General features: G+C 53.7%; 54 protein-coding genes (2 of these 54 running past the window's edge). 30 read left to right on the top strand and 24 right to left on the bottom strand.

The window, feature by feature from the left end; translation table 11 throughout:
• The 4 genes in view from D6024_RS07055 to D6024_RS26585 are tightly spaced (at most 5 nt apart) and all read right to left on the bottom strand, a layout consistent with a single transcriptional unit that may run on beyond the window.
• Positions 1 to 241, bottom strand: partial view of a sensor histidine kinase gene (locus D6024_RS07055; RefSeq protein ID WP_121353879.1) — the 5' end (the start) only. The gene continues 809 nt to the left of window position 1, outside the view; only the first 241 of its 1,050 coding nucleotides appear in the window; the start codon lies at positions 239 to 241; its stop codon lies beyond the left edge, outside the window.
• Positions 238 to 1,287 carry a sensor histidine kinase gene (locus tag D6024_RS07060; RefSeq protein ID WP_121353880.1) on the bottom strand — a complete coding sequence of 350 codons (1,050 nt, stop codon included), beginning with the start codon at positions 1,285 to 1,287 and terminating at the stop codon, positions 238 to 240. Before D6024_RS07060 ends, D6024_RS07055 begins: the two co-directional genes overlap by 4 nt.
• On the bottom strand, positions 1,284 to 1,718 hold the full coding sequence (locus D6024_RS07065) for a hypothetical protein (protein WP_121353881.1): 435 nt from the start codon (positions 1,716 to 1,718) through the stop codon (positions 1,284 to 1,286). Before D6024_RS07065 ends, D6024_RS07060 begins: the two co-directional genes overlap by 4 nt.
• 5 nt (positions 1,719 to 1,723) lie before the next feature.
• The gene (locus D6024_RS26585; RefSeq protein ID WP_162944602.1) at positions 1,724 to 1,861 is read right to left on the bottom strand and encodes a hypothetical protein; all 138 of its coding nucleotides are present in this window, start codon (positions 1,859 to 1,861) and stop codon (positions 1,724 to 1,726) included.
• Positions 1,862 to 2,035: 174 nt separating this feature from the next.
• Here D6024_RS26585 and D6024_RS07070 point away from each other — a divergent pair, with 174 nt between their 5' ends.
• Both D6024_RS07070 and D6024_RS07075 read left to right on the top strand, forming a co-directional pair.
• Positions 2,036 to 2,869, top strand: coding sequence for a GNAT family N-acetyltransferase (locus D6024_RS07070; RefSeq protein WP_121353882.1), 834 nt, complete (start codon positions 2,036 to 2,038; stop codon positions 2,867 to 2,869).
• A gap of 44 nt (positions 2,870 to 2,913) precedes the next feature.
• The gene (locus tag D6024_RS07075) at positions 2,914 to 3,615 is read left to right on the top strand and encodes a metal-dependent hydrolase (protein WP_121353883.1); all 702 of its coding nucleotides are present in this window, start codon (positions 2,914 to 2,916) and stop codon (positions 3,613 to 3,615) included.
• A gap of 214 nt (positions 3,616 to 3,829) precedes the next feature.
• Here D6024_RS07075 and D6024_RS07080 read toward each other — a convergent pair whose 3' ends face one another.
• Positions 3,830 to 4,969 (bottom strand): cystathionine gamma-synthase, encoded by a 1,140-nt coding sequence (locus D6024_RS07080; protein WP_121353884.1) that lies wholly within the window; start codon positions 4,967 to 4,969, stop codon positions 3,830 to 3,832.
• 12 nt (positions 4,970 to 4,981) lie between these two features.
• Here D6024_RS07080 and D6024_RS26590 point away from each other — a divergent pair, with 12 nt between their 5' ends.
• From D6024_RS26590 to D6024_RS07100, 4 genes are all read left to right on the top strand, one after another.
• The gene (locus D6024_RS26590) at positions 4,982 to 5,131 is read left to right on the top strand and encodes a hypothetical protein (protein ID WP_162944603.1); all 150 of its coding nucleotides are present in this window, start codon (positions 4,982 to 4,984) and stop codon (positions 5,129 to 5,131) included.
• Positions 5,132 to 5,149: 18 nt separating this feature from the next.
• A complete protein-coding gene (locus D6024_RS07085; RefSeq protein ID WP_121353885.1) occupies positions 5,150 to 5,539 on the top strand; it encodes a hypothetical protein in 390 nt (129 codons plus the stop codon).
• 370 nt (positions 5,540 to 5,909) lie between these two features.
• Positions 5,910 to 6,470 (top strand): nuclear transport factor 2 family protein, encoded by a 561-nt coding sequence (locus D6024_RS07095; protein ID WP_121353887.1) that lies wholly within the window; start codon positions 5,910 to 5,912, stop codon positions 6,468 to 6,470.
• A gap of 82 nt (positions 6,471 to 6,552) precedes the next feature.
• Positions 6,553 to 7,197 carry a class I SAM-dependent methyltransferase gene (locus D6024_RS07100; RefSeq protein ID WP_162944604.1) on the top strand — a complete coding sequence of 215 codons (645 nt, stop codon included), beginning with the start codon at positions 6,553 to 6,555 and terminating at the stop codon, positions 7,195 to 7,197.
• A gap of 36 nt (positions 7,198 to 7,233) precedes the next feature.
• Here the strand turns inward: D6024_RS07100 and D6024_RS07105 are convergent, their stop codons facing one another.
• The 3 genes from D6024_RS07105 to D6024_RS07115 form a co-directional block, all read right to left on the bottom strand.
• Positions 7,234 to 10,428, bottom strand: coding sequence for an efflux RND transporter permease subunit (locus D6024_RS07105; protein WP_121353889.1), 3,195 nt, complete (start codon positions 10,426 to 10,428; stop codon positions 7,234 to 7,236).
• A 77-nt stretch (positions 10,429 to 10,505) separates the two neighbouring features.
• Positions 10,506 to 11,645 carry an efflux RND transporter periplasmic adaptor subunit gene (locus D6024_RS07110; RefSeq protein ID WP_121353890.1) on the bottom strand — a complete coding sequence of 380 codons (1,140 nt, stop codon included), beginning with the start codon at positions 11,643 to 11,645 and terminating at the stop codon, positions 10,506 to 10,508.
• A gap of 34 nt (positions 11,646 to 11,679) precedes the next feature.
• A complete protein-coding gene (locus D6024_RS07115; protein ID WP_121353891.1) occupies positions 11,680 to 12,993 on the bottom strand; it encodes a TolC family protein in 1,314 nt (437 codons plus the stop codon).
• Positions 12,994 to 13,119: 126 nt separating this feature from the next.
• Here D6024_RS07115 and D6024_RS07120 point away from each other — a divergent pair, with 126 nt between their 5' ends.
• Positions 13,120 to 13,689 (top strand): TetR/AcrR family transcriptional regulator, encoded by a 570-nt coding sequence (locus D6024_RS07120; RefSeq protein ID WP_162944605.1) that lies wholly within the window; start codon positions 13,120 to 13,122, stop codon positions 13,687 to 13,689.
• 371 nt (positions 13,690 to 14,060) lie between these two features.
• On the opposite strand, the gene D6024_RS07125 is transcribed toward D6024_RS07120, so the two are convergent.
• A complete protein-coding gene (locus D6024_RS07125) occupies positions 14,061 to 14,762 on the bottom strand; it encodes a LytR/AlgR family response regulator transcription factor (RefSeq protein ID WP_121353893.1) in 702 nt (233 codons plus the stop codon).
• Positions 14,759 to 15,865: a sensor histidine kinase gene (locus D6024_RS07130; RefSeq protein ID WP_121353894.1), complete on the bottom strand. Its 1,107-nt coding sequence runs from the start codon at positions 15,863 to 15,865 to the stop codon at positions 14,759 to 14,761. Before D6024_RS07130 ends, D6024_RS07125 begins: the two co-directional genes overlap by 4 nt.
• A 266-nt stretch (positions 15,866 to 16,131) precedes the next feature.
• Between D6024_RS07130 and D6024_RS07140 the strand changes: the two genes are divergently transcribed.
• A complete protein-coding gene (locus tag D6024_RS07140; protein ID WP_162944606.1) occupies positions 16,132 to 17,190 on the top strand; it encodes a sialidase family protein in 1,059 nt (352 codons plus the stop codon).
• A 206-nt stretch (positions 17,191 to 17,396) separates the two neighbouring features.
• Entirely contained in the window at positions 17,397 to 19,061 is a 1,665-nt protein-coding gene (locus D6024_RS07145) for an ATP-binding protein (RefSeq protein ID WP_162944607.1), read from the top strand.
• 83 nt (positions 19,062 to 19,144) lie between these two features.
• On the opposite strand, the gene D6024_RS07150 is transcribed toward D6024_RS07145, so the two are convergent.
• On the bottom strand, positions 19,145 to 21,313 hold the full coding sequence (locus tag D6024_RS07150; RefSeq protein WP_121353898.1) for a catalase: 2,169 nt from the start codon (positions 21,311 to 21,313) through the stop codon (positions 19,145 to 19,147).
• 313 nt (positions 21,314 to 21,626) lie between these two features.
• On the opposite strand from D6024_RS07150, the gene D6024_RS07155 reads away from it, so the two are divergent.
• Positions 21,627 to 22,787, top strand: coding sequence for an exo-beta-N-acetylmuramidase NamZ family protein (locus D6024_RS07155; RefSeq protein WP_121353899.1), 1,161 nt, complete (start codon positions 21,627 to 21,629; stop codon positions 22,785 to 22,787).
• 66 nt (positions 22,788 to 22,853) lie between these two features.
• Here D6024_RS07155 and D6024_RS07160 read toward each other — a convergent pair whose 3' ends face one another.
• Positions 22,854 to 23,873: a PAS domain-containing sensor histidine kinase gene (locus D6024_RS07160; RefSeq protein WP_121353900.1), complete on the bottom strand. Its 1,020-nt coding sequence runs from the start codon at positions 23,871 to 23,873 to the stop codon at positions 22,854 to 22,856.
• Positions 23,874 to 24,137: 264 nt separating this feature from the next.
• On the opposite strand from D6024_RS07160, the gene D6024_RS07165 reads away from it, so the two are divergent.
• The 6 genes from D6024_RS07165 to D6024_RS07195 all read left to right on the top strand — a co-directional run bounded on the left by D6024_RS07165 (position 24,138) and on the right by D6024_RS07195 (position 30,170).
• Positions 24,138 to 24,515 (top strand): YccF domain-containing protein, encoded by a 378-nt coding sequence (locus D6024_RS07165; protein ID WP_121353901.1) that lies wholly within the window; start codon positions 24,138 to 24,140, stop codon positions 24,513 to 24,515.
• Positions 24,516 to 24,919: 404 nt separating this feature from the next.
• Positions 24,920 to 25,966, top strand: coding sequence for a sensor histidine kinase (locus tag D6024_RS07175; RefSeq protein ID WP_121353903.1), 1,047 nt, complete (start codon positions 24,920 to 24,922; stop codon positions 25,964 to 25,966).
• 458 nt (positions 25,967 to 26,424) lie between these two features.
• Positions 26,425 to 27,222: a lytic transglycosylase domain-containing protein gene (locus D6024_RS07180; protein ID WP_162944608.1), complete on the top strand. Its 798-nt coding sequence runs from the start codon at positions 26,425 to 26,427 to the stop codon at positions 27,220 to 27,222.
• Positions 27,223 to 27,548: 326 nt separating this feature from the next.
• On the top strand, positions 27,549 to 28,598 hold the full coding sequence (locus D6024_RS07185) for a sialidase family protein (RefSeq protein WP_121354151.1): 1,050 nt from the start codon (positions 27,549 to 27,551) through the stop codon (positions 28,596 to 28,598).
• A 64-nt stretch (positions 28,599 to 28,662) separates the two neighbouring features.
• The gene (locus tag D6024_RS07190) at positions 28,663 to 29,178 is read left to right on the top strand and encodes a GNAT family N-acetyltransferase (protein ID WP_121353905.1); all 516 of its coding nucleotides are present in this window, start codon (positions 28,663 to 28,665) and stop codon (positions 29,176 to 29,178) included.
• Positions 29,179 to 29,336: 158 nt separating this feature from the next.
• The gene (locus tag D6024_RS07195; RefSeq protein ID WP_121353906.1) at positions 29,337 to 30,170 is read left to right on the top strand and encodes a glycoside hydrolase family 16 protein; all 834 of its coding nucleotides are present in this window, start codon (positions 29,337 to 29,339) and stop codon (positions 30,168 to 30,170) included.
• A gap of 182 nt (positions 30,171 to 30,352) precedes the next feature.
• On the opposite strand, the gene D6024_RS07200 is transcribed toward D6024_RS07195, so the two are convergent.
• Positions 30,353 to 31,042, bottom strand: a complete 690-nt coding sequence (locus D6024_RS07200; protein WP_121353907.1) for an NAD-dependent epimerase/dehydratase family protein — start codon at positions 31,040 to 31,042, stop codon at positions 30,353 to 30,355.
• Between the two features lie 72 nt (positions 31,043 to 31,114).
• Positions 31,115 to 31,651 (bottom strand): pyridoxamine 5'-phosphate oxidase family protein, encoded by a 537-nt coding sequence (locus tag D6024_RS07205; protein WP_121353908.1) that lies wholly within the window; start codon positions 31,649 to 31,651, stop codon positions 31,115 to 31,117.
• 508 nt (positions 31,652 to 32,159) lie between these two features.
• Between D6024_RS07205 and D6024_RS07210 the strand changes: the two genes are divergently transcribed.
• Both D6024_RS07210 and D6024_RS07215 read left to right on the top strand, forming a co-directional pair.
• Positions 32,160 to 32,720, top strand: coding sequence for a nuclear transport factor 2 family protein (locus tag D6024_RS07210; RefSeq protein ID WP_121353909.1), 561 nt, complete (start codon positions 32,160 to 32,162; stop codon positions 32,718 to 32,720).
• 129 nt (positions 32,721 to 32,849) lie between these two features.
• Positions 32,850 to 33,422, top strand: coding sequence for a transposase (locus tag D6024_RS07215; protein ID WP_121353910.1), 573 nt, complete (start codon positions 32,850 to 32,852; stop codon positions 33,420 to 33,422).
• A 165-nt stretch (positions 33,423 to 33,587) separates the two neighbouring features.
• On the opposite strand, the gene D6024_RS07220 is transcribed toward D6024_RS07215, so the two are convergent.
• Together D6024_RS07220 and D6024_RS07225 are read right to left on the bottom strand one after the other, a co-directional pair.
• Positions 33,588 to 33,797: a hypothetical protein gene (locus D6024_RS07220; protein ID WP_121353911.1), complete on the bottom strand. Its 210-nt coding sequence runs from the start codon at positions 33,795 to 33,797 to the stop codon at positions 33,588 to 33,590.
• Between the two features lie 384 nt (positions 33,798 to 34,181).
• The gene (locus D6024_RS07225; RefSeq protein ID WP_205573238.1) at positions 34,182 to 34,703 is read right to left on the bottom strand and encodes a hypothetical protein; all 522 of its coding nucleotides are present in this window, start codon (positions 34,701 to 34,703) and stop codon (positions 34,182 to 34,184) included.
• 359 nt (positions 34,704 to 35,062) lie between these two features.
• Between D6024_RS07225 and D6024_RS07230 the strand changes: the two genes are divergently transcribed.
• The 3 genes from D6024_RS07230 (at position 35,063) to D6024_RS07240 (ending at position 39,822) form a co-directional block, all read left to right on the top strand.
• Positions 35,063 to 36,565 (top strand): ATP-binding cassette domain-containing protein, encoded by a 1,503-nt coding sequence (locus D6024_RS07230; protein ID WP_121354152.1) that lies wholly within the window; start codon positions 35,063 to 35,065, stop codon positions 36,563 to 36,565.
• A 100-nt stretch (positions 36,566 to 36,665) separates the two neighbouring features.
• The gene (locus tag D6024_RS07235; protein ID WP_121353912.1) at positions 36,666 to 38,669 is read left to right on the top strand and encodes an ATP-binding protein; all 2,004 of its coding nucleotides are present in this window, start codon (positions 36,666 to 36,668) and stop codon (positions 38,667 to 38,669) included.
• A gap of 211 nt (positions 38,670 to 38,880) precedes the next feature.
• The gene (locus D6024_RS07240) at positions 38,881 to 39,822 is read left to right on the top strand and encodes a 3-keto-disaccharide hydrolase (protein WP_121353913.1); all 942 of its coding nucleotides are present in this window, start codon (positions 38,881 to 38,883) and stop codon (positions 39,820 to 39,822) included.
• Between the two features lie 193 nt (positions 39,823 to 40,015).
• Here the strand turns inward: D6024_RS07240 and D6024_RS07245 are convergent, their stop codons facing one another.
• Positions 40,016 to 40,222 carry a YwbE family protein gene (locus tag D6024_RS07245; protein ID WP_121353914.1) on the bottom strand — a complete coding sequence of 69 codons (207 nt, stop codon included), beginning with the start codon at positions 40,220 to 40,222 and terminating at the stop codon, positions 40,016 to 40,018.
• Positions 40,223 to 40,375: 153 nt separating this feature from the next.
• Here D6024_RS07245 and D6024_RS07250 point away from each other — a divergent pair, with 153 nt between their 5' ends.
• The 3 genes from D6024_RS07250 to D6024_RS07260 all read left to right on the top strand — a co-directional run bounded on the left by D6024_RS07250 (position 40,376) and on the right by D6024_RS07260 (position 41,889).
• The gene (locus tag D6024_RS07250) at positions 40,376 to 40,930 is read left to right on the top strand and encodes a hypothetical protein (protein WP_162944609.1); all 555 of its coding nucleotides are present in this window, start codon (positions 40,376 to 40,378) and stop codon (positions 40,928 to 40,930) included.
• A gap of 341 nt (positions 40,931 to 41,271) precedes the next feature.
• Complete coding sequence (locus D6024_RS07255; RefSeq protein WP_121353916.1) at positions 41,272 to 41,571, top strand: RNA recognition motif domain-containing protein; 300 nt, start codon at positions 41,272 to 41,274, stop codon at positions 41,569 to 41,571.
• Positions 41,572 to 41,646: 75 nt separating this feature from the next.
• Complete coding sequence (locus D6024_RS07260; RefSeq protein WP_121353917.1) at positions 41,647 to 41,889, top strand: hypothetical protein; 243 nt, start codon at positions 41,647 to 41,649, stop codon at positions 41,887 to 41,889.
• 333 nt (positions 41,890 to 42,222) lie between these two features.
• On the opposite strand, the gene D6024_RS07265 is transcribed toward D6024_RS07260, so the two are convergent.
• The 3 genes from D6024_RS07265 to D6024_RS07275 all read right to left on the bottom strand — a co-directional run bounded on the left by D6024_RS07265 (position 42,223) and on the right by D6024_RS07275 (position 46,180).
• Complete coding sequence (locus D6024_RS07265; protein ID WP_121353918.1) at positions 42,223 to 43,947, bottom strand: DGQHR domain-containing protein; 1,725 nt, start codon at positions 43,945 to 43,947, stop codon at positions 42,223 to 42,225.
• Between the two features lie 15 nt (positions 43,948 to 43,962).
• Positions 43,963 to 44,916, bottom strand: coding sequence for a DNA-methyltransferase (locus D6024_RS07270; RefSeq protein WP_121354153.1), 954 nt, complete (start codon positions 44,914 to 44,916; stop codon positions 43,963 to 43,965).
• A gap of 424 nt (positions 44,917 to 45,340) precedes the next feature.
• Positions 45,341 to 46,180, bottom strand: coding sequence for a ligand-gated ion channel (locus D6024_RS07275; protein ID WP_121353919.1), 840 nt, complete (start codon positions 46,178 to 46,180; stop codon positions 45,341 to 45,343).
• 489 nt (positions 46,181 to 46,669) lie between these two features.
• Between D6024_RS07275 and D6024_RS26595 the strand changes: the two genes are divergently transcribed.
• Entirely contained in the window at positions 46,670 to 47,092 is a 423-nt protein-coding gene (locus tag D6024_RS26595) for a response regulator (protein WP_162944610.1), read from the top strand.
• 16 nt (positions 47,093 to 47,108) lie between these two features.
• On the opposite strand, the gene D6024_RS07285 is transcribed toward D6024_RS26595, so the two are convergent.
• The 3 genes from D6024_RS07285 to D6024_RS07295 form a co-directional block, all read right to left on the bottom strand.
• A complete protein-coding gene (locus D6024_RS07285) occupies positions 47,109 to 47,525 on the bottom strand; it encodes a response regulator (protein ID WP_121353921.1) in 417 nt (138 codons plus the stop codon).
• Positions 47,526 to 48,031: 506 nt separating this feature from the next.
• Positions 48,032 to 49,525 carry an aminotransferase-like domain-containing protein gene (locus D6024_RS07290; protein ID WP_121353922.1) on the bottom strand — a complete coding sequence of 498 codons (1,494 nt, stop codon included), beginning with the start codon at positions 49,523 to 49,525 and terminating at the stop codon, positions 48,032 to 48,034.
• A 433-nt stretch (positions 49,526 to 49,958) separates the two neighbouring features.
• Positions 49,959 to 50,312, bottom strand: a complete 354-nt coding sequence (locus tag D6024_RS07295) for an endonuclease domain-containing protein (RefSeq protein ID WP_121353923.1) — start codon at positions 50,310 to 50,312, stop codon at positions 49,959 to 49,961.
• Between the two features lie 243 nt (positions 50,313 to 50,555).
• Here D6024_RS07295 and D6024_RS07300 point away from each other — a divergent pair, with 243 nt between their 5' ends.
• From D6024_RS07300 to D6024_RS07310, 3 genes are read left to right on the top strand one after another with little or no spacing between them, the layout of a single operon-like run.
• Positions 50,556 to 51,533 (top strand): DMT family transporter, encoded by a 978-nt coding sequence (locus tag D6024_RS07300; RefSeq protein ID WP_121353924.1) that lies wholly within the window; start codon positions 50,556 to 50,558, stop codon positions 51,531 to 51,533.
• Positions 51,530 to 52,051, top strand: a complete 522-nt coding sequence (locus D6024_RS07305) for a GNAT family N-acetyltransferase (protein WP_121353925.1) — start codon at positions 51,530 to 51,532, stop codon at positions 52,049 to 52,051. Before D6024_RS07300 ends, D6024_RS07305 begins: the two co-directional genes overlap by 4 nt.
• 51 nt (positions 52,052 to 52,102) lie before the next feature.
• Positions 52,103 to 53,233, top strand: a complete 1,131-nt coding sequence (locus D6024_RS07310; RefSeq protein WP_121353926.1) for a branched-chain amino acid aminotransferase — start codon at positions 52,103 to 52,105, stop codon at positions 53,231 to 53,233.
• 143 nt (positions 53,234 to 53,376) lie between these two features.
• Here the strand turns inward: D6024_RS07310 and D6024_RS07315 are convergent, their stop codons facing one another.
• Positions 53,377 to 53,715, bottom strand: a complete 339-nt coding sequence (locus tag D6024_RS07315; protein ID WP_121353927.1) for a hypothetical protein — start codon at positions 53,713 to 53,715, stop codon at positions 53,377 to 53,379.
• Between the two features lie 276 nt (positions 53,716 to 53,991).
• Here D6024_RS07315 and D6024_RS07320 point away from each other — a divergent pair, with 276 nt between their 5' ends.
• Both D6024_RS07320 and D6024_RS07325 read left to right on the top strand, forming a co-directional pair.
• Positions 53,992 to 54,936 (top strand): c-type cytochrome, encoded by a 945-nt coding sequence (locus D6024_RS07320; protein ID WP_121353928.1) that lies wholly within the window; start codon positions 53,992 to 53,994, stop codon positions 54,934 to 54,936.
• 164 nt (positions 54,937 to 55,100) lie between these two features.
• Positions 55,101 to 55,519 carry the 5' portion of a (2Fe-2S)-binding protein gene (locus tag D6024_RS07325; protein ID WP_121353929.1) on the top strand. Its footprint extends 211 nt past the window's final position, so the window shows 419 of its 630 coding nt (coding positions 1–419); its start codon is at positions 55,101 to 55,103; the stop codon falls past the right edge of the window.

Raw genomic sequence — 55,519 nt, forward strand, 5'->3', positions numbered from 1 at the left:
GTCCGACGGGTTTGAAGTTTTTAAAAACGTAGTTGTTCAACAGGATGGTGCCGTGGATGAGCAGCGCAATCCCCGTCAGCCGCACGACGGTAAACAACAGCTCCCGCGAGATGATTCGAACCGAAAATGTTTTGTCGATGTAGGCAAAAAACACCGGGTAGAGAAGACTGACCAGCAGGATCACGGTGAGTGTGAGCCGGAAGGGCGAAATGGGTTTTTGTATCGTCAGGTTTTGCTTCACGCGGGTAAAAGAGGGATGGTCATTCGCACCACCTGGCCTTCGGTGGCGACTGAAATTTCTTTATTCAGGAAATGGAACTGCTCCTGCAGGTAACGGAACTGCGGGCTTTGTTCTTCGGTGGCCGCTTTCGGCTGGTTGGAGTAGCGGATCTGCAGTGTGCCCTCTTCCTGCGACAGGGCCATGCGCAAGGGCCTGGCGGCCGACATCGTGTTGTTCTGCAGCACCTGTTCCATCACGATCAGCAAGGTATGCGGCGGTACCGTGTAGCGGTCGGTTTCCATGTTCGCTACCTGCACCTGGAGCTTTTTGCCAAATCGTTGCTCCGTCAAAAAAAGAAACGACTGCAAGAACGCGAGTTCCTGTTCCAGCGGAACGGTTTGCTTGTCGCGTTGCTCCAGCAAATAGCGGTACGACCGCGAAAGCTTTTCGATAAATTGTTCGGCCAGGTCTGCATCGACATAGACAAGAGAACTCAGGGCATTCAGGCTGTTGAAAAGAAAGTGCGGGTTGAGCTGGTTCTTCACCGCTTCAAACTGCGACTGGGTGTATTGCCGCTGCCACCGCGCCACTTCAATGTTTTGGAGCTGCAGGTAGCGAAAGATGCGGAACGACGTCATAAACGCATACACAACGATCAGGAAGGTGATGTCGATCGTCAGGATCATTTTGAGCTTGCGCTGCAGAAAGTTCATGTCGTCTTCGGGATAAACCATGTAGGTAATGAAGATCCAGCGAAAGAATTCCATGATGCAAAAACCGATGAGCAGTACAAAAAGAATTTCCCGCAGGAAGCGTTCGAAGCCGTTAGGGTTATGCTGGTATTTTTTGTTGAAATAGCGGATGGAATAATACAGCAGGTAAAGGACGACAAAGGTCTGCAGCATGATGGGCCAGCCCTGGGAATAAAAATCCCTGAATGCATACAATGGGAAAAAAGCATGGCCATTGTTGATGTAACTGTACATCACCATCAGCAGGAAATTCAGCAACAAGCCTCCGGTAACAAAAAGGAAATGAATGTTGGTATAAAATGCTCTTTTTCTCAAGGGGTCGTAAAATAAGCAATGTAGGTTACAATTGCGGTAAGCAGGGTTAGGCTGTGCAGCAGTGTATGTTCAAGATTCGGAACCGGGTGATCTTTAATTCGTGGCAACACGATAATGGTGTGGCGGAAAAGGCGGTCGTAGGTTTGCTGCCACTCTTCGGTAGGTCCGAAAAAATAGTGCCGCCACCAGTTAAGGTATTCGCCCAAAAGCAACACGGGATAGATAACCAGCGAGGTCACGGTCATCCAGTCGATCTGCAGGCAAAAGCCCGCAAGCGGGAAGGCCATGATGATCCCGTTCACGCAGCACTCGGCCAGCCGCTCTTTGAGCGTGTACTGCCGCACATTGTTGAACGGGTAAAAATCAAACAGGGTAGTCACCTGGTGAAAAAGCAAAAGGACGCCCTGGAAAAGAACGGCAACGGTGAGCATGCGGTTTATTGGTTTAAGACAAGAAACGGGTTCCCGGCAAGTACAGGGCCGCTGGATTGCAGCGCACCTTTTTCTGCCAGGAATGCAAACGAAACCACCGTCAGGGCTATGAGAAAAATGGCCAGGAAAAGAAACTTGTACATTGCTGCAGGTTTAGATCCCAAAGGTCATCTTCCCGGTTGCCCCGGTAAAAAAAGATGTGACGAATGACAAGTTTCTCGTGACGAAACCCGCTTCGGGGCGACCGGCTGCCGCTCATCATTCTTTGGCTCACCGGCTCCACTGGCAATTTTATCTTTACGGCCTTTCTTCCTGTTATGGAACTACGAACCCTGGAGCACACACCGCTGGCAGAGATCACGGCGGCATTTAACGAAGCGTTCAGCGATTATTTCATTCCCCTGCGGTTTACCGAAGAAGGGATGGCGGCCAAAATCAAAGGCGAGGGCATTGTGCCGGCCTTCTCCGTTGGCGCTTTCGACGACGGTCAGTTGGTTGGCTTTATTCTCCACGGCTATGACGTGGTCGATGGCGTGAAAACCATCTACAACGCCGGCACCGGTGTCGTACCTTCCGGTCGCGGCGCAGGCCTGACATCCGCATTGTACCGGTACAGCATCCCGCTTCTGAAAGAAAAAGGCATTTACACGCACCTGCTGGAAGTCATCGACAACAATTTCACGGCAAAGAAAATCTACGATTCCATCGGGTTTAAAACGGTACGCAAACTCAGCGCCTTCCGGAGCGCAGCGCCGATTGAAGCGGCGTCTTTTTTTGCAATCCGGCCGGTGGATGCATTACCCGATACCAGCGCTTTTACCGCCATGCAGCCGGCCTGGCAAAATGCAACGACAGCCATCAACCGCGACAGGGAAGGCCATTGCCTGCTCGGTGCGTTTGACGGCGAAACGATGGTTGGTTATGCCGCCTGTGTGCTGGCTTCGGGCAGGGTAAAACAGGCCGGCGTTCTTCCGGCCTTTCGCAGGAAAGGTATGGGCACGGCCCTGTTCCGCCACATGCAGCAACTCTGCAGCGCCCAACTGGTAGTAACCAACGTGGACGACCACTACGAACCTGCAATCCATTTCCTGGAATCCCTGGGCTTTCAAAAGCTGCTTGGGCTTTATGAAATGCAGATGAAGTTGTCCTGAGATTTTCCGTATCCGTTTAATTTTGAAGCACCAAATCAAGCCACATGTTTATCGGACATTATGCCGTGGGCTTTGCCGCCAAAAAGCTCCAGGCAAAACCTTCGCTTGGCACCTATTTCCTGGCCGCGCAGTTCCTTGATCTTCTCTGGCCAACGCTTCTGATGCTAAAAGTGGAGAAAGCGGCGATCAGCCCGGGAGGACCCGTGCCGCTTTCCTTTACGCACTATCCTGTTTCGCACAGCTTACTGGCTGTGTTGGGATGGGCCGTTCTTTTCGGACTGCTGTATTTCCTGGTGAAGAAAAACAGAGGTGCCGCTATAATGGTGGGCTGTTGCGTGGTCAGTCACTGGCTGCTCGACCTGGTGGTGCACCTTCCCGACTTGCCGCTTTACCCGGGAGGCAACGATTTTTATGGGTTGGGATTGTGGAAGGTAAAAACGATAGAGTTGCTGGTTGAACTCCTGCTGTTTGCCGCCGGTGTGCTTTTCTATTACAGGGCCACAAAAGCAAAGAACAAAACCGGGGTCTATGCACTGGGAGCATTGGTCATCTTTCTGCTGGTCGTTCATCTGGTGAATGCATTTGGCCCGCCGCCTACTGACATCACTGCTGTTGCCTGGGCCGGGCAGTTGCAATGGCTGATCGTATTGTGGGGCTATTGGGTGGATCGAAACCGGGTGGCGAAAGCCGGCAATGCACCAATAGAAACGGCGCAGTTCACATCCGGGCAGGTTGTTGCTTCCTGAACGGGCAGCCCGGGCTCACCGCTCGCCGGTATAATGTGAGCCGGGCAGTGGATGGTGAACAGTGCGGGGGGCTTTATTCATCATTGATGCCTTACTGCTCATAAGCTAAAATGTATTTGTGCGACAACAGGAAAAAGAAAAGCAGGCGCCAGGCCTGCTTTTTAGATAAACAATGATCTCTCTTCTATTCACTGGTGATGACTCGCCACGCACTTTATCCAATCGCCTTGGCTAAATCATCAATCAAATCTTCCGCATCCTCAACACCCACGCTCAGGCGAATCAGCGAGTCGCTCAGGCCATTCCTGATCCGTTCTTCCCTCGGTATGGATGCATGCGTCATGCTGGCCGGGTGGTTGATGAGCGACTCGACGCCACCCAGGCTTTCGGCCAGCGAAAAAAGTTTGGTGCTACTTAAAACCCTTTTTGCTTCTTCCACTTTTTCATCTTTTAGTTCGAAGCTGATCATGCCGCCAAAATCACGCATTTGTTTTTTGGCGATCGCATGGTTGGGATGATCTTCAAAACCCGGCCAATACACCTTGCCAACCTTCGGGTGGTTGCGCAGCCACTGGGCGATTGCTTTGCCGTTCTCGCTGTGACGCTGCATGCGCAGGTGCAGGGTTTTGAGGCCGCGTAAAACCAAAAAGCAATCCATCGGTCCCGGCACGGCACCGCAGCTTTTCTGGATAAAATAAAGCTGGTCCCTCAGGTCCTGGCTGTTCATCATCAAAGCACCCTGGATCACGTCACTGTGCCCGCCGAGGTATTTCGTGGCGGAGTGCATCACGATATCGGCGCCGAGGTCGAGCGGGTTTTGCAAATAAGGAGAGGCAAAGGTGTTGTCCACGCAAAGCACCAGGTTGCGCTCCCTGCAGATGCCGGCGATGGCTTCAATGTCGCAAATGTTCATCAGCGGGTTGGTCGGCGTTTCCACCCACACCAGCTTTGTTTTGTCGTTGACGTACTGCCGGATGTTTTGCGCATCCTGCATGCTGATATAATGAAACTTGATTCCAAATTTTTCAAACACCTTGGTGAACAGGCGATAGGTGCCGCCATACATGTCGTTGCCGCAGATCACTTCGTCGCCGGGCGCCAGCAGTTTGATGACCGCATCGGTTGCTGCCACGCCGCTGCTGAAGGCCAGGCCAAATTTTCCGTTTTCAATCTGTGCATACGCCGTTTCCAGGGCTGTTCGTGTCGGGTTCTGGCTGCGGGCATATTCGTATCCCTTGTGCGTGGCCGGCGCCTCCTGCACGTAGGTGCTGGTTTGATAGATCGGCGTCATGATGGCCCCGGTGCTGGGATCGGGTTCCATGCCTGCATGGATAAATTTGGTTCCTGTCTTCATGTCAAAAATTTAATGAGACCAAAAGTAGCAAAAGGTGAGGCTACCGGCGCGGTGAAGAAAAATGCCCTGCGTCTCCGCTTTGAAAGCAGCCGCTACACTTCACCTTATTTTAACCATCTGCCGTTAAACATTGCCGGTCTCTTCGCTTCTCATTTCCAGTAACAGTTAAAAACATCTACTATGAAAAGAATCTTTACCATGTTGATTGCCCTTGGCGCCATCACTGTTGCGCAGGCGCAGTCCTCCCGTACCTATCCCGACGATCGCTACCAGGACCGTGACGTGATCCTGGGTCAGCGAAATGACCGTTCCTATGATAACAACTCCCGCTACGACAATCGGATCAATGAACGGGAGCGGAACAAACAGATCGACCGCATCAACCGCGAGTACGATAAGCAAATCCGCAAGGTGGAACGTGACCGCCGGATGCGTTCCTACGACAAAGAGTACGCGATCAGGAGACTGGAAAGCCAGCGGCGGGAAGAGCTTCGCCAGGTGTGGGATCGCTATCGCAACAGCAACAATTCCTACGATAACCGCTACCAGCAAAACGACAGGCGCTGGTAATCCGTACAGCAAATTGAACCCCGCTCCGGCGGGGTTTTTCATGCCACCAGCTGACTACCGCAATGAAGTGTCTGTGGCGTTTGCCCTGGCGAAGGAAGAGATGCACACTTGTCCAAAACCCCGATCGGCTTTCAACAATCCATACATAAACCGGTTATTGCTCCGGCAACGAAAGAGTGCAGCTTCTAATGATCGCAACCGGAAACGAACGCATAACCGGAGATACCCGCACTGACCGGTTCTTCTGCCTTTCATCGGTGAACTGCCGCTTCTGCAAAAACAATTTACCTTTGGTTTTCCAATCAACCGATTGCGCTCCGCCACTATCGAAGCTTCCGGCCCGCATTTCTTCACACCTAAATCAACTAAAATGAAAAATGTTTTCCTGCCGCTGCTGCTTGCCGGTGCATTGTTTGCCTGCAAAGACCAGAAAGCCCCCGAATCACCCATGGTTAAAACGGCCGCAACCGAATCGCCGGCCGCGGCCAAGCCAATGCCCACCGAATTTGCCGATGCCCGGTACATGGACATGGGCCGCAACTACCTGAAGATGCTGTCAGAGGGAAAGATCGACGAGTGGGCCAGCCAGTTTGCCGACAAGGCCGTGTACCTATGGTCTTCCGGCGATAGCCTGGCCGGTAAAAAAGCCATCCTGGATTACTGGAAAAACCGGCGGATGAACGTGATTGACCGGCTGCAGTTTTCGAACGACATCTGGCTTCCCGTCAAAGTGAACCAGCCGCAAAAAGGACCCGACATGCCCGGCATCTGGCTGCTTGGCTGGAACCAGGTGGAGGTAAAATACAAGAACGGCAAAAGCCTGAAGTTCTGGGTACACCAGGATATCCACTACAACAGCGACGACAAAATTGACCGGACCATCCAGTACATCGACCGTGCGCCGATCAATGCGGCGCTGGGTACAAAATAAACCGGTGTTGTCGGCACGCAAAGCAGGCCCGCCGGCCTGCTTTTTCTTTCTGCCACTTCGGCCTTCCTGCCTACCTTGCCGCATGAACTTTCCCCTGCAAATCCAGTCGTTCATAGATGGTGATGTTTCCATCGAATTCTTTGTGCCCGATACGGCGGCTGTAAGAGAGGCATATCAAAAAGGAAAGATCGCTTTTCCTTACTGGAGCCGCGTATGGCCGGCCGCCAGGGCACTGGCACAGGTCCTTCTCCGCCACCCGGAATACACCCGCAACAAAACGGTCGTTGAGCTGGGAGCGGGTCTTGGCCTGCCATCGCTGGTAGCGGCCCGCAACGCAAAAGCGGTTTGGTGTACGGACCTTGCCGCCGACGCAGTAGCCATCGTGCAACAGTCGGCTGATAAACTGCACCTTCACCACCTCTCCGCTGCCGTGATGGACTGGCAGCACCTGCCACCGCACCTGGAGGCGGATGTGCTGCTTTTAAGCGATGTCAATTACGAGCCCGGCGCATTCGGCCTGTTGTTGCAGCGGATCGATGCGTTTTTGCAAAAGGGAACCACCGTTCTTCTCAGCACGCCCCAGCGATTGATGGCAAAGGAATTTGTTGCACCCCTGTTGCGCCACTGCAGGCGGCAGGAAGAAAGAATGATTGAACAGCAGGGAGAAGAGGTGGCGATATCTGTATGGGTGCTGGAACAAAAACGAATGAATAAAAAAGCCCCTTAACAAGGGGCTTTTTTATAAAACGGGAAACCGATTCGGTTACAAATTGTGTTCGATGATTTGACGGTCCACCGCATGTTCCTCGCGGGTTTTTTCCTGGACTTTCTTCAGGTGTTTCCGGGCCGAATACCGGGTGATCAGCACAAACAAAACCGGCACCACAAAGATGGCCAGCGTGGTGGCTGCGAGCATCCCGCCAAATACCGTCCAGCCGATGGTGCGGCGGCTTTCGGCGGCAGCGCCGGTGGCAAGGGCCAGCGGCAACACGCCAAGGATAAAGGCCAGCGACGTCATCACGATAGGGCGTAAACGAAGGCGCACCGCCGTGATCGTGGCGGAGATCAATTCCACGCCATGCTCAACCCGTTCTTTCGCATACTCCACGATCAGGATGGCATTCTTGGCAGCCAAACCAATCAGGGTGATCAAACCAATTTGCGCATAGATATTGTTGGTCAGGCTGGGAATTAAGGTCAGCGTGATGATGGATCCCAATGCGCCGATTGGCACGGCAAACAGCACCGAGAACGGAATGGACCAACTTTCGTACAGGGCTGCCAGGAACAGGAAGACAAACACCAGCGACAGGGCAAAGATGTAGACCGAGCTGCTGCCCGCCTTGATCTCTTCGCGGCTCATTCCCGAGAACTCGTACCCATAGCCGGCCGGCAGCGTTTGTGCCGCCACTTCTTTGAGGGCATCGATGGCCTGCCCGCTGCTGAAGCCCGGTTTGGCCGAACCATTGATCTCGATGGCGCGGTAGATGTTGTAGTGCGAAATCAGTGAAGGTGCTTCGATGAGGGTCGTTGTGACCAGGGAACTTAATGGCACCATGCCGCCACTGCCGTTCTTCACGTAATAGCGGTTGAAATCGGTGAGCGACGAACGGAAGCTACTGTCGGCCTGTGCCACCACGCGGAAGTTGCGGCCATACAGGTTGATGTCGTTGACATAGCTGCTGCCCAGCAGGGTGGAAAGCGTGGAATACACGCTGGCGATATTCACATTGAGCTGCTTGGCTTTTTCGCGGTCCACGTCCACTTTGTACGACGGTGTGCGGGTGTTGAAAAACGTGTAGGCCATACCGATCTCCGGCCGCTTGTTCACCGCCGCCAGGAACTTTTGCGCCACCGCTTCAAACTGTTTGATGTCGTCGGTGCTGGTGGTTTGCTGCAGTTCGAACGTAAAACCCGCTGACTGTCCCAGGCCCGGAATCGCCGGTGGCGTAATGGCCAGGATGCGGGCTTCGCGGATGTCGGCGGTCAGCTTCTGGATTTTTGCCACAACCGCCTGCACGTGGTGTTCCTTGCCTTCGCGTTCTTCCCAGGGTTTCAGGTTCACGAAGATGGTACCCACGTTGGTCTTGCCGGAGAAGTTGATGATATTCAGACCTGCCAACCCGCCGGCCACTTTTACTTCCGGCAGTTTGCGGATGCGGCCACTGATCTCCCGTAACATGGCAATGCTGCGGGATGTTGATGTGGCTTCGGGCATTTCGTAGGTCACATACAAGCGGCCTTCATCTTCCGTCGGGATAAACGCTGTGGGTTTGTTTTTGAACAGGAAAAACAAACCCACAAAAAGCACCACCATCATCACCAGCACATAAGGCGTTTTGCGGATCCATCCTGCAACGCCCTTGCTGTACGAATGTGTCAGGCGAGTAAATTTTTTGTTGAACCAGGCAAAGAATTTTTCCAGGACGTTCTTCGGCGCCTCGTCGGGTTTGGATGGCCGGAGCATGGTCGAGCAAAGTGCCGGTGTCAGCGACAGGGCAACAAATGCGGAAATCAACACCGATACGGCAATAGTGATGGCAAACTGCTGGTACAGGCGTCCCACGATTCCCGGGATAAAGCCCACCGGCAAAAACACCGCGGCGAGGATCAGGGCAATGGCGATCACCGGTCCGGAGATGTCACGCATGGCGGCGACGGTGGCCTCTTTGGGCGACATTTCTTCCGCATCGATATAATGCTGCACGGCTTCCACCACCACGATGGCATCGTCCACCACGATCCCGATGGCCAGCACAAAGGCAAACAGGGTGAGGGTGTTGATGGTAAAGCCAAATGGAATGAAAAAGATGAACGTGCCGATCAGCGACACCGGTATCGCGAGCAGGGGAATCAGCGTGGCCCGCCAGTTTTGCAAAAACAGGAATACCACGAGAACCACCAGCAGCAAGGCTTCGAGCAGCGTTTGTACCACTTCCTTGATCGAGGTTTTTACGACCGAAACGGTTTCGAGCGGAATGAGGTAGTCAATATCGCTGGGGAAGGTTTTTTTCGCTTCCTGCAAGGCCTTCATCAGGGCATCGTAGGTGTCCATGGCATTGGCGCCCGGTGCCTGGTAAACGAGGAGGAAAGCAGCCGGTTTACCGTTGGCAAACGCATTGGCATTGTAGTCAAATATGCCCAGCTCCACGCGGGCCACGTCTTTGAGATATACCAGGCTGCCGGTGGCAGATGCATTGCGGACGATGATGTTTTCAAACTGGTCTTTGGTGTTGATGCGGCTGTTGGTCAGCACACTGTACTCAAAGCTTTGCTGCGCCGGTTGCGGGTTGGCACCGACCGTGCCGGCAGCCACCTGCAGGTTCTGTTCCGTCAGGGCACCGGTAATGTCGGCAGGCGTGAGGCTCAGTGCCGCCAGCTTTTCGGGGTTCAGCCAGATGCGCATGCTGAAGTCGGCACCACGGGTCACGATATCGCCAACGCCGGGTACCCGCTGCAGGGCGTCTTTCATGTAGATGTTCACGAAGTTGCCGATGAACTGGGCGTCGTGTGTGCCGTTGGGCGAGTAAAAAGCCAGCGCCACCATGATGCTCGGGTTTCGCTTGCGCACGGTAACGCCTAAACGTTTTACGGCGTCTGGCAATGTCGGCTGTGCCACGCTGACTCGGTTCTGCACATCCAGCGTGGCAATGTTTACATCCGTGCCCACATTGAAGGTGGCCGTAATGGAGCTTTGCCCGCTCGAGGTGCTGTTACTGGTGATGTACGACATGCCCGGCGATCCGTTCACCTGGGTTTCGATAGCGGTGGTGGTGGTCTGTTCCACCGTAGCCGCATCGGCACCGGTAAAAAGGCCGGTGATGTTCACTGTAGGCGGTGTGATGTCGGGGTATTGGGCTACCGGCAAGGTCAGCATGGCAATGATTCCCACCAGCACAATCACGATGGAGATCACGATGGCGGTAACCGGCCGTTTGATAAAAGTTTCTGCAATCATTTGTCGAGTTTACGAGTTCACGTGTTCACGAGTTGAATGTTGTGTTGGCAGGCACTTGCGTTACTGTTTACTGCCTGCTACTTCTTCTGCGCTGGCGGTGCCGGCTGCGTGGTGGTGATCACCGAGCCCTGTCGAAGGTTCTGCACGCCTTCCACCACGATCTTGTCGCCCGGCTGCAAACCGCTCCGGATGATCACGTTCGCGCCGATCTGTTGTCCCAGTTCCACTTTGCGCTGTGCCACCTTGCTGCTGTCGCCAACCACGTAGGTAAAGTATTCGCCCAGTTGTTCGGTTACGGCTTTGAAGGGGATAATAATCGATGAGGTCTTTGCATTGCTGGCCACCCGCACCGTTCCGTTCATGCCGGCCTTCAGCATCCCGGCCCGGTTGGGAAACAGGAGCCGTGTTTTGATGGTTCCCGTTTGCGGGTCAACCGCCCGGTCGATCAGGTAAATGTGCCCGGGCTCAGGATAAACCTCGCCGCCAAAGACGAGCAGGAACGTGGAGTCGTGCAGGCTGTTCTTTTGTTGTTGCAGTTGGGCAAAACGGAAGATGTCTTTTTGATTCACGTTGATATCGACAGCCACCGGGTCGTCGGTAGAAACGGTATTCAGCACGGTTTGACCGGCTACAACCGATTGCCCGGCCTTGACCTGCGAGATACCGATGGTGCCGCTAAAAGGCGCCCTGATCACGGCAAAGCCCACATTGGCCCGCACGGCAGAAACGTTGGCCTTGGCTGCCGCTACCTGTTTCCGGGCGGCATCCAGCGCTGCATCGGCATAGTCGACCTGCTGTTTGGCAATGGCGTCGTGCTTGTCCAGCTCGTGGTAACGCTCCGCGTCTTTTTGGGCTTTCAGTAAATTAGTTTCCTGCACCTGCAGGTTGGCGATGGCCTGCTGCAGGTTGGCGCCGTATACCTGCTGGTCGATGCTGTACAGGCGCTGCCCCTTCGCTACTTTGCTGCCGTCCTTAAAATACACGCCGGTGATATAGCCGTTCACCTGCGGTGTCAGCTTTACTTCGTTGAGAGCAGTCAGCGCTGCGGGAAATTCGTCGTAATAAACAGCGGCCGTGTCTTTCACGGTTGTGACCGAAACATACACGGGCGGTGGCGCCGCCGCTTGCTGCTGCGCTTCTTTTTTGTCGCCGCAGGCAAAGAGCAGCACGGCCGATAAACCTGTGAGAAAAAGGGTGGTTGAGTTTTTCGCTTTCATGATATCTAAAATGCGGTTATATGCGTTGGGTTGGTTAATAGGCGATCAGTCCGAGTGCCCGCTCTGCATCCACTTTGCTGGCCAGCACCTGGTACAGCGCATTGAAATAGTTGATCTGTGCGGTGCGCAGATCCGCTTCGGAGGTAATGACCTCCAAATACGTTTTTACACCGGCTTTGTACTGCAGTTGAATCACATCGTACACTTCCTGCGCCAGTGCCACGTTTTCTTTCGAAGCCCGGTAATTGGCGAGGCTGCCCTTGTAAGCGCCCAGGGCCGACGCATACTGGCTGTTGATCCCGTTTTGCAGGGCCTGGATATCCAGATCAAGCCGTGCAATCTGCAGTTGGGCCGACCGCACGTTGATCTTTCGTTTGCCGCCTTGGAAAATGGGAATACCGGCCGTCAGGCCAACAAAAGAATTCGGGAAATTATTGCCATAGAGCTTGCCGAAACTGTTGTTCAAAAAATTGAAATTATAACCCAGCGAGGCCGAAACGTTGGGCAAAAACGCATTGCGCTGGTAGAGCAGGTTGGCTTCCTGCAGGCGGCGCTGCGTGGCCAGTTGGCGGTACTCGATGCGGCGCGAATAATCGGGCTGCTGCAGGGTGTCGAAGGCAACTTCTCGCTCCATTTGCAGGCTGTCGTACACAACCGCCAGGGGTGCATAAGTGGGATAGCCCATCAGGTTTTTGAGGTATTCCAGCTTGGCCACCAGCGCGGCTTCGTTGGACTGCTTTAGTGCAGTGGTATTGTTCAGCGTGATCTGTGCCCGTTTGTAATCGGTTTTGTCCGTCACGCCGGATTGATAGCGGTAATAAGCATCGTTCAAACTTTTTTGCAGGCGGGCAATGTTTTCGGCGGCCACGCGAATCTGCTGGCGGGTGGTGAGCACATCGTAAAACGCCTTGCTCACGCTGGCCGTCAGGTCGATCTTGCGGGCTTCGGTGTTCTGCTTTGCCTGCAGGCGCACATCGCCCTGCGTACGGTTGGCCAGCAGCACGTCGCGGTTGAAGATGGTCTGGTTCAGGTACAGTTGTGCGGCCGAAGTATTGGTAACCCCAACCGGTGTGGCCACGCCGTTAAAAAAACTGGTTGTCCGCTGGAAGTTGTGCTGCAGGCTGTAGTTGGCACCGATCTGCGGGTACCAGTCGGCCAGGCGGTTGCGGATGGCATAGTCATTCAACTGCTCATCGATGCCTGCCTGTTGCACGGCCGGCTGGTGTTGCAGCGCATACCGGATGCATTGTTCCAGGGTGGCGCCGGGCAGCAGGGAGTCGGCACTGTTCTGCGCCTGCAACCGGGGAGCGGCAGCGAGAAAAAATAGGATAGCGACAAGTTTATTCATAAAACGTTTGCGTTCGGGTGAACAGGAGCAAGCAGGCGTCGGAACCTTTGCCCCAAAATCGGTTTCGCGGCAAAAGAGTTTGCAAAGTAAAGTAAAAATGAATAATTATTCATTTATTTTTGCACCGTGCGAATCAAGGACGAAGCAAAAGTGGCGGCTATTTATAAAGCTACGCTATCTCTGGTAAAAGAGCGTGGCCTGGCCGGTATTACGATGAGTGATATTTCCCGGGCGGCCAACATCGCCACCGGCACCCTGTACATTTATTTTAAAAACAAGGACGAACTGATCAAGGCGCTGTTTGGCGAATGCCGCGAGAAGTCGGCAACCGAATACTTCCGCGGACTGGAGGATAAAGCATCGTTTGAAGAACGGATGAAGATGGTGTTCATGAACATCCTTCACTACAAGATGAAGCATTTCGATGTGTCGGCTTTCCTGGAGCAGTCCTATCACTCACCGTTCGTTTGCATCACGGACCTGAAGAAAAAGCAAAAAGCCATTGACCCCATTTATGCCCTAATCAGGGAGGGCATCGAAAAAAAGAAGATCAAGAATGTCGATCCCGAACTGGTGATCTCCTACCTTTTTGGCATCATCAACGAGATCGTCAAGAAGACCTATTTCTCCAACAAAAAATTGCCGCCGGAAGCCCTGGACCAATTGTACGACATGTACCGCGATGGCCTGCGGTAAAGTTTTTAGTCGGTGGCGGATAGCAGCAGGATAAGTAAGTAGTTGACGTCGCGGCAGTTTGCCTTCCGCTGCCGGCTTCTGACTCGCTACCGTACTTTCTATTCTAAACTCGGATCATGCAATGGCAAAAGAGAGAGGGCAAATGGCGGATGACAGCAGGAGGAAAGCTGTCGGGTTGGTTTGTTCTTGACAGGATCGGAATCGCACTTCAGTCCCGATTTGACCGGCCTGCGTTTGTTCCTGGGAGTGTTTCTTTTGTAGTCGTGATAATCAGCGTGCTGTCTCTGTCATCCTTTTCAGCACGATGGTGTATACAGTGCGGTACTCGAAAAACCTCCAAAGTGAGATCGCGTTAAAAGAAAGCAGGACCGCTAGACAAGACGCAGCCGTTTGAGTAGTTCATCTTTGTACGTTGCGCCAACAGGGATTTCCTGTTTGCCAATTTCAACCATATTTCCATTCACGGCCGTGATGGCATTGAGCGAAATGATGTAGGAGCGGTGTACACGCAAAAAACGATTGGCGGGCAACAGGTCATCCATCAGTTTTAAATGCGCACTTGCCAGCAATATTTTTTCTTTCAGGAAAACTTTCGAAAAATCTTTCAGGGCTTCCACGTACAGGATTTCGTCGAAGAGCACTTTTACCAGCTTGTTGTCCTGCTTTAAAAACAGGTGATCGGTTTCCTGCTGCACTGTCATTGCAACGGTTGTGTTCAACAGGCGCTCGACCTTGTCGACAGCCTCGCGGAACCGGGTTTCGGTGATGGGTTTCACCAGGTAGTCCACGGCGTTCAGGTCGAAAGCTTTGGCCGCATGTTCGGCATAGGCGGTAGTGAAAACAACCGGCGGCGCATTTTTCAGTGTCGACAAAAACTCGATGCCTGTTTTGTCGGGCATGTTGATGTCGAGAAAAAGCACATCAACCTGGTTTTGATACAGGGCCTCATAGGCCTCAGCCACCGAGCGGCACGAAGCGGCCACCGCCCAGTTTTCCAATCGGGAAACATAGGTCTGCACCAGTTCTCTTGCCAGTGGTTCGTCGTCAACAACAATGCAACAGATCTTTTTCATGCGAGTGCGCAACTAAGCTGAAACAAATAAACACCATTTGCAGCGCTTGCCGAATACGAAGATTGTCCCGGGTAATAATGCTGAACCCGTTTTTGCAGGTTCTGCAAACCAATGCCACCGGCCTTCCCGTTTTTTGCAAGCCCGATGCTGTTTTGAATCGTCACCTGCAAGTGCTTTTCTTTCGCCTTGATGGAAACGGCAATGGTGCTGTCGTTTTTGTCTTCGGTGTATTTGAATGCATTTTCCAGGGCGGGCATGAACAGGAGCGGAGGAACAGTGTAATCATCCCGGTCGGTTTCGTATTGAAACTGCACACCGGTTTCGTTGAGGCGAAGCTTTTCCAGTTCGATATAATCCTTCAGCAGGCGCACTTCTTTTTCCAGCGCTATTTTTTCCTCTCCTGTTTCGTAAAGCGTATAGCGCAGGAAACCCGAAAGACGCGAAAGGGTTTCGGCGGCCCGGTCTTTTTTTTCGTTCACCACCAGCGAGTAAATATTGTTGAGGGTATTGAACAGGAAGTGCGGGTTTACCTGCGATTTTAGAAAATTAAATTCCAGTTGCAGGTTGTCTTTAGCCAGTTGCAGACCCTGCACCGTTTGCCGGAAATAGCCGCGACCAAGTTTGATGGCGATGGGCAAGCCAAGTTGAATGGTGAGGTGGTAGAGCAGGCCCCCGGTCAATACCCTGATGAAGACAATGTTGGGAAAATTGCGTTGTAAAAAATGATAGTAGTCCGGGTTGAATTGCGCCAGCCGCTGCATACAGCTCTCGCAACCGTTGAAGATTGCCAGGTCGGCCCAGGCATCCAGCGCTGTAACGGCCACCAGCCAGACAAAGACCAGCAAAAGGCTTTTGAACCATTTTCGTTTGACCAGGTACCGCGGCCAGATGAAATACATCAGCGCATAGAAGGCAAGGGCAAATTCAACAGTATTCTTGAGGGCAAGTAAATAGGCACCCGGCGTATCGCGAACTGGGTTGAACGAGATGGTGTTGAAATAATAATAGCTTGCGAACATGAAGATCCAGAACAGGATATGCAAGGCAATGCGATACCGGACGTCCGTGTAAGTTTTTTCGAGAAGGTCATTTTTGCGTTTCATGAATTAAAACTGCAACTTATTCTTTGCCGCGCAGAAGCAAACCGACGAAGCCCTGCAACTTTCCAACAAACAGTGGCCGGCCGCCAACGAAGAATTGCGGGGATTGTGATACGGCCCGTTTCACCCCGGTCGCTCCTGCATTGCCGGGAGAAAAACAGACAAAGGAGCAAGACCTTTGTACCGGTGCGCCGGATACGAACGATCAAACCTTCTTCCCGTACGGCGGCAAATAGTTAGGTTTGCAGGAAGTGAAAAAGATGCGCAATATGAAAACAAATTTTTTGCTGGTTCTCCTGCTCGTTGGGATCGCAGCTGCTTCGCAAAACAAAGGGGTGGATGCCAACGGGGTAACCAGTCTTGGTGCGGGCCAGGTGCCCGACCTTGCAACGAGTGGCAATACGGTCCATGCAGTGTGGGGCAGGGGCGACAGCATCCTCTATGCCTTTTCTGCTAACAGGGGACAAACCTTTTCAGCCCCTGAAGTAGTAGGCGTCCTGCCGAAGCTTTTTTCTTTTGCCATGCGCGGACCGCAGGTCGCGGCCATCAGCGGTGGTGCCTGCATCATTGCCTGCAACCAGCAGGGCGACCTCATTGCCTATCAAAAAACCGGCACCGGCCACTGGCGCAAGACCGGTAAGGTGAACGACGTGGATACTATAGCGAAAGAAGGTTTTCTCGACCTGGCTAGCGACGGCAGGGGCAACCTGTTTGCGGCCTGGCTCGACCTCCGCAAGGGCAGGCGCAACAACATTGCCGGTGCCCGCTCCACCGACGGCGGAAAAACCTGGTCGGCCAACCGCCTTCTCTACATGTCGCCGGATGGACATGTTTGCGAATGCTGCAAGCCTTCGGTTGCCGTGCAGGGGCGGCAGGTGGCCGTGCAGTTTCGCAACTGGGTAAAGGGCAGCCGGGATCTCTGGCTGCTGCGCTCTTCCGATGGCGGGCAAACGTTTGGCCCCGCAGAAAAACTGGGCACCGGCACCTGGAAACTCGACGCCTGCCCCATGGACGGCGGCGGGCTGGCCTTGCAAAAAAGCGGCGCGGTGCAAACGGTTTGGCGCCGGAAGGACACTCTCTTTGCCTACTCACCCGGGAAGCCGGAAACCGGCCTGGCGACGGGAAAGAGTTGTGCGCTGGAACTGGTAGCCGGCAGGCCGGTTTATGCCTGGGTGGAGAAAGGGGAGATTGTTTTGCTTACGCCTGGCGGCGAAAAGCGTCATCTTGGAAAAGGGAGCCTGCCGGTGGTCAAACCGGTTGGGGATAGCCGTGTGATTGTTGCCTGGGAAAATGACAAGGAGATTCAAAAGGCAGTGGTTGACCTCTAAATTTTTCTTCATCTCTGCAATAACAGGTTAAGAGAAAAGAAAGCCGCGGGGCAAGTTTGGTGCCTGGCTTTTCGGAGTCAATTGTTTGCTTTTCTTCTATCCGGCTCTTCCTGTACCCGGCTCTGCGCCGGCAGGCAGGCACCTTGCTCCGCCTGCACGAAAAACGAAAACACGTATTTTCGTCACCAACCAAGGGATCTTTCTTCATGAGCACCACGTCGATACCTGATAAAACCTATCCCTTCCTGGAAGGCGGTGGTGAGATGGGTGAAATCATCCGGAAGTATAACTGGTCGCAAACGCCGTTGGGCGATGTGGCCCAGTGGCCACTGAGCTTGCGGACAACCCTCGGCAACATCCTGCATTCGGCCTTTCCCATGTTCCTTTTCTGGGGAGACGAGCTGACCTGTTTTTACAACGATGCTTATCGGCCCAGCCTTGGCATGGAAGGCAAACACCCGGCCGTGGGAAAAAGCGGTCGCGACGTGTGGCCGGAGATCTGGAATTTTATTGGCCCGCTAATCCGGCAGGTGCTGGAAACCGGCAGCCCTGCCTGGTTCCAGGACCAGTTGCTCCCCATTTACCGCAACGGGAAACTGGAAGATGTGTACTGGACCTTCAGCTACAGCCCTGCTTACGGCGATGACGGCCAGGTAGCTGGCGTGCTGGTAACCTGCATGGAAACAACCGAAACTGTACTGGCCCGGCAAAAGGTTGAAGACGTGGTGGCCCTGCGCACGGCCGAACTGGAAACTGCCCACCAATCCCTGCTCAGCGCCAACCGCTACCTGCAGGAGATCCTGAACCTGTTCAACACGCCGCTGCAGGTGCTCGAGCCCGTTTTTGAGAACGGCCGGATCGTCGACTTTCGCTATAAGCTTACCAACAAGGCCTATGCTGCATATGCCAACACCACGCCGGAGAACCTGCAAAACAAAAAGGTGGGCGACGTGTTTCCCGGTTATTTCCAGACGAGCAGTTTTGTCAACGTGGTCAAGGCGTTTGAAACCGGGATTGAAGACACCTGGGAGATCCACTACGACAAAGACGGTCTTGACCTGTACAACGAAATGACCGCTACCAAAATGGGCGGCGAGGTCGTGGTGCATTTCACCGACTTTACCAGGCTGAAATACCTGCAACTGCAATTACTCGGGAAGGTGGAGGAACTGGAACGCTCCAACCAGAACCTGGAGGAATTTGCCCACGCTGCCTCCCACGACCTGAAAGAACCCATCCGCAAGATCCACGTGTTTACCAACCTGCTGAAGCAGCAGTTGAGCAGCCGGCTGAATGAAACCGAATTACAAACCTTTGAGCGAATCGAAAAAGCCACTACCCGGATGGGCGCACTGGTCGACGATCTGCTGCTGTATTCGCATGTCAGCCACCAGCCCATCGAGAAAGAGACCCTCGACCTTGGCAAAAAGCTGAACCGTGTGCTGGAGGATTTGGAACTGGATATCCAGCAAAGACAGGCAACGGTCGTCGTGGGAAGCCTGCCACAGGTGCAGGGCTACCAGCGGCAGTTGCAGCAACTCTTTCAAAACCTCGTGGCGAATTCGCTCAAGTACAGCCGGCCCGGCGTACCGCCGGAAATCCATATCTCCGCCACAACCACGCGGGAAGGAGGGCATCTGTATCACCTCATTGAAGTGAGAGACAACGGTATTGGCTTCGAACAGGTTTATGCAGAAAAAATCTTTCACCTGTTTACCCGTCTCCACGGCCGGAGCGAATACAGCGGTACCGGCATCGGCCTCTCGATTGTAAAAAAAGTGGTGGAGAACCATGGCGGAATGATCAGGGCCGAAAGCACACCCGGCGAAGGAACGATCTTCAAACTTTACCTGCCAATCGATAAGCCCTGATTTCCTCCCGGACCTCTTCGCTGTTGGCGGATGCAAAAAGCACAGCAATCGCTGTGCTTTTTGCATGTGGGCTCTCCCTATTCCTAGGCCGTTGCCTTTGCCAGTTCCCGTTGCCAGAAACGGTACTGGCCCATGGCCGTTACGAATTGCTTCGCCAGTTTGCCGGCATTGCTGTGAACAACCACGCCGTTTTCGACATCAGCTTCGGTGCCGGTAAGGTCTTTGGCGAAGCGGGTTGCCTGCAGCAACACATCGGCTTCACTGCTGAGCGCAAGCGGCTTGCAGTGTTTGTAAGCCTGGTTTAAAAACTCAACGGCATCGTCTTCTGCTTCCAGCGTCGCAGCACTGTTCGCGCCACCCGGTACATACACCGCATCGTAGAGCACTGAGGCCACGGTGCGCAGGGTTTTATCAGGTTCCATCATGCCCCCTTCCGCTGTTTTAATAACACCTCTCGGGGCAATTACTTCCGCCATCGCACCGGCGGCGGCCAGGGCTTTTTTTACCGCATTGATGTCGCCTTCGCGAACACCATCGGCCACCAGCACCGCCACCTTGCGAGTGCGGATATCACCGGTTGGACTGTTGGCAATCATGCTCAGTGCGCCGGAGCGTTCGGGTCCCTGTTTTTGCTTCAGCGGCTGGTAGGTTTTGGGATCCACGTCGGCGGGTACACTAAAATTCAGTTGCTTCGGCTGCGGGGGTACCTTCATTCCCAAACCATAGGCCACTTGTGCCGCCAAATCCTTGTCCACCTGGTTCAGCACACCAAGCATACGTTCGCGGATTTCTTTTGTTTCCACCTTGCCCAGTTCAAAGCGAATGGCATTGATGATGTGCAGCTTCTCGGGCTCCGACTGGCTATTGTAAAACAGGGCCGCCTGGCTGAAATGATCAAAGAAACTTTTGCTGCGGGCCCGCACTTTGTGCGCATCGATCCGTTCGGTGTAGGAGGCAAAGCCGCCATCCATTTTGCCGGCCAGGAATGGGCAGCCGCCGCCCACGGTGTTGGGTGTATAACTGCTCTTGCCCTGGTTGATGGTCATGCGGTGAATGCCGTCGCGCTGGTTGTTGTGCACCGGCGCAATGGGCCGGTTGATGGGAATTTCGTGGAAGTTGGGTCCGCCCAGTCGCGATAACTGCGTGTCGGTGTAGGAAAACAGCCGTCCCTGCATCAGCGGGTCGTTGGTAAAGTCGATGCCTGGCACGATGTGCGCCACGTGAAAGGCCACCTGCTCGGTTTCGGCAAAGAAATTATCGGGGTTGCGGTTGAGCGTCATCCTGCCGATGCGCTGCACGGGCACCAGTTCTTCGGGAATGATCTTGGTGGGGTCCAGCAGGTCGAAGGGGAATTTGTGTTCGTCTGCTTCGGGAACGATCTGCAAACCCAGTTCCCATTCGGGGAAGTTTCCCATCTCAATGGCCTCGAACAGATCGCGGCGGTGAAAATCGGGATCCTTGCCCGAGATGATCGTGGCTTCGTCCCAGGCTACCTGGTGCATGCCCAGGAGGGGCTTCCAGTGCCATTTTACAAAGAACGCTTCACCCTTTGCATTAATCAGGCGGAAGGTGTGCACGCCAAAGCCTTCCATCATGCGGAGGCTGCGGGGGATGGCCCGGTCGCTCATGGCCCACAGCACCATGTGCGTGCTTTCGGTGTTGAGCGAAACAAAATCCCAAAACGTATCGTGTGCTGAAGCTGCCTGCGGAATTTCGTTGTGCGGTTCGGGCTTGACGGCGTGAACGAAATCAGGGAACTTTTGTGCATCCTGGATAAAAAACACCGGCATGTTATTGCCCACCAGGTCGAAGTTGCCTTCTTCGGTATAAAACTTTACCGCAAAGCCGCGGACGTCGCGGGCCAGGTCGGTGGACCCACGGGAGCCCGCAACCGTAGAGAACCGTACAAACACCGGCGTTTCGCGGCCGGTATCGGTGAGAAAGCCGGCTTTGGTAAAGCGGCTCATGTCCTTGTACAGTTTGAACACGCCATGGGCCGCCACGCCGCGGGCATGCACAATGCGTTCGGGAATGCGTTCGTGGTCGAAGTGGGTCATTTTTTCGCGGAAGATGAAATCTTCGAGCAGGCTGGGTCCGCGGTCACCGGCCTTGAGAGAGTTGTGGTCGTCGCTGTAGCGAACGCCCTGGTTGGTGGTGATAAACTGTCCGTCGGCGGATTCGGTATTGGTCGCAAGGTCCTGAACTTTTTTGCTGACCTTGTTGGTTTTGCCCGTGGCTTTTCTGGCTGCCATAAAAAAAGGTTTAGGGAAAGGATTGCGTAAAAATTATGCCCCTGCAAAGGGGCACAGATTCTGCGGCAAAGGACCGGGAAGGGAAATGTTATGCGGCGGGAGTTTCTCAGATTTGGGTCGTGCCGCTGGAGATCTCCATCTCTGTACTTCCGGCAAAAAAGAAACGAATCATCTTGCGGTTCGCTGTTCCGGGCAGGAGGTTCCGCTGCACTTATTCTGAGCCCGCCAATCGCCACTTGTGATCTTTTTTTCTCCCCTCTAATTGCACATTCCCTGGCGGCCTTTGGCTTTATTTTGCAGCAAACCTTTTTGCATGCCACCCAACGCCCTGCCGGGTATCGATCATTTCCTGAAACAACCGGCTTACAGGCCATTGCGGATTGCACTTGTTACCAATAATGCCGCCTTGACCGGAGAGGGGGTGCCAACCCGGAAAGCCCTGTTGCAAAACGGTTTCTGCCTGGTAAAGCTTTTTTCTCCCGAACATGGGCTCACGGCGCAGGGGACAGATGGCGCCTTTCAGCCGCACGGAACCGACCGCCTGACCGGCCTGCCCGTGGTGAGTTTGTACGGCGAACGGCTCGCACCAACCGAAGAAGACCTCCGCGACGTGGACGCCGTGGTCTTCGACATTCCCGATATCGGCTGCCGCTTCTATACCTACCTCTGGACCCTCACCTACGTGATGGAGTCCTGCGCCCGGTTTGGCAGGCCCTTGCTCCTTGCCGACAGGCCCAACCCGACCGGTGGCAACCTGGCCCTGGCCGAAGGCCCCCTGCTGGACGAAGCGCATTGCAGTTCCTTTGTCGGCCGCTGGCGCATGCCCCTGCGCCACGCCTGTACCCTGGGCGAACTGGCCCGCTTCTTTGCCGCTACCCGCCTTCCTTCGCTGGAACTGGACGTGGCCCCTGCCGGCAACTGGCACCGGCAAATTGCCGATGAAAAAAGTTTTGTTCCGACCTCGCCAGCCATAGGCTCTGTGCACTCGGCTTTGCTCTATCCCGGCACCGGCTTGCTGGAAGGGGTAAACGTAAACGAGGGCCGCGGCACGGTGGCGCCTTTTCGCGTTTGCGGCGCCCCGTGGATCGGGGCCGGTCACCTGCAGAAAAGCCTGGCCGAAAGGCTACCCGCCTCGGTCGCTTGCAAGGAAATGAGCTTCATCGCCGCCGACGGACCCTACAAGGGAGAACATTGCCACGGTGTGCAGCTGGAAGTAAAAGACCCCGCCCTCTTTCGGCCGGTGGCCACGGGCATTGCGCTTTTGCAGGTGCTGGCACAATTGTACCCGGATCACCTGCAGCCGCGGGCCTATCCCACACGGGCCAACCCTTCGGGTGAAGGACACCTCGGTCAACTGCTGGGAATACCGGGTGCGTTTGCACGAATTCAAAGAGAAGAGGTGATCCCGACGGATGTTGCCGGGGAATGGCAGCAGGAAATCGGGCCTTACCTGTTATATGGAGAGCAGCGTTAAAGTGGAAGGTTTCAGGCACGGGCCGACAAAACGGAGCAGCTTTCATTTGGGTCCGACTCTAAATGCTTAGCCTGCTACAGCGCAATGGTGTGCCAGCAAGAGACCAATGGTGGTGCCATCCGCTCCGGTTTTAATCGTGAGCTTACCGTTGATGGAAAGTGCCCGCGCCTTCATTACATCAATACACGAGGATTTTTTCGCGGTAGCATTCAGCCCGGTGCCATTGTCGGTAACTGTCAGGGAAAGCCCGCGGCTGGTTTGCCGCAGGAAAACAGTGACCTCGCTGGCCGCCGCCTGCTGCCAGGCATTTTGCAACGCTTCCTGGCACACCCGGTAAAGGTCCACCTTCACTTCATCTGAAAAGTTTTCCTCGCGAAAGCGGCTTTTGTATCTGCAGGCAATACCGGTATGGGTGGCATAGTCGGCACAGAGCAACTGGAGCGATGCGTTCAATCCCAGCAAAGAGATATTAGCCGGGCTGAGGGCATACGAAACCTTGCGAATCTTGTTGACCAGCAGGTTAGCCGATGCCAGCGTTTGGTCCAGCAGCCGTTCCAGTTGGGGCGACAACCCGTGCTGCTGCTCGCTAAGCCATTCGATCTTCATTTTGATGGAGGTGGCCAACTGGCCCAGGTCTTCGTGCAGTTCGCCGGCCAGTTGCTGGCGTTCTTTTTCGCTCTGGTGCTTGATCTGCGTGGTCAGCTGCCGCAGGTTGCGGACGTTTTCGGAAAGTTCCAGCTCGGAAAGCTTGCGTGGTGTGATATCCTTGGCGATGGCAAAAACGGTTTCGGCATCGGGCAGGTAGATTGATGTCCATTCCAGCCACACCGTATTGCCGTTGCGGGTAAGATAGCGGTTCTGAAAATTGAGCAGCGGCTGGCTTTCAAGCAGGCCGGCCCTGGCTTTGGCCGTCAACGCCTTGTCGTCGGGATGAATAAAGTCGGAAACGGGCCGTGCCATCAGTTCGGCTTCGGTGTAGTGAAGTTTTCGGCTAACCGCGGGATTGATCTTTTTGAAATAGCCTTCCTTGCTGACAATGCAGACAAGGTCGGGAGTCATCTCAAACAACGTGAACAGGTCTTCCATGGATATGGATTATTTTAAAACCCTAAGATACGGAACAAAGAACGCAGTCAAAACGTTGCGGGCTTAAACGAACACACAAGCCTGTTATACAGAAAAAAAGCAGGAAGCAACTTTCCTCGTAGCATTTGTCAGCTGGAATCTTCGCGGACGGTTAAATGGCGACGGGCTGAACAAGACCGCCAGGCCGGAATTTTAATTCTTACATTCGCCTGCGTTCACAGCCGTGCAAATCAGCGAAAAACAGTGAACGTACACAGCAGAGCGATGAACACGATCGGAAACTTGGTTTGGCTTGTATTTGGCGGACTGGTAACGGCCCTTGGCTACATCATTGGCGGCTTTGTGCTTTGCTGCACGATTATCGGGATTCCCTTTGGCCTGCAGTGCTTCAAGCTCGCCGGTTTTATCCTCTGGCCGTTTGGGCGGATGGCGGTCAGCACCGGTGCAAGTGGCGGCTGCCTCGCCGTCTTCCTCAACATTCTTTGGATCCTGTGCGGCGGGATCTGGATCGCTATCGGTCACATCGTGTTTGGGCTTTTCCTGTTCCTGACCATCATCGGGATTCCCTTTGCCCGCCAGCATTTCAAACTGGTGGAAATTTCCCTCATGCCGTTTGGAAAAACAATTGTCGACAAGCCATAAGCCTTTTGGCAGGAAAGAGCCTGCCGGTTTCATTTGCGGGCTTTACCCTTCCGGCATGCTTTCGATACGCATCAAAAAGGCTTCGGTCCTGCTAAAGCTATTTTGTTGTAAGAACCCCTGTATCGTTGATGGACAGCGGACCCTGCTGCTGGTACGGATAACGATGGTTCCATTGCTAATGGGGTTGAGACACAACGGAAGGCGTGTCCCGGTGACATCCCGAATGACAAGGGCGAGCGGACAGCTTGGCCAGTGCAACCGGTCGCAGAGAGATTTCAGGTGCAGCGAACGTTCTTCCGCAACTGTTTTACTAAAAAAGGCGGAGAGGACCCGGCAGGCTTTGGTGGTCCACGTGATTGTCCCTTTTTTCAAAATGCCTGTGCTTTCCGTCGCAATGGTGCTTTATGGTACGTGATCAATGGATGCGCCTCCTGTTTATTCCCCTGCTGGGTGTCCTGATTCCTTTTTTTTCGGGTGCCATTACCTATGTCCATTATGCTGGGCCGGCGTTGCTGGTGGCGCAACTTTATTTTGTCTTTGTTTCCTTTTGCATCTGGCAGGGCTGCCACTGGATCCATGGCAGGCTGCGCCGCCTGTATCCTGTAAAAGGCGATCCCTATCCAAAAATCCTGTCCATCTGCCTGCTCTCCGGCTTGTACGGCGCTTCCATTGCCGGCTTGCTTTTCCTGGTCTGGACGCGGCTCTCCCGGGAAACATTCGGGGCTGCTACCTTGCTGCGGTTTGTCGCCTTTTCCACCTTTGCCGTGGTGATCTTTACCCTGCTCTACGAAGTGCTTTACTTAAGCAAGGAACGGGAAATCGACCGGAACCGGGTCGATCAACTGGACAAGGAAAAAGCGTTGGCCGAACTGCAGGCGCTGCGCAACGAACTGGACCCGCACTTTGTGTTCAATTCGCTGACCTCGATGTCTTACCTCATCCGCAACGACCCGGAAAGGGCCGTGCAGTTCGACCACAAGCTGGCGCAGGTGTTCCGGTATTTTTTACGCAACAAAACCACTGACCTTGTGCCGCTCGAAAGGGAACTGGCCTTTATCGACGATTACCTGTACCTGCTCCGCATCCGCTACGAGGAGAACCTGCAGGTGCAGGTGAGGGGCCGGCAGGAGGCCGCAGGTTACGTGGTGCCCTGCTCCCTGCAACTGCTTATCGAGAACGCCATCAAGCACAACGCGTTTTCAGCAGCGCATCCCCTGTTCATTAGCATCGCCATCGATCCGGAAACGGCTTGCGTAACGAACAACCGGCGGCCGAAGGAATCGGGGCTGCCGTCCACGAAGATCGGGCTGGCCAACCTGGACCAGCGGTACCGGCTGGTGTTTCAGCAAACGATCGCGATAGAAAAAACAGCCGATGAATTCAGGGTGTGCCTGCCCGTGATCCCGCTGCCGGCAACGGCCGTTCTGCAGAAAGAACAAACAAGCCTGTAGTGTTCTACTCCCCAATTTGGCACCCGGTGACGGAAGCACTTCCGGTGTTTTGCCCGGCTTTCAGCCCGGGCTTCGCTGCAGGTCTGGTGCAACGGTTTTTTTGAAGAGACCCGGGCAGCCGAAAACCGCTCTATCGTGTTTTTACGCGACCGGAGAGAGGGAAAACACGCACAGCGGAAACTACGCAATCTTTTTTCTCACCCTCCTGGCTTTCAATTGCTTAGCTCCCTTCCGCCAGCTTGTCAGGTGCCCTGGGCTATGAGTTGCGGGTTTTGCTGCCTATGTTTGTCCCCGTTCGTACGCTGAAAACGATTTCCGTTACGTGAAAAGCCTTTAGCCCGTCCCTCGGAAATAAAGCGTTGCGACCCTTGCCAATTCCTCTGAAAAAGCTTCCCAGATCCGTTGACAAACCCGAATCCAAACCAAGGGCCGGCATTGTTCACCTAAAACAAAAAACAATGTTGAGTAGAAAACTGATCGGAAAACTTCGCATGGGCCATTGCTTTTGGCTCCTGGTTCCCGCAGCAGCGTTAAGCCTTAACGTTGGGTATGCAGAAACCATTCAGTTAACATCTTTCAACAGCCTTTACACCCCTTCGTTGCACGACACGGCAAAAGCCGGTGAACCGGACTCTTTCGCCGCCAAACCCGTGGCTGCACGCATTGCCCTCAACAAACATGTCAGCGGTTTCGTAAAAACCTACCTCAAAAAAGAAGAGGAGTTTTTGCAAAAGATGAAAGGCAGGAGCCGGCCGTGGTTCCGCACCATCGAAACCGTTTTTACGCAATACGGCCTGCCGCAGCAACTGAAATACCTGGCTATCGTGGAATCGGGTCTGCAACCGAACAGTCAGTCCGCTGCCGGTGCACGGGGCCTGTGGCAGTTAATGCCCGTGACGGCGCGGGAGCTTGGCCTGAAGATCAGCGGGAAGGCCGATGAACGCCTGCACACCTACCGGAGTACCGTAGCGGCGGCCAAATACCTGCGGAACCTCTATGCCGGCTTTGGCGACTGGTTGCTGGTACTGGCGGCCTACAACAGCGGCCCCGGCGCCGTGTATTCCGCCATGAAAAAAGCCGGCAGCAAGAACTTCTGGGCCATTCAGCGCTTTCTGCCTGCCGAAAGCCGCGGCCACGTAAAGCGGTTTATCGGGGTACATTTTTTCTTCGAAGGCGAAGGCAGCGTAGCCACGCAAACGGCGGCTGAAGCCAGGGCCTGGGAGGAAAAACTTTGTGCCGATCTTGCCGCACGGTAAGAGCAGGTCGGTGCCGGGTTTCTGAAACCGTGTCAACCTCTACGCCTCAATAACACGAGTGGAGCCTTTGTGCTTCACTTTTTTGTGCTGGTGATTCTCCCGCTGTTGTGCAGACCGAGTCTGGGAAAAGTCGGTGCTCCCGTTTGCGGCCAGGCAGCGGGAGTGGAAGAAGTTGAATACGGTGATGGATCAATCATTACAGAAGATTGTTCAACCCGTCCCCGGTTTGCAGAAGTCGCGGCCTGCTGCATTTTATCATCCACACAAAAGAAGCCCGGAAAAAATATCTTTGGCCATTCTCAGTCTACGCAAAGCCTCCCATTTTGATGAAACACCTCTTCACCCTTTTGTTCCTTTGTTCCGCGGTTTTTTTCGCAAGGGGCCAGTCGTCCTGGAAAATTGTGCACAGCGAGTTGGTTGTTGCCCGGCCACCCTTCCAGGCCTGCCATGCATCGACCCTGGTTGAACTGCCTTCGGGAGACCTTCTCGTTTCCTTTTTTGCCGGCACGAGGGAAGCGGCAAAAGACGTGTCCATCTGGCTTGCCGCAAAAAGGGAGGGAAGGTGGACCAGACCCTTTGTTGTGGCCACCGGTATCATCAACGATACGCTGCGTTACCCCTGCTGGAACCCGGTGCTCTTCCAGGCGAAAGAAGGAACGCTTTTCCTTTTTTACAAGGTTGGTCCCAGTCCGCGGGAATGGTGGGGCATGGTACGCACTTCCACCAACGGGGGAAAAACCTGGAGCCGGCCACGGAAACTTCCAAGGGGCATTTTGGGACCGATCAAAAACAAGCCGGTGCAATTGGCCGACGGAACGATCCTAAGCCCCTCCAGCGTGGAAACCGAGGCCGCCTGGAAGGTTTACATGGAACGGTCGGCCAACGGCGGAAAAACCTGGAGCCGGGTACCTGTTGACACTGCCAGTGCCTTCCGGGTCATCCAGCCAGGCATCCTGCTGCACGCGGATAAAAGCGTGCAGATCGTCTGCCGCAGCGACCAGGACCGGGTCGTAACCGCCTGGTCGTCGGACAACGGGAAGACGTGGACAAAATTTGCAAAGCTCGACCTGCCCAATCCCAATTCCGGCATCGATGCGGTGACGCTCAAAAACAAGCTGCAGATGATCGTCTATAACCCGACGGTGAGGGGAAAGGATTGGTGGAACAACCGCGGTAAACTGAATGTGGCGGTTTCGGTGGACGGCATCAAATGGAAAGACGTGGTTGTTCTCGAAAACGGCAGCAGCGAAGAATACAGCTACCCGGCCATCATCCAGGCAAAAGACGGGAGGGTGCACATCACCTACACCAACGACCGGAAAAACATCCGGCACGTGATCCTGGAGGAAGACAGGAAACGGCCAACGGGTCAATAGGGATTCTGCCGGCCTGTCCCACTGGCCTTCACTGCAAAAAGCCGTGATGCCTTAGTTTTGCCCGATGGTTTCGTATACCCGCCTCACGCCTGCCGATGCCGCCCTGCTGTCCAAAATCGGTGGCATCAGTTTAATGGAATCCCATGGGCACAGTGCACCGACTGAAGTTATGCAGGCCTACGTGGACAGGAGCTTCAGCGAAGAGGCCTGCCGGGCCGAATTGAGCGATGAAAAAAATATCTTTTCCGCCGTTTTTTACAATCACAGGCCAGCCGGTTATTTCAAGATCATTTTTGATACGCCGCACCCGGCGGTTTCCCTGCAGCCGGTAACGAAACTCGAACGCCTTTACCTCCTCAAAGAGTTTTACGATCTGAAACTGGGGCACGGCTTGCTGCAGCAGGCGATTGATCTCTCCACAGCATACGGCGATAAAGGCATGTGGCTCGACGTGTGGCAGAAAAACGAGCGGGCCATCCGCTTTTACCAAAAACAGGGATTCGAAACCGTGGGTGAAAGCCGCTTTGTGCTCACAGACACCCGTTCCAACCCGATCTGGGTGATGCTGCGCCGGTATTGAAACAACGTTGGCTGTTACCCGTGATACGCCTGGCGGGTAGGAGCGGTGCTGCAACTAAATGAATTGGCCGCAGCCGCTTTGTTGCGTGGTTTCCCTCTCCCTTTTTTTCGAAAACAAGCTATCTTACTGTTCTTATTTTCTAAACGAAACCTTGCAAAATGAAAAGAACAAATTCCCTGTTTCTGCTGCTGCCGCTGTTGGCAGGATTCGGCGCATGCCAGAAAGCCGTTCGCCAGCCCGAAGCCGCCGGCACGGCTTCCAACACCGCCGTTCAAACCGCAGCCACGGCCACGGCAACCACCACGGCATTTACCAACCTGGTATGGTCCGATGAATTTGACGGCACCTCCGTCAACACCGCCAACTGGAGCTTCGAGACCGGCGGTGGCGGCTGGGGCAACAACGAGAAAGAATACTACCAGGCCGCCAATGCCACCGTGTCCAACGGCAACCTTGTGATCACCGCCAAAAAGCAACGCGTCAAGGCCAACAACTATACCTCGGCGCGGCTGAAAACGCAAGGTAAACGCGAGTTCACCTATGGCCGCATCGAGGCCCGCATCAAACTGCCGCTGGGACAGGGGCTCTGGCCTGCCTTCTGGATGCTCGGCGCCAACATCAACACCGTGAGCTGGCCCGGTTGCGGCGAAACGGACATCATGGAGCATATCAACACCGAGAACACCATTTACGGCACCATTCACTGGGACAATAACGGTCACGCCAGCTACGGCGGTAACACCACTACCACGCCAGCCGATTACCACGTGTACGCGGTAGAGTGGGATGCAACCTCCATGCGCTGGTACGTGGACAACGTGCAGTATCTCACGGCCGACATCACCAACGGAATCAACGGCACCGAGGAATTTCAAAAGCCTTTTTTCATCCTGCTCAACATGGCCGTAGGTGGCAACTGGCCCGGCCAGACCATCGACGACAGCAAGCTGCCGGCAAGCATGTATATCGACTATGTGCGGGTGTATCAATAAAGAAATCCCAGGCAGGACAAAAGCAGCTTCGGCTGCTTTTTTTGGGTCCCTGAAGACCGCATAGTTTTTCAAAACCTGTGCGCCCTGTCCACGAAGAAGAAATGTTGATTCAGCACGAGCCGTCGTGCTGCTATTTCCCTGACCGGATTTTTGAAAGCAAAAGAGTCCTGCAGCATGATCGTTTAGGCCTTTGCCAGTGCCCGTATGTCCGCAATCTCCAGCACCGGTTTGGAATACCCTTTTGTAACGGTGTTGATCATGGCCTTTCCCACTTCATGAAGCGACAGCGTCTGCGAGGGAAAGACGTGCGGGAACAGCCAGATCACCGGCTTGAAAAACCACTTGACATTCTTTTGCCCTTTCACCGGTTTCATAAAACCCGGCCGGAAATTGTATTGGCCGCGGAAGGGGAGTGTTTGCAGGTCGTTTTCAGTCTTCCCTTTTACGCGGGCCCACATCAGTTTTCCTTTTTCGCTGCTGTCGGTATGCGCCCCGGTTACATAATCAAACACCATGGACGGATTGACAGCGGAGAGCGTTTTGGCAAACTGCAGCGTCGTGTCGTAGGTGGCACGGGTGTAGTCCGCCTCGTTCATGCCCACGGAGCTCACGCCGGCACAGAAAAAGCAGGCGTCATAGCCCTGCAACCGGTCGCGGTGTTCATCAATCTTCAGGAAGTCGGGAACCAGCAGTTCGTTCAGTTTCGGGTGATGGTGCTCGTAATGCCGGCGGCTGACCAGCAGCACGTCGGCAACGGCTTCGTTTTGCAGGCATTCCAGCAGCACACCTTCGCCCACCATGCCCGTGGCGCCGGTGAGAATGACCCGGATCGGTCTTTGTCCTGTTGAAGAAAAATTTTCCTGTACGACCATACTTAAAGATCGCACAGGAAAAGCAATATCGTGCAGGCGCCGTTACTTCCCTGCTTCCTGTTGCGAAGCCGCTCAGGGCTGTAGCCTTCCTTCGATGGAATCATCCAGCGTTTGACCGATGGCCGCGCCGATCAGCATTTTGACGCCGGCCACGGCGTTTCCGTGTTTGTTGTCCCAGTAGTAGCCGCTCTCCGGCCTCACCCTGATCACGGTGATGCGGGGATCGTCCACGCCGCCGGTAAACCAGGTTTTGATGATGGGTTCCCAGAGCTCTTTGATCTTTTCCTTGTCTTTGGAAATGGTGGCACGGCCCTGCACCGACAGGAAATCGGAATGGGCCGAGCCCTGGAAAAGCAATTGCACCGTGGGGTCCTGCTCCAGCTCCGCGTTTTTGTGGCTGTCGTCGGAACTAAGAAACCAGAAGTTGCCCTCGTCGTCGAGTTTCTGCACGGCCATCGGCCGCACGTCGAACGGGAGTCCGCTGGCGGCACGGGTGCAAAAGAAACAGGTTTTTGCCTTTTCGATAAGCGCTTTCATTTTTTCGATGGCTTCCTTGCCCTGCAGGTCCTTGCGGTTTTCTTCGGGCTGTTGTTGGTTGATGCTGTCCATAAATCCGGGCTTTCGTTTTTGTATTGTTTTCTCTTGGACCAGCAATGAATATGCCCTTCCGCATTTGTTCAAGATTCTTTTGTAAGGGGGAAGGAGGGTTGAACAAAAGAGGTGGGAAACCAGCTTGTTCGTCCCCATTTTCGGTTATGTGGGAAACCTCTGTGTACGATCCAGTGGAGGTCCTAATTCCTGTTGCCGCTGCGGCCAACCGGGGGGACTATTGCATGGAGCCCGCGAAAATACCGGGCAGATTAAAACAGCTTGTCGAATAGGCTGCGAGCGAAGGGCCCAGGCACAGAAAGATTTATAGCCGACGTTTTGTACTTATGTAAGCCCGCAATTTATTGACCGGAAACTGATTGCAGGTGCAGGCCAAACAGCATTTGCGTAAAAAAAGTAAACTACGGGTAGCCAGCCCGGTTACAATGCCTGTTTTTCTTTCAGCATTCTTTTAATTATTAATAGTATTTTACTCGCTTATTGTTCAACAAAATTTGCAATTGTAAACATGAAACAAATCGCTAGCTGCTTCCTGCTGCTGATCGCCTGCGCCTCCTTCTCAACGGTATGTGCGCAAACAACTAAAGTAAAAGTGACCGACAGTAAGGTAAAAATGAAAGAGAAAAGCGCCGGTTCAACGGCTGCCGCTCCATACAAGGCTGCCATGTCGGCCGACTGGGTGCCCGGCAATGCGCAATACACGCAAATGGTATTGATGGCCTGGAAAGGCTATGACGCCAACCAGTGGGATGGTGCAGACGCCATGTTTGCCGACGATGTAACGGCAAGCATGCCCGATGGAACGGTGATAAAAGGCCGGGATAATTTTCTCGCGGCGCTGAAGGCTTACCGCGGCACGTTTACCGCTGTAAGTAGTTCGCTGGAAGCCGTTACCTCGCTGAAGAGTGCGGATCAGAAATATGATGTGGTTTGCATCTGGGGTACCGAAGCCGATACCAGGACCGACAACACAACGCAAAAAGTCGATCTCCACGAAGTGTGGATGTTCAATAAAGAGGGCAAAGTGGTATTTTTTAAGCAATACACGGCACAGGCGCCGAAGAGCTAAACAAACGGATATAAACCCTCGCCTTTCGCGGGGGTTTTTTACGCCGGCATTCCGTGTCCACCCGGGGTCTTCGCAGAAGGTTTGTGTGCAGGCCTTGCGGCGAGACCCCGGGTGCTTTATCTTCAAGTTATGTCTGTACGACTTACGCAATCAAACGATGGCGGCAACGTTTACTTTATCACCTTTACCTGTTACCGCTGGAAGCCGCTGTTCGTACTGACAAATGCCTACGATGCCGCATACAAATGGTTTGATTACCTCTCGGGTAAAAATGCTTCCATTATTGGCTACGTCATCATGCCAAACCACCTGCACCTATTGGTGCACCTTCCGCCCACTCTCAAATCACCCAATACCGTGGTGGCAAATGCCAAACGTTTTTTATCCTACGAGATCATCAGGCGACTGGAAGCAGGAGGAGCAGAACCACTGTTACAGGAGCTGCATGCCGCTGTAAAAATGCGGGAAGCCCGGAAAGGGAAGATCCACCGGGTGTTTGAAGAAAGCTTCGATTGCAAGGCGTGTTACAGTGCGAAATTCATTGCGCAGAAACTAACGTACATGCACCACAACCCGGTGAAAGGAAAATGGAACCTGGTAGCAGACTATGCACTATACCCGCACAGCAGTGCAGGGTTTTACCATGGCACAGGGGCGAACGTTTATCAAAACCTGGTGAGGGTGGAGTGTGTCGGTGGTTAGTGGCATGTCCCGGGGTCTTCGCAGACTTCATGGCGAGATCCCAGGTTGAGAGCGTGAGTAAGACGATCAATGGCCACAGTGGCCGGACAAAAAGCAGGCGTCGTTTCATTGAAACGACGCCTGCTTTTTTATGCCAGGTACCGGCTATTTGGCTACGCCTCGCTGTTAGTCTTCTGCGCTGCCGCCGGAGGCGCTTTTGCGTCCCTGGCTGGAGGTGCGGCCGGTATCGCCCCTGCGGTCTTTGTCGCTATCACCATGCTTCCTGTCGGAGCGCTCCGTATTGGGCTTTTGCGAAGCGGTCCTGGTGGTGTCGTGTTTTGGCTGGCCTTTACTGGCGTTGTTCCCGCCGTTGCTTCTGTTCGCGCTATTTGGCATATGATTCTGTTTTAGAAGAAAAGGGATGAAAAGATGGTGCCATTTTGCCGATAAGGGTGGAAGGGAATTTCCAGGTAGTCTGGTTGCGTGTCCACCCGGGGTCTTAGTCTGGTTCACGGGGTTTTGCGTTCACCCGGGGTCTTCCCAGAAAGCTTGCGTGCAGGCCTTGCGGCGAGACCCCGGTAGGACAGGAAAGCTGGTGAGGGTGGAGTATATCGGTAGTGGAAAGGAAGCGTTGACGTTTGTCCTGCTGATAGGTTTTTAGAAAAGGAGGAGCATAAAAAAGTTCCGTGCAGGGGAAGCCCGGTTCCTGCTATTTCACTGGGGTGGTAAGACGTCCACCAGTAGAAACGACCGGGCTTCGCTGCAGGCAGGCACCTGGTGTCAGAGAACATATTGGCCGGCAGGGTATTCTTCATACCGCTCGGTCCGGGCAGGCACGTCCACATCCGCTTCGCCGGAGCTTTGTGCATGCTCAACCAGTTGCGCAACGGCCGCTGCCACCAGTCCACCCGCCAGGTACAACCCTACGGTCATCAATTGCGTACCCACCGTTTTGTTGCTCGGGTCGGCCGGGAGGCCGAGCGGCTTCGGCAACACAACAGCCGTAATGCCGGCTACGAGTCCCAGCACGGCGCCACGGAGCCAGGCACCCTTTTTCCCACCCATACCTGCCAGGCTGTAATACGCGGTGTCGGCAACCAGTTCGCCGCCGACCGCCCAGCGCTGGAGTTCATCTTTTTCCGGCACTTTTTTGTGAACGGTCTTCAAGCCTTTTCGGATGAGGTCCATATCAAGCAGGTCCATGCGGGGTGCATCGGGTGTCATTCTACGCATGGCTTCATGAAGGGAGGCCACCGTGAGGGTTCCTGCCAATCCCCCGGCGACTGCAGCAGATACTTTCATAGCAAAAAAATTAGGCGTGATGAAATCATGTTGACGAACGTGTTCCACCTGTAACCAACAAAATACAATGCCAGAACAGGAGCGGGTACGCATAGCCTGGACGAGGATTTTTTCTTTTCTGTCCACATGGGGCTTCCCGTCCACCCGGGGTCTTTGTAGACGGCACCGTGCGATGACCTGTGGCGAGACCCGGGGAAACAGTAGCGACGCAGACTCCACCGGGAAAAAAATTATACCAATCGTGTTCGTTCGTACAGGTATTCGCGGTGGGCCTGCCCTTTCGGCCAAACACGGCGTTGTCAATCGTACGGCAGCCTGCACTACCTTGCGGCTTTTCCAACGTTTTCAATTCCCCGTCTGTGAGTCAATCCCTGATCGCGTTTCATGATGTCACCCTCCGTGTGCCCGGCGGGGATGTGTTCCCGGCCATCCGCTTTGTCGTAAACGAAGGCGAACACTGGGCCTTTGTTGGCGAGAACGAGGCGCTGAAAGCGGCGCTGCTGGAGGCGCTGGCCGGTACCATCGCTGTGATTGGCGGCCGGGCCGAATTCCCGTTTTTTGAAAAACACCGCGCCGCCGTTCAGGGCGATCCTTTACTCTCGCCCTACCGCTTTATTGCCAAAATCGACGAGCGGCACCACTTCCGGAACCTGTCCAACACCAGCCAGTTTTATTACCAGCAGCGGTTCAATTCTTCCGACTCGGAAGATGCCCTCACGGTGCAGGAATACCTCGAACAGGTTCATGCCGCCCGGGACCTGCCGGCCCTGGATCTTGCGGCCCTGGTCGACCGCATGAAGCTGGCCCCGCTGCTCAACCGGCAATTGATCAAGCTTTCGCACGGCGAAACAAAACGCCTGCTGGTGGCGGCGGCCCTGCTGCGTCACCCCCGGGTCCTGCTTTTCAGCAACCCCTTTGCCGGGCTGGATGCCGGCACACGAATGGAACTGCGGGAGACCATCAACGGGGTGGCCGCCGCCGGCATCACGGTGATCCTTTCCACCAGCGCCGGCGAAATACCCGAGGCCATCACCCACGTGGCGCGGTTTGAAAAAGACAACAGCATCACTACGGTAAAAAAGGAAGTGGCTGCGCTACCAACACAACCAGCAGCGCAGCCCCGCCTTGATGAAGAAGAACTGCGGTCACTGCTGGCTACCGGTAACAGGCCCCCGTTCAACGACATCGTGGTGATGAAGGCGGTGAGAATCCAGTACGACGAAAAGCGAATCCTGGACGACATCAACTGGACCATCAAACAGGGCGAACGCTGGGCCCTGCTGGGTCCCAACGGCGCCGGCAAATCCACCCTGCTTTCGCTGGTCAATGCCGACAACCCGCAGGCCTTTGCCAACCACATCATCCTCTTCGACCGGAAAAAAGGAAGCGGCGAAAGCATCTGGGACATCAAGCGGAAGATCGGCTTTTTCTCTCCCGAACTGTACCAGTACTTCCCCCTCGAAACCTCCTGCCTGATGGCGGTGGAATCCGGCTTTTACGACACCATCGGCTTGTTCCGGCCCAGCGACGCGGCGCTGGAAGACCTCTCCCTGCGGTGGATGAAATTGCTGGGTGTGGCGCACCTGTCCCGCAAGCTCCTGAGCCAGGTCTCCGCCGTCAACCAGCGGCTTTGCCTGCTGGCAAGGGCTTTTGTAAAAGCGCCGCCGCTGCTGATCCTGGACGAACCCTGCCAGGGATTTAGCGGGGAGCAGGTGGCCGCCTTCCGGGAACTGGTTGACGGCATTTGTGCTCTCTCCAACACCACGCTGGTTTATGTATCGCACTACAACGAAGAGTTGCCGGGCTGCGTGAACAAGGTGTTCCGGCTGGCAAACGGACGGCAGGTGGGCGAAGCGGGCTAGCGGGGCCAAAAAAGGGCGCCCTGCAACCGGCAACCGGCGCTTGCATTCCTGCTTTTCCCGGTTATCTTTGTTCTTCCTAAATCCTTGAAAAACCAACCCAATGTGCAAAGCTGCTAACTGCGCTGTCTTCCTTCTTCTTCTCCTTGCCGTCTCCTGCCGGCAAACGAAAACCACCGAAATGGCGGAAGCGACTTTTTGGAGACAGTCCCTCCTCGACTCCACGTACCGGATTCTATTCAGGGAGAAAGACACCGTAAAGGCCTTTTCCTTTTTCGATTCGGCCCTGCAGCGTTCCCCCCGTGTCAGCGTTTACCCGAGAGCCGCACGGTTTGACCTCAAGGCCAACTACTACTATTTTTTTACAAGCGACAACGAAGCCACGGCCCGCAGCATCGATTCGGCCCTGGCTTTTTACAACACGGCCGAACTGCAAAACCGCTATCCCCGCACCTACGTGGGGCTCCTGCTTTTCGGCGGGCAGATCGCCTACCGGCTCACCCAATACAGCAAGGCCAATGAATATTATTTCAGGGCCAAGAAACTGGCCGAAGCCCACCTGAGTCCCTGCGAGCAAACGGCCTTCAACTACAACATTGCCATGGTGCTGTTCCGGCAGGAAAACTACCGGGCCTCGCTCCGCCATTTCAGGGAAGCCTATGCCCAGCAGGAAAGCTGTGCGCCCCAAACCTTTGGCGTGGTGCTGCAGCAGCAGGAGATCCAGAGCAACATCGGCGAATGCTTCGTGGAGCTGAAGGCCTACGACAGTGCCCTGGTGCATTTTGACAAAGCGCTGGCCATTGCCGCCCGGTACAAAGACACCCTGGGTCCCGTTTTCCTCGACAGGATTCACGGCGTGGTGGCCGGCAACAAGGCCAAAGTGCGGCTGGCCCAAAACCGCCTGGAAGAAGCGGAGCAGCTTTGCCTGAAGGCCATTGCCCTCAACGACCGCGAAGGTTACGAAGTGGACAATGCCCGGGAAGTGAAGCTGCAACTGGCGGAAATCTATCGCCGGCAAACGGATTTTTCGGCCATGTTCCGGGTGCTCGGCGGGATCATGACCAACGGGCAGCCGGCCGGTGCCGGCCAGCGGCTGGAGTGGCAGCGCCTGATGGCCGCCTATTACGAGCAAACAGCGCTGCCGGAGCTGGCCATCCCGTACCTGAAAGCGTACTCCTCGCTGAACGATTCCATCCAGACGGCGCAAAAGCAACTGACCGAAGCCGACGTGGCCCGCCAGCTTCGCGACAGGGAGCAGCAACTGCAGATCGCCGTGCTCAAGGAAGACAAGGAGCAGGCCCTTCTCTCGCTGGGGTTCACGATCGTTTTTTCCGGCATGACGGTGGCCCTCATTTACCTGGTGTACCAGCACTACCGGCGCAGCAAAAAGACCGTGGCGGTGTTGCAGGCCCTCAACAAAGAGATCAGCGCACAAAAGGCCGCACGGGAAGAGGAAGCACGGCAGCGCCACCAGCTGATCACGGAAGCCGTGATCCGGGCACAGGAGGCCGAACGCTCCCTGATCGGGCTCGAGCTGCACGACAACATCAACCAGGTGCTCACCACCGTGAAGCTGCACAACGAAATGGTGCTCGAAGGACTGGGCGAGCCCCGGCAGGTGCTGCCCCGCACCGTCAAATACCTGCAGGACTGCATCAACGAGATCCGCAGCCTTTCGCGGCGCCTGTCGGCACCCACGCTGGGCCGCATCAGCCTCGAAGAGTCTATCAAAGACCTGATCGATTCCATCAACGCCACCAGCAAGGTGACCATCACCCACCAGATCGCGGGTCTGGAAAACCAGGTGCTGAAACAGGAACTGCACCTGGGCGTGTACCGCATCTTGCAGGAGCAACTGAACAACATCCTCAAGCATGCCGAGGCCTCCGAGGTCTTTGTGCTCATCGAACAGAAAGCCGACAGGTTGGAACTATCGGTCACGGACAACGGGAAAGGCTTTGCAGTGCAGGGCCGGAAGGCCGGCATTGGCCTGCTCAACATGCAGACCCGGGCCGAAAGCCTCAACGGCACCTTTCAACTGGAAAGCCAGCCGGGCCGGGGATGCAAGGTGGCCGTGGTGCTTCCCTGCCAGCCCTCGCTTTCGTGAGCGCCGGTCCGGTTTTGCTGGCGTTTTTTCCGGCGCTCCTGTTGGCGTCCCCGCCAACGGGAGCGGAATGATGGTTCTTACCCGTTCTCGCCAGGGCTTGCGGAAAGGCCGGCCGCGAAAGACCCCGGCGGAAAGGAGGGGCTGCTTTTCTTTTTCCTGTTGGCAGCTTCTCCGGATAAACCTAATTTGAACCCGTATTAAACACCTTACCATGAATAAATGTTCCGTTCTTTTTTGTCTCCTGTTGCTGGCCGGCATCCAAAAGGCCTCCGCTTCGGGACCCTCCGCCGACTCCGTTTCCATTGAAGGCCGGTGGGATCTTACCATCACCATCAATGGCCAGCCGAAACCTTCCTGGCTGGAGGTCCGGCATTCGGGCAACCACACCCTGGTGGGTGATTTCGTGGGGACGGGCGGTAGTGCCCGGCCTATATCGGAGGTCCACTACAGCGGCGGCCGGCTTCATTTTGCCATTCCGCCGCAATGGGAAAGCGGCAACGGCGACCTGGTGGTGGAAGGCGAAGCGAAAGGCGACGGGCTGGCCGGTACCATCACGTTCCCGGATGGAAAACAATACAACTGGACGGCAGAAAAAGCACCGCTACTCAAACGCGAAAAGCAACCGGTGTGGGGCAAACCCATTCGCCTCTTCAACGGCCGCGACCTGGCCGGCTGGCATGCCCTCGGCAAGCAAAACCAGTGGCAGGTGAAGGACGGTGTTTTGCTCAGCCCGAAATCGGGTTCCAACCTGGCAACGGATGCCACGTTCACCGATTTCAAGCTGCACATCGAGTTCCGCTACCCGGCGGGCAGCAACAGCGGCGTGTACCTGCGTGGCCGCCACGAAGTGCAGATCGAGGACGGCAGGGGCACCGGTCCCTGGCTGGGCGGCCTCGGTGCGGTGTATGGCTTTATCGCACCCAGCGAACAGGTGGCCAAGGCACCCGGCGAATGGCAGTCGTACGACATTACGCTGGTGGGCCGGATGGTGACCCTGGTGGCCAACGGCAAAACGGTGATCTGCAACCGTGAAATTCCCGGCATCACCGGCGGGGCGCTGGACAGCAAGGAAGGCGAGCCCGGGCCGTTCTACCTGCAGGGCGACCATGGCCCGGTTGAATACCGGAACATTATCCTGACACCGGCGAAATAAGCGGGTCAATATTGTATGATCAACAAAGCCGGTTACACAACCGGCTTTGTTGTTTTCATAAAATCCAAAAGATTAAATAGAGGGGAGTTTTCCGCTAGTGCTGGTGTTCTTACGAACGATGTGCCGCGGCCGCAGCAACAATCGAAACCGGCTAACGGCTTTGTTAGGTGGTCCCTAACGATGTATGCCGGTTCTAGTCCGTATCTTCTTCCAGGATTTCCTGTACTCTTCCGATCTGGCCATCTTCCAGGCGTACTTTAATACCGCGGTGGTGTTTGGGAGCACTGGTCAGGATATTCTTCACCACCCCTTCTGTCAGCACACCGGTTCGCTGGTCCTTTTTTAAAATGATATTGACCAGCATGCCGGGTTTGATATTCGCTCTCACTGTTCCGTCCATGATCGCTGTTTTGGGCCGCAAGTTATCCTCTTTTCGCTGTGGTTGGGTGCGATTTCCCGGCCATGACAAAGGGGCTTCTGTCCGCCCGGGGTCTTCGCTGTGGCAACGGTGTCTGGCCTTGTGGCGAGCCCCCGGGTTTTTTATCTCCAGGTCATGGCCGTGCGTCTTATCCAAACGAATGAAGGTGGAGGGATTTATATTATCACGTTTACCTGCGATGGCTGGAAGCCTTCGTTTCAGCAGGCGAACGCCTGCAATGCCGTGTACAAATGGTTTGATTGTCTCACCGGCAAAAGAGCCGGCATCATTGGCTATGTCATCATGCCCAATCACCTCCACGCACTGGTTCACCTTCCTGCCGTTTTCAAGACGCCGAATGCTGCGGTGGCCAATGCCAAACGGTTTTTATCCTACGAAATAGTCAGGCGGCTGGAGGCGCAAGGGGCGGAACCGCTGCTGCAGGACTTGCATGCCGCGGTGAAAAAACGGGAAGCCCGGAAAGGGCAGATCCACCGGGTGTTTGAAGAAAGCTTTGATGGCAAGCCGTGTTGCAGTGCAGCCTTTATGGAACAAAAGCTGGCCTGCATGCACCACAACCCGGTGAAGGGAAATGGAACCTGGTGGAAGACTTTGCGCTGTACCCGCATAGCAGTGCAGGATTTTATTTTGGAACAGGGGCGACGGTGTATCAAAAGCTGGTGCGGGTAGGGAGGTGGGTAACTAGGTGTCCCGGGGCCTCGCCACAAGGCCTAACACACAAGGCTAGCTGCGAAGACCCCGGGCGGACGGGAAACGCACAAGGCTATCTGTGAAGACGCCGGACGTATGCAGAGAGAACACCAGGGGTAGCGGGGAACAGCCGGCTGTTTCCCAACATTGTATATCCTTTATGATTTTACTTTCTCCCGCTTCCAATAATAAGCCTATCTTCACTGAGATAATTTGAGCCTCGCAATTAGTATCAGTTAATTAGTCTGCTTCTGCATCTTAGTTAGTTTCTTACTCCTGCTGTACTCAGATACCATTTTTTACCAATTTTATTTTTGAACATGAACATTTATGTTTCCAATTTGAGCTTCAACGTACAGGATGAAGACTTGAGAGAATTTTTTACGCCGTATGGTGAAGTGACATCAGCAAAAGTGATCAGTGACCGCGAAACAGGCCGCTCCAGGGGTTTTGGGTTTGTGGAAATGACCGACGATGCCGCTTCTAAAAAAGCCATTTCTGAATTGAACGACGCCACGGTTGACGGCCGGACCATCAAGGTGATGGAAGCCAAGCCAAAGGAAGACAAGCCTTCCCGCAACTTCAACAACGGCAGCAGCTTCAACAAAAACAGGTATTAAGCCATAGCAATACAGGAAAGCCCCGGTAAACCGGGGCTTTTTCTTGCCCTTTGTTCATCCATAAAACAGCAATACATGGACCAGTTCAGGAAAGAGATTTTGGTGGGAAAAGAGAAACGCATGTTTTACTTTAACCGGTTGCAAAACATGAACGGTGTGAAATTCTTTATCACCTCGCATGATGAGGCGAAAAAAGCCATTTCGTTTAGCCTTCAGGAAAACGGCCAGACCGCCTGGAAACTGTTTCCGGGTGCTGCCCGGTGGCTGTATGCCATCGAGTCGGAACTGTCTGATGCCATTGTTGAAACGCGTCTCTGAGTTTCGCCACTGCCTTACGGCACAACGGTTAAAAAAGCATCACCTCCTGTAGGAGGTGATGCTTTTTCTTTTCGTGGAATGCGGTGCGGGGTCTCGCCACAGGGCCGGTGCACAAGGTCTACTTAGAAGACTCCCTGGCGGACGAAAAGACTGACTGTATCATAGAACTGCTAGCTGTTGTTTGCAATGACAGCCTGGGCTAACTGTCTTTATCGTGGCCAGATGCTGTTGTTGCGGAAGGACCTTCGTCATAGACGAAGGCCAGCAGGCTTATGGTTTTAGAGAACACTACGGATAGCGGGGGATAGCACGGGAATACAAAAGAGTAGATAGTTATGGAAATCTCTTGAATAAATCATTTGCAAGGGAACCATATTGACTGGATTTGTATTTCTTGAAATTGAAAGAATCTAAAGTCCCTATCTTTCTATAGCCATTAAAATTAGTGAGCTTGTCAGCTTCAATTATTCTTCTCAAAAAAATTATAAATCCGTTTATAGTTGTTGTTGATAAAATTCTTTGAGGTTCCTTTTTATCTATTGACCATTGATTAGATGTCAGTAAACTTCTTATTGCCCCTAAAAAAATGTTGATTTCAGTTACACAATAGTCAATGTATTGGTTCAGTAAAGATTGATCTGTGCCCTTGAGTAATTCATATTTACTTAGATCATTCCACACTGAAAAAAAACTGTCGCTTCCGCTTAGTTTTACTATAGGCTTTAAGCCGTAGCTTACTATTGACGTTGTTTTTATTTTATCCTTTTCAAAAAAGTATTTTTCAAACATTCCCTGAAGTGGGCCATGATCATTCAATTTGCTTATCACGGCTGTCGCGATTGACTCTGTACTAAATGGATTGAGAATAAGTGAAATTGCCTGTTTTAAATCTGATTTTGCGTTCGTTTGTGTTGAGTTAATTTCTAAAAATAGCCTTGCTTCGAATTTCGATTTTTCTAATTCAGATATATCCGATGGATAGATAATGCCTGTGGCTAAAAGATTCTGCTTAATTCTAAGTCTGCCGATTGAAACGTCATCTTCTCCGCCCTCATGATATGCAAAGACTCTGTGTTGACCATCAACTAGTCCAATAACATTGAATTCATTAGGAATAAGAATTTTAACATGTGAGGTCTTTGTTAGTGTACTGGCATCAATTACTTTACCAGCGGTATTTAGCAATTCTGTCTCTGGCGGTAGTGTTACAATAATATTATTTATGAAAACTCTCTTTTCTTTTAGAAGGTATTTTCGTATTGCATTTATTTTGTTCTTTACGATCATTCGCTGGTACAGGCTATGATCATCTTGCCAACCATTTTTCCTTAAAACATATGAACCAGTCAACAATGTTTGTGGGTCAATATAAAAAGATACTACTTTATATCCAGGGTTAAAGTTGCTATGTGTTTCTGGTAAAAGGGTCCCATTTATTTGTTTTTTATCTGCAAAAGTTCTAATGCTGTTTTCTCCTATATTGTCGTATGACAAATGAAAGAATTTGAATATTTCATATTTAGCGGATCCCTTTACACTATCAGAAATTGCTCTAAAATATTTTAGAACTGGATAGTCAAGGTATGTAATATTGCTGATGCGCTTTTTATATGTTATATCTAATTTGTTCTTTGGACAATACAAAATGACTAATGAAGTTTGGTCATTATCATAAAGAGGATCCCTTGCAGAAGAAAAGGTTGGGAATAATTGTCCATAAAATTCTAAGAAAGAGTTTTTGTTTTGTAGTATTGCGTCATATACAACCTTTTTGCTTTTTAAGTGTTCTCCTAAGTCAGAACTTTGCCTAACTGTATATTCAATAAGAACGATCACATTCTTGTAAATAAATACATCGTCAAAGTCTGAAGTGTGTTCGTTTAAAAATACAAATTGTTTATCACTGACACCTGGTACTCTATCGAAGCCACTTTTAGTAAATATTGATCTTACTTCATTTCTGTATAACCTCTGTTCTATCTCTTGAGGCGTAAGTTTAGAGGATTTGGTTTTTTTCGATTTTCTCTTCTTTTTCTTAGCAGAAGTTTTGGCGGCCATTAGCTTTGATTTGCCTTAATAGTTAAAGAATTCGGGTTTTCTTGCAACGGCCATATTTTGGTTAGGTTGAAATACAGGCGTTCCAAGTTTTCTATATTTTAGTGTACCCTTTTTAAGGGTTTCGATTCTTTGGTTTCCTACATTGATGTATTTTTTATATTTCTCGATGCCTGTGGAATTTCTATTGTTTTTCCGTGCTGCTATTAGCGTAGAACCAACTCCTGCGTAAGGGTCTAATACCCAGTCACCCTCATTCGATAATGCCAAAATACATCTTTCAACAAGTTCAATTGGATACTGACACGGATGGATCGTTTTTTCTTTATGATTTGCTTTGACATTAGGAATACTCCAAACTTCTTTATCCCAGTCACTTTCAATTATTTTCCATAAATCAGAAGGATTTTTGCCTTTCGGATTTCCGGAAATCTGTCCTTTCTTTTCACCTCTATAATGTGTTTTGCCTGGGTACTTTGCAGGTACTCTTACATCATCCAAATTGAATGTGTATTTATCCGATTTTGTAAACCAAAGGATTGTTTCATAGCGGCCAGAAAACCTTTGTGAGGCATGTAACCCATGCTCAAAATGCCAAATTATTCTGTTTCGTAATGTTAGATTGTGTTTTTTAAATAGCTCATAAAAGAATATATCTAGTGGTAGCACTTCCTTTGTTTTCTTATTCACATAACTGCCTACCTGCCAGCAGATACTTCCATTTTCTTCCAGAAGCAAAACAAGTTTAGAAATAACGCTTTCAATTTCTTCTCGATAGTTAGCAAAAGATGAATTCTTTTCGTATTCTCTATCCATGTTATACGGCGGTGATGAAATTATAAGTTGGAACCTCTTCTTTTTCTTCAGTAATTCATCAAGTTTCTTGTTAGCATCTCCATGAATGTATTTGGTGGTTATTCTAGTCCTTTTAATTTTTTCCGTTTCGTTACTTTTCTTTTTATCAATAGACATTTGCATATAAAATATAAATCCTTCACAAGATAGATCTTGACTTGGATCTTGTCAAGTACTATTTAGAAAATCTCCGATGTAAGAATAAATGGCGTGAGCCTTTGTTGAAAACCCCTGTTATTCTGAGTGTTCCCAATAGAAAAGAATGTTCGATCTGGTTGGCCTTTGTCTGTGACGAAGGCTAGTAAAAGACAATTGCCGAATAGCCTTGCCGAACGTACAAGAGTGCGACCCTTCCTTCGTCAGTGTAAACTCCACAGGCGCTTCATAGTAGCACTGCTGCCGGTCCCATAAAAAAACAAACTTCTTTCTTATCCTTCACTCGCCTGCACGATAAAATACACATTTGCCACCAGGTACACCACCAGCACCACCTGCGCCATGATCATATCAAAGCGCTTGGCTTTGCGTAGTTCGTTGCGCTTCACCAGCAGCAGGGAATAGGCCGTGGCCGTGATGATGGTAAAATGGCAAACAGCGTCAGCCCGTGCAGGGTGTCCACCAGCGTGAACGAAGTGGATTCGGGCAGGGCTGAATCGATGATGTATTTGTTACCGATCACCGCGAACAGCGAGCCCACGCTGAGGCCAAACCGTGAGTCCATGCCATCGGCGTGGATGTAAAAGCAAACGTAGGCAATCAGGAAGGCGATGTACATGCCGAGGAACATCTTCCAGAACAGGCCACCCGCATCCCGCCTGATGCTTAGGCGCAGGCGGAAGGCGCTGTACTCGGTGTGCGGCTTCGCCAGGCTTTCGTCGCCAAAGGCGGTTTCGTAGGCATGGATGTTGGTGGAGAGCAGGCAACTGTCGATGGTCCAGCCCCGCAGCGTAAAGCGGGGATCGAAATGCTGGCCCACCGTGTCGGGCACAAACACCAGCGACCGCGAATCGAACTGCGAGTTCTCGATGGAGAAGCGCAGCGTCTGCCGGTCGAAGGGGAAGTTGCCGATCTTCCAGGTGTCCTTCATCACGCACTGGAGCTTCATCTGCAGCGATACCTGGTCGCCGGAGCTGTTGATAACGGCAAAGGATTTTTCCACGGTCTTGGCCTGCGGCACTTCCAGGTTCTGCAAAAAATTAAAATCCCTGTTCCGGTATTTCATCCACAGCCAGAGGCTGACGGTGTATTCCTTTTGCTTGAAGTCGATGTCGTGAATGCTGGTGACGTACACGCCGACTTTTACCGTGTCCCGCCGGGTGGTTTGGGCGTTAGTAAACAGCGAGAGGAGGCAAAGGCAAAGGAGGAGGGTGGGCTTGTTCATAGAGTTGCGGTTGTGGAGGCGGCAAAATAAAACTTTCCGGGGAAAGCGTTTTGTCGCACAGGGCAAAGGAGGAAAGGAGGGTTTTTTTCTGCACCCTTTACCGAAGCGTTTCGCCTTTTGCGGAGTTGTGCTTCACACCTGCCTCATTATCCTTTACCGATGCGTCGCGCCTTTTCTGTCCACCCGGTGTCTTCGCCGCCAGCTCTGTGCGCTAGCCTTGTGGCGAGACAAAGGGACTACCTAATCTTCTTTACTGGTGCGTCTTACCTTTCCCGGAGTTGTGCGTTGGCGGTGGACGCACCGGGCACTCGAAGTGCGTCCCCCTTTCGTTGTACGAAAGCGGTCCTGGGGAGACGCCTTGCGGCAGGTGAAAGCGGTGTGCCGGGGAACTGGCTATTGCTAATGGCAATGGGCGCCGTTGCTCCCGCTGGCAGAAAAACGGAGACTGGAAGGAAGCGGTGGCATAATTCTTTAGCCGCTGCCGGTGTTATGGCAAAAAGTGAGCTCATCGTTATTATTGAGGACGACAAGGACGATCAGGACGTTCTGCGGGACGTGTTCAGGAGCCTGGACACGGTGTACGAGCTGGTGTTCTTTGAGCACGGTAATGATGCCTACAACTTTCTCATGTCAACCAGCCGCAAACCGTTTATCATCATCTCCGACATCAACCTGCCGAAAATGAACGGCATTGAGTTGAAGCGGAAGATCGATACCACCGATTACCTGCGCCGCAAAGCCATTCCGTTCGTTTTTTTTACAACGGCCGACAACCGCGGTACCATCGACAGCGCTTATGAAGTGACCAACCTCCAGGGGTATTTCCGTAAGGGACTCCTGATGGAAGAAATCGCGGAGAACATCCGGTGCATCCTGAACTACTGGTCGAGGGCCCTGCACCCGAGCTTTTGAGGCGTTCCGTTGCGGGTCAGTTGTTGGGATGTTTGCACGTTTGCCAGTAGTCGTAAATCAGCTTCAGCAGGCTCTTGACGCTTTCAAACAGGTTACCTTTTTCAAACAATCCCTGGACATTGAGGGTATAGACTTCCTGCACCATGGTCCGCGAAACCGTGGTGCTGAGAAAAATAAAAGGAATCGCCTTTTTGCGGAGTTCTTCATGGTCTTCTATTTTCCGGCGCAGTTCAATGCCGTCCATGCCCGGCAGCTTGTAGTCGCAAAGGATCAGGAACGGAGGTTCCTCTGCCTGGAGATACCGGAAGGCATCTTCCCCGTTATGGAGGCAAACAACCTCGTTGGGCACACCCAATTCTGCAAAGGCTAGCTGGATAAGGTCATGATCGTCGGGGTCATCGTCTATGTAAAGGATCACGCTTTCTCTCGCCATCGGATAAGTTTAAACTCCCCGTACCTGCAATTTTCCAACCATGGCAAGGCGCTGGCTGAAAGGAGAGGTGTAATAGCAGACCCCCGCGCAGAGGTTCCTCCCTGCCGCCCTTATGATAAAACCTTGTTTTTTCGTATGTCCCGGTCTTCGCAGTTGGCCCCTTATGTCAGCCTTGTGGCGGAACCCCGGGATATAGCGGGACGTCATTTCTGCCGCCCTGCCTTCCCGGACGTAAAAGAGTGCGACGCAACGAAAGCTAAATCGGAGTCCGGCAGCCGGTTCCATAAAAAAACATCTTCCGACCACCAGGGCCGGCTACGATGTCTTGCTTTACCAATGCGTCTCACCTTTCCTGGCCTTGTGCGTTAGTGGTGGACGCAGCGGGTCATGCCAATCAATGCATCACCGTTCTTCGCACAAAAGCTGCGGGGAAACGCAGGGAGACCGTGATAAGCGTCGCGTTTACCGTTCTGAAAACCCCAAACCCCAGACTCCAGACTCCAAACTCACCCAGCCTGTTTTTTCACCAGGTTGCCCAGCAGCTTCAGGCCGTAATCAATGTCCTCGTTCCAGGGCTTGCCAAAGGAGATTCGCATACAGTGCGAGAAATTGCAGGAGGCCGAAAATATCTTTCCCGGCACGATGGCGATCTGCTGCTTCAGCGCCTCGCTGCGCAGGCGGAACACGTCCACGGTTTCATCCAGTTCCAGCCACAGCACAAAGCCGCCGTGGGGCTGCGAGATCCGGGTGCCGGCGGGGAAGTGCTCGATGATGCTTTGCGTATAGCGCAGGCACTGCGTGTGCAGGGCCTGGCGCAGCCCGCGGAGGTGAAGGTCGTAGCGGCCCGTTTGCAGGAAGTGCGCCACCGCCGCCTGCGGCAGGGTAGGGCAACTGATGTTTTGCATCCGCTTGATCTGCGCCACGGCAGCCTGGAAGCGGCCCGGCAGCACCCAGCCGATGCGGTAACCCGGCGCCAGCGACTTGGAGAGTGAAGAGCAGTGCATCACCAGCCCGGAAGTGTCGAAGGCCTTGCAGGTGCGGGGGCGGGCCTTGCCGAAATACAGCTCGCCGTAGATATCGTCTTCGATCAGCGGGATCTCGTGCCTGGTGATGAGTGCCACCAGCGCCTTCTTCTGCTCATCGGGCATACAGGAGCCCAGCGGGTTGCTGAAATTGGGCACGCACACAACGGCCCTGATGCTGAAGTTGCGGATGGCGGTTTGCAGGCAGTCGAGGTCGAGACCCGTCACGGGGCAGGAGGAGATTTCCACCACCTTCAGGCCCAGGGCCTCAATGGCCTGGTAAATACCGAAATAGGTGGGACATTCCACCGCCACCGTATCGCCGGGACGGGTCACGGCTTTGAGGCAGGTGTTGATGGCTTCGAGGCAGCCCGTGGTCACGATCACGTCCTCGGGAGCCACGTGGCCGCCCCAGTTGAAGGCCAGGCGGGCCACCTGCTTGCGCAGTTCGGGGTTGCCCCTGGTGTTCTCGTACGAGATGCCGTGGTCCGTCGTGTTGCGCAGGGCATGCACCATGGACTTATTCAGCTTGGCCGCCGGCAGCAGGCTCACGTCGGGCACGCCGAGGGCAAAGTTGTATTTGATGGGTGCCGCAATGTCGCTGTAGATCTCGGCGATCATGTCCTTCACACTCACGTTGTGCGACTGCACATCGGAGGGCACGCCGGCCGGCAGCGCCGGGATGCGCCGGCGGTTGAAGCGGACGTAATACCCGCTTTTTGGCCGGCTTTCGATCAGGCCCTTGCCTTCGAGGTGGTAATAGGCCTGGAAGGCCGTGCCCATGGAGATGCTTTTTTCTTCGGCCAGCGTACGAACGGAGGGCAGCTTGTCGCCGATGCGGAGCGCTTCGGTGTTGATGAGGGCTTCGATGTGCGAGGCGATCTGGAGGTATTTGGCCCCCCCGCCCCCCGAGGGGGGAGTGGCCAGCGCACTGACCTCGCTTTGCAAGCTGGTTTCTTCCTGTGTGACGGTTTTCATGTTTGTCTGTTTTCGTTTTGACCCACCGTTGAGTTTTTTGGGTTCAGTTATTCACTTCTTGTTTCCCTCGCCGGAGAGGATGGTCATTTAGGTTGACCCACCCCTGCGCCGTTTAAAGAACAACCCTTTCCGAACCTGCTCCCCTCCAGGGAGGGGATGGTCGCTTTAGGGGGATGCGGGGATGGCCGTTTGCAGTTGAGGAATGGAATGGTCGTTTTCATGCAGACAATTCTTTTCCTGTTTACCGTCTTTCATTCCTGGTCAAAAAAGAAAGGGTAGATCCAGGGAACACATCCCCTCCCTGGAGGGGAGCACCTAACGTTTGACTATAGTTTAGGCGATCCAGGGGTGGGTTTCTGTTATGACCAAAGGTTCACTCCCGTTTCCGTTTCACCGCTTCCGGTACGCCGTTCCTTTCTTCATATATTTCTATTCAGGCAGCAAGCTCCTTCAACACGGCTTCCACGTCATGGATCACCAGCATCGCGTCAAAGCGAAGAAAGGAAACACCCAACTTTTCCAGTTCTTCCTGTCGTCGCTGATCCCGCAACCTGGCCTCTTCACTGTCGTGTGTGATGCCGTCCACTTCAAGAGCAAGCTGCAGATCCTTGCAATAAAAATCAACGATGTACTTGCCGATGGGCCGCTGCCGGTCAAAATCGTAACCGCCCATTTTTCCCCGTTTCAGCTCTTGCCAGAGTTTGACTTCAGAGAACGTCATCCCGCTTCGCAACTTTTTGGCAAAGGCTTTCCGGTTTGGTTCGTAGGGAATGATGCGGCGTTTCATTGCTCTTTTTTGAGCCCGCCTTTCGGCGTTTTGTTGATCATCCTTTTTGATAGCTTGAACCCACCCCTTGGCCGCTCAAAGCACTGTCTTTTCCGCGTTGCTACCCGCCGGAAACGGGATGGCCGTCTGCAGCAGGAAAGGATGATCGTTTGCGGCGGACAGCGTTGCCACGCTATCTGATCTACCCAAAAATAAAAAATCTGCATCTGTTCTATATCAGCCGAACAAAAGAAATTTGTTGGTATGAAACGGGAACAACGAAAGGCCTACATAGCCCTGGCCCTGGTGAGCTTTTTCTGGGGCACCACCTACCTGGCGTCGAAGATCAGCGCCCACTACATGCCAGGACTGTTCGTGGCCGGTGTGCGGCAGGCCATCAGCGGGGCCATCCTGGTCGGTTATTTCAAAAGCCGGGGCTATGCCTGGCCCGACAAAAAGTCCTTGCTGAAGATCGCCATCCAGGGGTTCTTTTTGCTTTGCATCAGCAACGGCCTGCTCACCTGGGCGATGGAATACATCGACAGCGGGCTGGGAGCCATCATTGCGGGCATGGTGCCGCTCTTTGTGGCCCTGTTCAGCATCTGGCTGCTACGCTTTGCCCGGTTCACACCGCTGATGGTCGTGGGACTGCTGGTGGGCTTTGGCGGCATCGTGACGATCTTTTGCGAGCACTTCGTGCAACTGCTCGACAGCCGCTTTGCCTTCGGCATCGGGCTGGCACTGATCGCCACCATCTCGTGGTCGTTCGGTACCGTGTTCGCTTCCCGCTACAAGCCAAAAACCGATATCCTGTTTGGCGTCGGGCTGCAGATGCTGATCGCCGGCACCATTATGCTGGCGGTGTGCGGTGTTTCGGGGAAATACGTGAACTTAATGGACGCAAATCCGGACGCCCTTTGGGGATTGCTCTACCTGATTGTGATCGGTTCGCTGCTGACCTATTCGGCCTACGTCTTTGCCGTGAGCAAGCTGCCGCCGACCCAGGTGTCGGTGTACGCCTACATCAACCCGATCGTCGCCATCTTCCTGGGCTGGCTGATCCTGGATGAGCGCATGAGCATGAATGTGATGACCGGCACCCTGATCACGCTGGGCGGTGTGTGGCTGGTGAACAAAGAGTTCAAAAAGCAGCGGGCAGTTGAACCACAGGGGCACAGGGACACGGAGGTGCACGAAGAATACGTTTCACTGCTTCCAAAAAAAGAAGATGAAAGAGCATGAGCAAGATTGAAATCATTCCTTACAAGGCAGAACATGCCTGGCATTTCGAGCGGCTGAACAAAGCCTGGATCGAAAAATATTTTGTGCTGGAAGACCTGGACAAATGGGTGCTGGAAAATCCGCACGAAGCCATTCTTTCCAGGGGCGGCGCCATCCTCATGGCAACCTGTGATGGCGTGATCGCCGGCACGGTCGCTTTGCTGAAGGTAGATGAGGACGAGTACGAGTTTGCCAAGATGGCTGTCGACGAAGCCTGCCAGCGCCGCGGCATTGCCGAAGCCCTGAGCTACGCGGCGTTCGACAGGGCCCGGGAGCTGGGTGCGAAAAAAGTGACGCTGTACTCGCAAACATCGCTGGCACCGGCCATCAACCTCTATCGCAAGCTGGGTTTCGTGGAAGTGCCGATGGACAACCAGTTGTACAAGCGGGCCAATATCAAAATGGAAATTAGCCTCCCCACCCTCCAAAGGAGGGAGTCGCCACAGCACAAAGGCCCGCTTGGGCGACTACCTTCCTGAACTTATATTTCGATATAAAAGCAAATTCAAGAACGATTAAAACATCAACACATGCAAACAGTCAATGAAAAAGAGTTTCCGTTGGAAAGTGAGGTTGGTGCGTTGGCCACTCCCCCCTCGGGGGTCAGGGGGGCTATCCCGGTAGAAAAAACAACCCACGCTACTTTGCACCAGGTGGATTGGAACGACCTGCCCTTTGGCAAATATGTGTCCGACCATATGTTCATCTGCCGGTACAAGGCCGGTGAATGGCAGGAGCCCAAGGTGCAGCCTTTTCAAAACCTTTCCCTCGCACCCACGGCGCTGGCCTTGCACTACGGCCAGTCGGTGTTCGAAGGCATGAAGGCCTTTCGCATGCACGACGGCGCCATCAACATTTTTCGCATCGAAAAGCACCACGAGCGGCTGAACGCATCGCTGCGCCGCATGTGCATGCCTTCCATTCCCTACGGGCTGTTTGCAGCGGCCCTTCAGCAACTGGTCAGGGTGGACGAAGCCTGGGTGCCCGAAGGCGAAGACGTGGCCCTCTACCTCCGGCCGCTGGTCTTTGCCAGCGAAGCAAAATTCGGGGTGAAGATTTCCGATGAATATCTCTTTCTCGTCATCACCGGTCCTGTTCACACGCTCTACCAGAAGCCGATCCGGATCAAAGCGGAGCGCCACTACATCCGGGCAGCCAAAGGCGGTACCGGTTTTGCCAAATGTGCCGGCAACTACGGCGGTGCATTCTATGCCACGCAAAAGGCAAAAGAAGAAGGTTTTGACAACATCCTCTGGCTCGATGCCTGCGGGCACGAATACGTGGAGGAAAGCGGCACCATGAACCTGCTGTTTGTGGTGGACGGAAAGCTGGTCACACCGCCGGTGTCGGATACCATCCTGAACGGCGTGACGAGGGATTGCCTGTTGCAGCTTGCGGCCGGCATGGGCATTCCTGTCGAAGAACGGCCGGTGGGGATCAGCGAGATCGTCGACGGCCTGCAAGGCGGGCGGCTGACGGAAGCCTTTGGCGCTGGCACGGCGGCCGTGGTGGCACCGGTGAGCACCATCGGCATCGATGACCAATTGTATGAACTACCAACGTACAACGAAGACAATGTGATGTTCCGCCTGAAAAAAGCGCTGGAGGACCTTCGCAGCGGGAGAACAGAAGATCGCTTTGGCTGGAACAACGTGGTGTGAGGAAAGTGAAACGTCAAACGTGAAAAGGAGCGTTCTGCGGTTACGGTTTCCCGGTGGCCATCGCCCCGGTGTACAATGCATTCAACTCGTGAACCCGTGAACGTTTCGCACGTTTAACGTTTGACGTCTTACTGTTGTTGCCCTTACTCGGCCAACCCGGTTTCTTTCCATTTTTCAAAAACGGCGATCGTGCTGTCCGCCAGCTTCGGGTGGCGCATGGGCATAAAGCCTTTTTCTTCCGGGCTCTTTTTAATGCGAACCAGGATTTCGTCGGCATGGGCTTTCGCAGCATCGTAGCTGTTCAGGGGCTTGGCTCTTCCCTGCGGCGGATTGTGACAGGGCGAACAGTTGGCTTGAATCACGGGCTGCACATTCCGGGCATACGTAATGTGCGACGAATCGGAAGCGGCTTTTTTAGAGGAACTGCAGAACTGGAAAACAGTAACCAGTGCCACGAGAACAAAGAGAACAATTTTCTTCATTGGTTTTGTTTTGACTGCATCAAGATAAGCAAAGACGCAAATAGCCGTCGCTGAAACACGACATGCTAACGTTTTTTAACGACGAAAGGAAGATTTGTGCAAACGCACCGGCAACAGGATGGATTCCTTCTTCTTTCGTTTTTGTTCGTAGTGCAGCCTGCCTTCAACCCGATAAACGGCTTTTGCCAATTGCTTCGCCGGAAACAACAATTCATACAGGCCGGCCTGGCAAGGGTCCCTCTGCGCTTTTAGCTTCGCTGTCTCAACGAAACCACTATGCTGCGCAAAATCCTGAAATGGACCTGTCTCGTTATCCTCTTTGCCATTGGCGGCGTCACCATTGCCACGGCCCTGCGGCAACACCTTCGTTACGATGCGCCGCTTCCCGAAATTAAAGCCTCGGCCGATTCGGCCATCATTGCCAAAGGCCGGCACATCGTGATGGGACCCGGTCACTGTTTTGACTGCCACAGTTCTGCGGCCAACAAAGATTCGGTGGTGAAAGCCGGGGGTGAGACGGTCTTGAGTGGCGGTGTTCCCTTTAAGCTGCCGTTCGGAACTTTTTACACCCGCAACCTGACGCCTGATCCCGAAACCGGTATCGGCAAATTCACGGATGGTGAAATTGCCCGTGTGCTTCGCCACAGCGTCAAACCGAATGGGGAGGCCGTGCTGCCCTTCATGCCCTTTCAGAATTTAACCGACGAAGAGCTGACAGCCATTGTCTCTTACCTGCGTTCGCTGCAGCCGGTTCGCAACGCGGTGCCCGATCACGAATACAACATCATGGGAAAGGTGATCAAAGCCTTCCTCATCACGCCGCAGGGGCCTTCGGAAACACCCAAAAAAGCGATTGCGGCCGATACCTCGGCTACCTATGGCCGTCACCTGGTGATGGCAGTGGCCAACTGCAATGAGTGTCATACCAAGCGCGATGGCATCGGCAACTACGTGGGTGAACCAATGGCCGGCGGAACAGTGTTCGAAGAGCCGGGCAAGCCAACACTCGTTTCGCCCAACCTGACTCCCGATCCCGCCAGTGGCCGCATTGCCGGCTGGAGCCAGGACCAGTTTATCAGGCGCTTTCGCACGGGCAAAGTAATCCCGTACAGCCACATGCCCTGGGACGCCTATGGCCGCATGACCGATGCGGAACTCAAAGCGATTTTCGCTTACCTGAAAACCCTGAAACCTGTCAATACGAACCAGGTGAAACCATAAGGCCGGCATCGCTGTTGATGGCGATGGCTGTCCTCTTCGCAAAGCGGGCAGTTGTGTTTTTGAGCAAAAGCTTCATTCGCAGGAATGGAGCTTTTTGTTTGCGTATTTGTCTAAATTAGCTTTGATTACGTGTTGCGTTATGTTCATTTATAAACTTCTTCCTGATGAATTCCCATACAGAAAATGATCCCTGCTGCGGCGGACAGTCGCGCCGTTCGTTTCTAAAGCGATCCACGGCCACGGCCGCCATCCTGGCCGCGCCACCGGTTCTTGTCCGGGCGGCAGAAAAAAAACTGGACGAACAAGGAGCCGAATATTTTGAAAAGCTGCCGCTGAAAATTGAGGTGAACGGGAAGCCGTTTTCCCTTTCGGTTGAACCCCGTGTGACGCTGTTGGATTTATTGCGGGAGCAGCTCCACCTCACCGGCACCAAGAAAGGCTGCGACTACGGCCAGTGCGGCGCCTGCACCGTGCACGTGGACGGGCAGCGGGTCTTGTCCTGTTTAAGCCTGGCCGGCATGCAGGACGGGAAAAAAATAACGACCATCGAAGGCCTGGCCAGCGGCGACGACCTGCATCCGCT

Origin of the sequence: Flavisolibacter nicotianae, from assembly GCF_003628535.1 — a bacterium.
Classification (GTDB): domain Bacteria; phylum Bacteroidota; class Bacteroidia; order Chitinophagales; family Chitinophagaceae; genus Flavisolibacter; species Flavisolibacter nicotianae.

What these genes read in the sequence shown, in the direction of transcription:
- D6024_RS07210 (WP_121353909.1), top strand. Translation starts at nt 32,160, where the DNA reads ATGAAACAAATCGCTAGCTGCTTCCTGCTGCTGATCGCCTGCGCCTCC.
- D6024_RS07260 (WP_121353917.1), top strand. Translation starts at nt 41,647, where the DNA reads ATGGACCAGTTCAGGAAAGAGATTTTGGTGGGAAAAGAGAAACGCATG.
- D6024_RS07180 (WP_162944608.1), top strand. Translation starts at nt 26,425, where the DNA reads ATGTTGAGTAGAAAACTGATCGGAAAACTTCGCATGGGCCATTGCTTT.
- D6024_RS07185 (WP_121354151.1), top strand. Translation starts at nt 27,549, where the DNA reads ATGAAACACCTCTTCACCCTTTTGTTCCTTTGTTCCGCGGTTTTTTTC.
- D6024_RS07130 (WP_121353894.1), bottom strand. Translation starts at nt 15,865, where the DNA reads ATGAAACGCAAAAATGACCTTCTCGAAAAAACTTACACGGACGTCCGG.
- D6024_RS07145 (WP_162944607.1), top strand. Translation starts at nt 17,397, where the DNA reads ATGAGCACCACGTCGATACCTGATAAAACCTATCCCTTCCTGGAAGGC.
- D6024_RS26595 (WP_162944610.1), top strand. Translation starts at nt 46,670, where the DNA reads ATGGCAAAAAGTGAGCTCATCGTTATTATTGAGGACGACAAGGACGAT.
- D6024_RS07225 (WP_205573238.1), bottom strand. Translation starts at nt 34,703, where the DNA reads ATGAAAGTATCTGCTGCAGTCGCCGGGGGATTGGCAGGAACCCTCACG.
- D6024_RS07220 (WP_121353911.1), bottom strand. Translation starts at nt 33,797, where the DNA reads ATGCCAAATAGCGCGAACAGAAGCAACGGCGGGAACAACGCCAGTAAA.
- D6024_RS07105 (WP_121353889.1), bottom strand. Translation starts at nt 10,428, where the DNA reads ATGATTGCAGAAACTTTTATCAAACGGCCGGTTACCGCCATCGTGATC.
- D6024_RS07070 (WP_121353882.1), top strand. Translation starts at nt 2,036, where the DNA reads ATGGAACTACGAACCCTGGAGCACACACCGCTGGCAGAGATCACGGCG.
- D6024_RS07215 (WP_121353910.1), top strand. Translation starts at nt 32,850, where the DNA reads ATGTCTGTACGACTTACGCAATCAAACGATGGCGGCAACGTTTACTTT.
- D6024_RS07285 (WP_121353921.1), bottom strand. Translation starts at nt 47,525, where the DNA reads ATGGCGAGAGAAAGCGTGATCCTTTACATAGACGATGACCCCGACGAT.
- D6024_RS07240 (WP_121353913.1), top strand. Translation starts at nt 38,881, where the DNA reads ATGAATAAATGTTCCGTTCTTTTTTGTCTCCTGTTGCTGGCCGGCATC.
- D6024_RS26590 (WP_162944603.1), top strand. Translation starts at nt 4,982, where the DNA reads ATGAGACCAAAAGTAGCAAAAGGTGAGGCTACCGGCGCGGTGAAGAAA.
- D6024_RS07290 (WP_121353922.1), bottom strand. Translation starts at nt 49,525, where the DNA reads ATGAAAACCGTCACACAGGAAGAAACCAGCTTGCAAAGCGAGGTCAGT.
- D6024_RS07160 (WP_121353900.1), bottom strand. Translation starts at nt 23,873, where the DNA reads ATGGAAGACCTGTTCACGTTGTTTGAGATGACTCCCGACCTTGTCTGC.
- D6024_RS07320 (WP_121353928.1), top strand. Translation starts at nt 53,992, where the DNA reads ATGCTGCGCAAAATCCTGAAATGGACCTGTCTCGTTATCCTCTTTGCC.
- D6024_RS07075 (WP_121353883.1), top strand. Translation starts at nt 2,914, where the DNA reads ATGTTTATCGGACATTATGCCGTGGGCTTTGCCGCCAAAAAGCTCCAG.
- D6024_RS07110 (WP_121353890.1), bottom strand. Translation starts at nt 11,645, where the DNA reads ATGAAAGCGAAAAACTCAACCACCCTTTTTCTCACAGGTTTATCGGCC.
- D6024_RS07155 (WP_121353899.1), top strand. Translation starts at nt 21,627, where the DNA reads ATGCCACCCAACGCCCTGCCGGGTATCGATCATTTCCTGAAACAACCG.
- D6024_RS07125 (WP_121353893.1), bottom strand. Translation starts at nt 14,762, where the DNA reads ATGAAAAAGATCTGTTGCATTGTTGTTGACGACGAACCACTGGCAAGA.
- D6024_RS07255 (WP_121353916.1), top strand. Translation starts at nt 41,272, where the DNA reads ATGAACATTTATGTTTCCAATTTGAGCTTCAACGTACAGGATGAAGAC.
- D6024_RS07175 (WP_121353903.1), top strand. Translation starts at nt 24,920, where the DNA reads ATGGTACGTGATCAATGGATGCGCCTCCTGTTTATTCCCCTGCTGGGT.
- D6024_RS07065 (WP_121353881.1), bottom strand. Translation starts at nt 1,718, where the DNA reads ATGCTCACCGTTGCCGTTCTTTTCCAGGGCGTCCTTTTGCTTTTTCAC.
- D6024_RS07195 (WP_121353906.1), top strand. Translation starts at nt 29,337, where the DNA reads ATGAAAAGAACAAATTCCCTGTTTCTGCTGCTGCCGCTGTTGGCAGGA.
- D6024_RS07100 (WP_162944604.1), top strand. Translation starts at nt 6,553, where the DNA reads ATGAACTTTCCCCTGCAAATCCAGTCGTTCATAGATGGTGATGTTTCC.
- D6024_RS07300 (WP_121353924.1), top strand. Translation starts at nt 50,556, where the DNA reads ATGAAACGGGAACAACGAAAGGCCTACATAGCCCTGGCCCTGGTGAGC.
- D6024_RS07080 (WP_121353884.1), bottom strand. Translation starts at nt 4,969, where the DNA reads ATGAAGACAGGAACCAAATTTATCCATGCAGGCATGGAACCCGATCCC.
- D6024_RS07245 (WP_121353914.1), bottom strand. Translation starts at nt 40,222, where the DNA reads ATGGACGGAACAGTGAGAGCGAATATCAAACCCGGCATGCTGGTCAAT.
- D6024_RS07305 (WP_121353925.1), top strand. Translation starts at nt 51,530, where the DNA reads ATGAGCAAGATTGAAATCATTCCTTACAAGGCAGAACATGCCTGGCAT.
- D6024_RS07140 (WP_162944606.1), top strand. Translation starts at nt 16,132, where the DNA reads ATGAAAACAAATTTTTTGCTGGTTCTCCTGCTCGTTGGGATCGCAGCT.
- D6024_RS26585 (WP_162944602.1), bottom strand. Translation starts at nt 1,861, where the DNA reads ATGTACAAGTTTCTTTTCCTGGCCATTTTTCTCATAGCCCTGACGGTG.
- D6024_RS07235 (WP_121353912.1), top strand. Translation starts at nt 36,666, where the DNA reads ATGTGCAAAGCTGCTAACTGCGCTGTCTTCCTTCTTCTTCTCCTTGCC.
- D6024_RS07190 (WP_121353905.1), top strand. Translation starts at nt 28,663, where the DNA reads ATGGTTTCGTATACCCGCCTCACGCCTGCCGATGCCGCCCTGCTGTCC.
- D6024_RS07295 (WP_121353923.1), bottom strand. Translation starts at nt 50,312, where the DNA reads ATGAAACGCCGCATCATTCCCTACGAACCAAACCGGAAAGCCTTTGCC.
- D6024_RS07165 (WP_121353901.1), top strand. Translation starts at nt 24,138, where the DNA reads ATGAACACGATCGGAAACTTGGTTTGGCTTGTATTTGGCGGACTGGTA.
- D6024_RS07095 (WP_121353887.1), top strand. Translation starts at nt 5,910, where the DNA reads ATGAAAAATGTTTTCCTGCCGCTGCTGCTTGCCGGTGCATTGTTTGCC.
- D6024_RS07275 (WP_121353919.1), bottom strand. Translation starts at nt 46,180, where the DNA reads ATGAACAAGCCCACCCTCCTCCTTTGCCTTTGCCTCCTCTCGCTGTTT.
- D6024_RS07315 (WP_121353927.1), bottom strand. Translation starts at nt 53,715, where the DNA reads ATGAAGAAAATTGTTCTCTTTGTTCTCGTGGCACTGGTTACTGTTTTC.
- D6024_RS07265 (WP_121353918.1), bottom strand. Translation starts at nt 43,947, where the DNA reads ATGGCCGCCAAAACTTCTGCTAAGAAAAAGAAGAGAAAATCGAAAAAA.
- D6024_RS07085 (WP_121353885.1), top strand. Translation starts at nt 5,150, where the DNA reads ATGAAAAGAATCTTTACCATGTTGATTGCCCTTGGCGCCATCACTGTT.
- D6024_RS07310 (WP_121353926.1), top strand. Translation starts at nt 52,103, where the DNA reads ATGCAAACAGTCAATGAAAAAGAGTTTCCGTTGGAAAGTGAGGTTGGT.
- D6024_RS07200 (WP_121353907.1), bottom strand. Translation starts at nt 31,042, where the DNA reads ATGGTCGTACAGGAAAATTTTTCTTCAACAGGACAAAGACCGATCCGG.
- D6024_RS07115 (WP_121353891.1), bottom strand. Translation starts at nt 12,993, where the DNA reads ATGAATAAACTTGTCGCTATCCTATTTTTTCTCGCTGCCGCTCCCCGG.
- D6024_RS07150 (WP_121353898.1), bottom strand. Translation starts at nt 21,313, where the DNA reads ATGGCAGCCAGAAAAGCCACGGGCAAAACCAACAAGGTCAGCAAAAAA.
- D6024_RS07250 (WP_162944609.1), top strand. Translation starts at nt 40,376, where the DNA reads ATGGCCGTGCGTCTTATCCAAACGAATGAAGGTGGAGGGATTTATATT.
- D6024_RS07270 (WP_121354153.1), bottom strand. Translation starts at nt 44,916, where the DNA reads ATGTCTATTGATAAAAAGAAAAGTAACGAAACGGAAAAAATTAAAAGG.
- D6024_RS07205 (WP_121353908.1), bottom strand. Translation starts at nt 31,651, where the DNA reads ATGGACAGCATCAACCAACAACAGCCCGAAGAAAACCGCAAGGACCTG.